General features: G+C 74.5%; 53 protein-coding genes and 2 pseudogenes (1 of these 55 running past the window's edge). 28 read left to right on the forward strand and 27 right to left on the reverse strand.

Annotated elements, in window-relative coordinates:
* Positions 1-42: 42 nt before the first annotated feature.
* The 6 genes and pseudogenes from V6U77_RS05135 to V6U77_RS05160 all read right to left on the reverse strand — a co-directional run bounded on the left by V6U77_RS05135 (position 43) and on the right by V6U77_RS05160 (position 7478).
* Positions 43-2877, reverse strand: coding sequence for a hypothetical protein (locus V6U77_RS05135; RefSeq protein ID WP_334605003.1), 2835 nt, complete (start codon positions 2875-2877; stop codon positions 43-45).
* Positions 2874-3983 (reverse strand): ATP-binding protein, encoded by a 1110-nt coding sequence (locus V6U77_RS05140; RefSeq protein ID WP_334605004.1) that lies wholly within the window; start codon positions 3981-3983, stop codon positions 2874-2876. Before V6U77_RS05140 ends, V6U77_RS05135 begins: the two co-directional genes overlap by 4 nt.
* Positions 3984-3997: 14 nt before the next feature.
* Positions 3998-5308, reverse strand: a complete 1311-nt coding sequence (locus tag V6U77_RS05145) for a VWA domain-containing protein (RefSeq protein WP_442934376.1) — start codon at positions 5306-5308, stop codon at positions 3998-4000.
* Positions 5309-5569: pseudogene (locus V6U77_RS05150) on the reverse strand (VWA containing CoxE family protein); the annotation flags it as partial.
* Positions 5566-6972, reverse strand: a complete 1407-nt coding sequence (locus V6U77_RS05155) for a hypothetical protein (RefSeq protein ID WP_334605005.1) — start codon at positions 6970-6972, stop codon at positions 5566-5568. The pseudogene V6U77_RS05150 and the gene V6U77_RS05155, both read right to left, overlap by 4 nt.
* Positions 6972-7478 (reverse strand): hypothetical protein, encoded by a 507-nt coding sequence (locus tag V6U77_RS05160; RefSeq protein WP_334605006.1) that lies wholly within the window; start codon positions 7476-7478, stop codon positions 6972-6974. Before V6U77_RS05160 ends, V6U77_RS05155 begins: the two co-directional genes overlap by 1 nt.
* A gap of 263 nt (positions 7479-7741) precedes the next feature.
* Here V6U77_RS05160 and V6U77_RS05165 point away from each other — a divergent pair, with 263 nt between their 5' ends.
* The 4 genes from V6U77_RS05165 to V6U77_RS05180 all read left to right on the forward strand — a co-directional run bounded on the left by V6U77_RS05165 (position 7742) and on the right by V6U77_RS05180 (position 9994).
* On the forward strand, positions 7742-8122 hold the full coding sequence (locus V6U77_RS05165) for an ArsR/SmtB family transcription factor (RefSeq protein WP_334605007.1): 381 nt from the start codon (positions 7742-7744) through the stop codon (positions 8120-8122).
* Complete coding sequence (locus tag V6U77_RS05170; RefSeq protein ID WP_334605008.1) at positions 8119-8760, forward strand: SRPBCC family protein; 642 nt, start codon at positions 8119-8121, stop codon at positions 8758-8760. Before V6U77_RS05165 ends, V6U77_RS05170 begins: the two co-directional genes overlap by 4 nt.
* An 84-nt stretch (positions 8761-8844) precedes the next feature.
* On the forward strand, positions 8845-9405 hold the full coding sequence (locus V6U77_RS05175; RefSeq protein WP_334605009.1) for an NADAR family protein: 561 nt from the start codon (positions 8845-8847) through the stop codon (positions 9403-9405).
* A gap of 76 nt (positions 9406-9481) precedes the next feature.
* Positions 9482-9994: an NUDIX domain-containing protein gene (locus tag V6U77_RS05180; RefSeq protein ID WP_334605010.1), complete on the forward strand. Its 513-nt coding sequence runs from the start codon at positions 9482-9484 to the stop codon at positions 9992-9994.
* A 57-nt stretch (positions 9995-10051) separates the two neighbouring features.
* Here the strand turns inward: V6U77_RS05180 and V6U77_RS05185 are convergent, their stop codons facing one another.
* Complete coding sequence (locus tag V6U77_RS05185) at positions 10052-10591, reverse strand: RNA 2'-phosphotransferase (protein ID WP_334605011.1); 540 nt, start codon at positions 10589-10591, stop codon at positions 10052-10054.
* 93 nt (positions 10592-10684) lie between these two features.
* On the opposite strand from V6U77_RS05185, the gene smpB reads away from it, so the two are divergent.
* Together smpB and V6U77_RS05195 are read left to right on the forward strand one after the other, a co-directional pair.
* Positions 10685-11179 carry an SsrA-binding protein SmpB gene (smpB, locus tag V6U77_RS05190; RefSeq protein ID WP_334605012.1) on the forward strand — a complete coding sequence of 165 codons (495 nt, stop codon included), beginning with the start codon at positions 10685-10687 and terminating at the stop codon, positions 11177-11179.
* Positions 11180-11571: 392 nt separating this feature from the next.
* Positions 11572-11964: an SCO5389 family protein gene (locus tag V6U77_RS05195; protein WP_334605013.1), complete on the forward strand. Its 393-nt coding sequence runs from the start codon at positions 11572-11574 to the stop codon at positions 11962-11964.
* Positions 11965-12037: 73 nt separating this feature from the next.
* Here V6U77_RS05195 and V6U77_RS05200 read toward each other — a convergent pair whose 3' ends face one another.
* Both V6U77_RS05200 and V6U77_RS05205 read right to left on the reverse strand, forming a co-directional pair.
* Positions 12038-13162: a hypothetical protein gene (locus V6U77_RS05200; RefSeq protein WP_334605014.1), complete on the reverse strand. Its 1125-nt coding sequence runs from the start codon at positions 13160-13162 to the stop codon at positions 12038-12040.
* Positions 13054-14100, reverse strand: coding sequence for a transporter substrate-binding domain-containing protein (locus V6U77_RS05205; RefSeq protein WP_334605015.1), 1047 nt, complete (start codon positions 14098-14100; stop codon positions 13054-13056). Before V6U77_RS05205 ends, V6U77_RS05200 begins: the two co-directional genes overlap by 109 nt.
* Before the next feature lie 285 nt (positions 14101-14385).
* Here V6U77_RS05205 and V6U77_RS05210 point away from each other — a divergent pair, with 285 nt between their 5' ends.
* From V6U77_RS05210 to V6U77_RS05225, 4 genes are read left to right on the forward strand one after another with little or no spacing between them, the layout of a single operon-like run.
* The gene (locus V6U77_RS05210; protein ID WP_334605016.1) at positions 14386-14811 is read left to right on the forward strand and encodes a TOBE domain-containing protein; all 426 of its coding nucleotides are present in this window, start codon (positions 14386-14388) and stop codon (positions 14809-14811) included.
* A 44-nt stretch (positions 14812-14855) separates the two neighbouring features.
* A complete protein-coding gene (gene modA, locus V6U77_RS05215; RefSeq protein WP_334605148.1) occupies positions 14856-15581 on the forward strand; it encodes a molybdate ABC transporter substrate-binding protein in 726 nt (241 codons plus the stop codon).
* Positions 15578-16384, forward strand: a complete 807-nt coding sequence (locus V6U77_RS05220; RefSeq protein ID WP_334605017.1) for an ABC transporter permease — start codon at positions 15578-15580, stop codon at positions 16382-16384. Before modA ends, V6U77_RS05220 begins: the two co-directional genes overlap by 4 nt.
* Positions 16381-17445 (forward strand): ABC transporter ATP-binding protein, encoded by a 1065-nt coding sequence (locus V6U77_RS05225; protein ID WP_334605018.1) that lies wholly within the window; start codon positions 16381-16383, stop codon positions 17443-17445. The genes V6U77_RS05220 and V6U77_RS05225 overlap by 4 nt, the downstream gene beginning before the upstream one ends.
* Positions 17446-17466: 21 nt before the next feature.
* Here V6U77_RS05225 and V6U77_RS05230 read toward each other — a convergent pair whose 3' ends face one another.
* Positions 17467-17892 carry a hypothetical protein gene (locus V6U77_RS05230; RefSeq protein ID WP_088999889.1) on the reverse strand — a complete coding sequence of 142 codons (426 nt, stop codon included), beginning with the start codon at positions 17890-17892 and terminating at the stop codon, positions 17467-17469.
* 168 nt (positions 17893-18060) lie between these two features.
* Here V6U77_RS05230 and V6U77_RS05235 point away from each other — a divergent pair, with 168 nt between their 5' ends.
* The 3 genes from V6U77_RS05235 (at position 18061) to V6U77_RS05245 (ending at position 21435) form a co-directional block, all read left to right on the forward strand.
* On the forward strand, positions 18061-18846 hold the full coding sequence (locus tag V6U77_RS05235; protein WP_334605019.1) for an RNA ligase family protein: 786 nt from the start codon (positions 18061-18063) through the stop codon (positions 18844-18846).
* Between the two features lie 230 nt (positions 18847-19076).
* The gene (locus tag V6U77_RS05240; protein WP_442934377.1) at positions 19077-20588 is read left to right on the forward strand and encodes a chitinase; all 1512 of its coding nucleotides are present in this window, start codon (positions 19077-19079) and stop codon (positions 20586-20588) included.
* 223 nt (positions 20589-20811) lie between these two features.
* Complete coding sequence (locus V6U77_RS05245; protein WP_334605021.1) at positions 20812-21435, forward strand: ATP-dependent endonuclease; 624 nt, start codon at positions 20812-20814, stop codon at positions 21433-21435.
* Here the strand turns inward: V6U77_RS05245 and V6U77_RS05250 are convergent.
* Complete coding sequence (locus V6U77_RS05250; protein ID WP_334605022.1) at positions 21406-21981, reverse strand: GNAT family N-acetyltransferase; 576 nt, start codon at positions 21979-21981, stop codon at positions 21406-21408. The two genes, V6U77_RS05245 and V6U77_RS05250, sit on opposite strands and share 30 nt — an antisense overlap.
* Before the next feature lie 82 nt (positions 21982-22063).
* Between V6U77_RS05250 and V6U77_RS05255 the strand changes: the two genes are divergently transcribed.
* Genes V6U77_RS05255 through V6U77_RS05265 form a run of 3 tightly spaced genes read left to right on the forward strand, consistent with a single transcriptional unit; the run spans position 22064 to position 25529 of the window.
* Positions 22064-22588, forward strand: coding sequence for a PadR family transcriptional regulator (locus V6U77_RS05255; protein WP_334605023.1), 525 nt, complete (start codon positions 22064-22066; stop codon positions 22586-22588).
* Positions 22585-23265 (forward strand): ABC transporter ATP-binding protein, encoded by a 681-nt coding sequence (locus tag V6U77_RS05260; RefSeq protein ID WP_334605024.1) that lies wholly within the window; start codon positions 22585-22587, stop codon positions 23263-23265. Before V6U77_RS05255 ends, V6U77_RS05260 begins: the two co-directional genes overlap by 4 nt.
* Entirely contained in the window at positions 23262-25529 is a 2268-nt protein-coding gene (locus tag V6U77_RS05265; RefSeq protein WP_334605025.1) for an ABC transporter permease, read from the forward strand. The genes V6U77_RS05260 and V6U77_RS05265 overlap by 4 nt, the downstream gene beginning before the upstream one ends.
* 22 nt (positions 25530-25551) lie before the next feature.
* Here V6U77_RS05265 and V6U77_RS05270 read toward each other — a convergent pair whose 3' ends face one another.
* The 5 genes and pseudogenes from V6U77_RS05270 to V6U77_RS05290 all read right to left on the reverse strand — a co-directional run bounded on the left by V6U77_RS05270 (position 25552) and on the right by V6U77_RS05290 (position 32027).
* Positions 25552-26694, reverse strand: a complete 1143-nt coding sequence (locus tag V6U77_RS05270; RefSeq protein WP_334605026.1) for a (Fe-S)-binding protein — start codon at positions 26692-26694, stop codon at positions 25552-25554.
* Complete coding sequence (locus V6U77_RS05275; RefSeq protein WP_334605027.1) at positions 26691-28076, reverse strand: FAD-binding oxidoreductase; 1386 nt, start codon at positions 28074-28076, stop codon at positions 26691-26693. Before V6U77_RS05275 ends, V6U77_RS05270 begins: the two co-directional genes overlap by 4 nt.
* A gap of 671 nt (positions 28077-28747) precedes the next feature.
* Positions 28748-29542: pseudogene (locus tag V6U77_RS05280) on the reverse strand (sugar phosphate isomerase/epimerase family protein); the annotation flags it as partial.
* 62 nt (positions 29543-29604) lie between these two features.
* Positions 29605-30759, reverse strand: coding sequence for a dihydrodipicolinate synthase family protein (locus V6U77_RS05285; protein WP_334605028.1), 1155 nt, complete (start codon positions 30757-30759; stop codon positions 29605-29607).
* 116 nt (positions 30760-30875) lie between these two features.
* Positions 30876-32027, reverse strand: a complete 1152-nt coding sequence (locus V6U77_RS05290; protein ID WP_334605029.1) for a Gfo/Idh/MocA family protein — start codon at positions 32025-32027, stop codon at positions 30876-30878.
* 285 nt (positions 32028-32312) lie between these two features.
* Here V6U77_RS05290 and V6U77_RS05295 point away from each other — a divergent pair, with 285 nt between their 5' ends.
* Together V6U77_RS05295 and V6U77_RS05300 are read left to right on the forward strand one after the other, a co-directional pair.
* Positions 32313-33377, forward strand: coding sequence for a LacI family DNA-binding transcriptional regulator (locus V6U77_RS05295; RefSeq protein WP_334605030.1), 1065 nt, complete (start codon positions 32313-32315; stop codon positions 33375-33377).
* Positions 33378-33796: 419 nt separating this feature from the next.
* Entirely contained in the window at positions 33797-34201 is a 405-nt protein-coding gene (locus tag V6U77_RS05300; protein WP_334605031.1) for a helix-turn-helix domain-containing protein, read from the forward strand.
* A gap of 18 nt (positions 34202-34219) precedes the next feature.
* On the opposite strand, the gene V6U77_RS05305 is transcribed toward V6U77_RS05300, so the two are convergent.
* Entirely contained in the window at positions 34220-34735 is a 516-nt protein-coding gene (locus tag V6U77_RS05305; RefSeq protein ID WP_334605149.1) for a phosphoesterase PA-phosphatase, read from the reverse strand.
* Positions 34736-35151: 416 nt separating this feature from the next.
* On the opposite strand from V6U77_RS05305, the gene V6U77_RS05310 reads away from it, so the two are divergent.
* Positions 35152-35664: an ImmA/IrrE family metallo-endopeptidase gene (locus V6U77_RS05310; protein ID WP_334605032.1), complete on the forward strand. Its 513-nt coding sequence runs from the start codon at positions 35152-35154 to the stop codon at positions 35662-35664.
* 13 nt (positions 35665-35677) lie between these two features.
* A complete protein-coding gene (locus tag V6U77_RS05315) occupies positions 35678-36910 on the forward strand; it encodes an MAB_1171c family putative transporter (protein WP_334605033.1) in 1233 nt (410 codons plus the stop codon).
* Between the two features lie 6 nt (positions 36911-36916).
* Here the strand turns inward: V6U77_RS05315 and V6U77_RS05320 are convergent, their stop codons facing one another.
* Positions 36917-38167, reverse strand: coding sequence for a hypothetical protein (locus V6U77_RS05320; RefSeq protein WP_334605034.1), 1251 nt, complete (start codon positions 38165-38167; stop codon positions 36917-36919).
* Positions 38168-38425: 258 nt separating this feature from the next.
* Between V6U77_RS05320 and V6U77_RS05325 the strand changes: the two genes are divergently transcribed.
* Positions 38426-39979: an NAD(P)/FAD-dependent oxidoreductase gene (locus tag V6U77_RS05325; RefSeq protein WP_334605035.1), complete on the forward strand. Its 1554-nt coding sequence runs from the start codon at positions 38426-38428 to the stop codon at positions 39977-39979.
* 94 nt (positions 39980-40073) lie between these two features.
* On the opposite strand, the gene V6U77_RS05330 is transcribed toward V6U77_RS05325, so the two are convergent.
* The 4 genes from V6U77_RS05330 to V6U77_RS05345 all read right to left on the reverse strand — a co-directional run bounded on the left by V6U77_RS05330 (position 40074) and on the right by V6U77_RS05345 (position 43090).
* Positions 40074-40949 (reverse strand): alpha/beta fold hydrolase, encoded by an 876-nt coding sequence (locus V6U77_RS05330; protein WP_334605036.1) that lies wholly within the window; start codon positions 40947-40949, stop codon positions 40074-40076.
* 127 nt (positions 40950-41076) lie between these two features.
* Complete coding sequence (locus V6U77_RS05335; RefSeq protein ID WP_334605037.1) at positions 41077-42321, reverse strand: RNA polymerase sigma factor; 1245 nt, start codon at positions 42319-42321, stop codon at positions 41077-41079.
* Complete coding sequence (locus V6U77_RS05340) at positions 42318-42704, reverse strand: YciI family protein (RefSeq protein WP_442934375.1); 387 nt, start codon at positions 42702-42704, stop codon at positions 42318-42320. The genes V6U77_RS05335 and V6U77_RS05340 overlap by 4 nt, the downstream gene beginning before the upstream one ends.
* A gap of 5 nt (positions 42705-42709) precedes the next feature.
* The gene (locus V6U77_RS05345) at positions 42710-43090 is read right to left on the reverse strand and encodes a YciI family protein (RefSeq protein ID WP_334605038.1); all 381 of its coding nucleotides are present in this window, start codon (positions 43088-43090) and stop codon (positions 42710-42712) included.
* A gap of 242 nt (positions 43091-43332) precedes the next feature.
* Between V6U77_RS05345 and V6U77_RS05350 the strand changes: the two genes are divergently transcribed.
* Complete coding sequence (locus V6U77_RS05350; RefSeq protein ID WP_231926050.1) at positions 43333-43620, forward strand: hypothetical protein; 288 nt, start codon at positions 43333-43335, stop codon at positions 43618-43620.
* A gap of 62 nt (positions 43621-43682) precedes the next feature.
* On the opposite strand, the gene V6U77_RS05355 is transcribed toward V6U77_RS05350, so the two are convergent.
* Together V6U77_RS05355 and V6U77_RS05360 are read right to left on the reverse strand one after the other, a co-directional pair.
* On the reverse strand, positions 43683-44123 hold the full coding sequence (locus tag V6U77_RS05355; RefSeq protein ID WP_334605039.1) for a hypothetical protein: 441 nt from the start codon (positions 44121-44123) through the stop codon (positions 43683-43685).
* A gap of 17 nt (positions 44124-44140) precedes the next feature.
* Positions 44141-45109 carry an alpha/beta fold hydrolase gene (locus V6U77_RS05360; RefSeq protein WP_334605040.1) on the reverse strand — a complete coding sequence of 323 codons (969 nt, stop codon included), beginning with the start codon at positions 45107-45109 and terminating at the stop codon, positions 44141-44143.
* Between the two features lie 7 nt (positions 45110-45116).
* On the opposite strand from V6U77_RS05360, the gene V6U77_RS05365 reads away from it, so the two are divergent.
* Entirely contained in the window at positions 45117-45602 is a 486-nt protein-coding gene (locus V6U77_RS05365) for a GNAT family N-acetyltransferase (RefSeq protein WP_334605041.1), read from the forward strand.
* 72 nt (positions 45603-45674) lie between these two features.
* Here the strand turns inward: V6U77_RS05365 and V6U77_RS05370 are convergent, their stop codons facing one another.
* Entirely contained in the window at positions 45675-46520 is an 846-nt protein-coding gene (locus V6U77_RS05370; protein WP_334605042.1) for a siderophore-interacting protein, read from the reverse strand.
* The gene (locus V6U77_RS05375) at positions 46517-47554 is read right to left on the reverse strand and encodes an ABC transporter substrate-binding protein (RefSeq protein WP_334605043.1); all 1038 of its coding nucleotides are present in this window, start codon (positions 47552-47554) and stop codon (positions 46517-46519) included. Before V6U77_RS05375 ends, V6U77_RS05370 begins: the two co-directional genes overlap by 4 nt.
* A 71-nt stretch (positions 47555-47625) precedes the next feature.
* Between V6U77_RS05375 and V6U77_RS05380 the strand changes: the two genes are divergently transcribed.
* From V6U77_RS05380 to V6U77_RS05395, 4 genes are all read left to right on the forward strand, one after another.
* Positions 47626-48723 carry a FecCD family ABC transporter permease gene (locus V6U77_RS05380; RefSeq protein ID WP_442934378.1) on the forward strand — a complete coding sequence of 366 codons (1098 nt, stop codon included), beginning with the start codon at positions 47626-47628 and terminating at the stop codon, positions 48721-48723.
* The gene (locus tag V6U77_RS05385) at positions 48720-49748 is read left to right on the forward strand and encodes a FecCD family ABC transporter permease (RefSeq protein ID WP_334605044.1); all 1029 of its coding nucleotides are present in this window, start codon (positions 48720-48722) and stop codon (positions 49746-49748) included. The genes V6U77_RS05380 and V6U77_RS05385 overlap by 4 nt, the downstream gene beginning before the upstream one ends.
* Before the next feature lie 44 nt (positions 49749-49792).
* Positions 49793-50617, forward strand: coding sequence for an ABC transporter ATP-binding protein (locus V6U77_RS05390; protein WP_334605045.1), 825 nt, complete (start codon positions 49793-49795; stop codon positions 50615-50617).
* A 100-nt stretch (positions 50618-50717) separates the two neighbouring features.
* Entirely contained in the window at positions 50718-51284 is a 567-nt protein-coding gene (locus V6U77_RS05395) for a GNAT family N-acetyltransferase (RefSeq protein WP_334605046.1), read from the forward strand.
* 1 nt (position 51285) lies between these two features.
* Here the strand turns inward: V6U77_RS05395 and V6U77_RS05400 are convergent, their stop codons facing one another.
* The gene (locus tag V6U77_RS05400; RefSeq protein WP_442934379.1) at positions 51286-55815 is read right to left on the reverse strand and encodes a HAMP domain-containing protein; all 4530 of its coding nucleotides are present in this window, start codon (positions 55813-55815) and stop codon (positions 51286-51288) included.
* 338 nt (positions 55816-56153) lie between these two features.
* Between V6U77_RS05400 and V6U77_RS05405 the strand changes: the two genes are divergently transcribed.
* A protein-coding gene (locus V6U77_RS05405) for an FUSC family protein (protein ID WP_334605048.1) crosses the window boundary here: on the forward strand, positions 56154-56608 show its 5' portion. 685 nt of this gene lie beyond the right edge of the window; the window shows 455 of its 1140 coding nt (coding positions 1-455); the start codon lies at positions 56154-56156; the stop codon falls past the right edge of the window.

Consider the following 56608-nt stretch of genomic DNA (forward strand, 5'->3'; position numbering starts at 1 on the left):
GACGACCCGCCGGAAAATTCGTCCGCCGCTGCCGGCCGCCGGTCAGCGCGGGGTCGCCGCCAGCAGGCCGGCGACGGCGTCCACGGTCTCCGGATGCGCGGCCAGCAGGGCGGCCAGCCCGGCGGGAACGGCGACGACGGCGCCCGCCTCGCGCCAGCCACTGTCGCAGCCGAGCAACGCGGCGACGGCGTCCACGCTCTGTGGATGGGCCGTCAGCAGGGCGGCCACCGGCCCGGACCCGACGGCGGGGACCGTCGACGTCGGCGCCGCGGCCGAGGCCGACCACGGCGGCACCCAGGCGTCCAGCGCGGCCAGCGAGCCGGGGAACGTGCGCCCCGCCTCCCGCACCAGCAGCGGCACCAGCTCCGACGCGTGCTCGCGCAGGGTCGTGATCAGCGTGGGCAGCCAGGGCAGCAGGACCGGGTCGGGCAACCGGGCGAACGCGGACGACATCACCTCCACGACGAACGGGGCGAGCCCCGGCGCCGGCTCCAGGGCCTGCACGAAGCCGCTGAGGTACTGCGGGAAGGCGGGCACCACCAGCGGGTTGCCGAGCAGCGCGGCACACCGTTCGCGCAACTCGGCCAGCGACAGCAGGCCCAACTGGTGCCGGGCGGCCCAGAGCAGCGCCACCTTGGCCGGCGCCTGCGGGTGGCACTGCGCGACGGCGAGTTCGAGCTGGGACCGGTCGCAGCCCAGGGAGATCGCCAGGCTCTCCATGCCGAAGAGGAAGCCCAGCATGGCGCCGACCTGACGCACGCCGCTGTCCTCGTCGAGGAACGCGGTGGGCAGCAGCGTGCAGTAGTGCGCGTACCCGGTGGTCACGAACGCCTCGCACCAGGCCGGCAGCGGCCCGGTGGCGCGGTGGTGGGCCAGCAGCCGCCGGATCCGGCGCAGCACCTCGGGGGCGTCGTCGACCGTGCGTTCGGCGGCGAGCAGCTCCACCGCCCGGCTGCCGAGCTCGTCGACCAGACGCGGGCTGTCGAGCAGTCGGATGGCGTCCTCGACGGCCTCCAGGGCGACCGAGGCCGTCGCGTCCGGGCCCCGCACGGCGCGGCGCAGGCGCTGCTCGAGCACCTGCTCGACGGTGACCCCCTCGTAGCCCAGCTCGATGAGCGAGCGCTGGCCGCGGCCGAGGGCCAGGTCCCAGCTCTCCTGGATCGAGCGGTGCCCCAACCGGCGCTCGCCCATGATGGGCCGGACCGCGTCGGGGGGCAGCAGGTGCCGCAACCGCCACAGCAGATCCGAGCAGGGCACCAGCTCGGGGGCGGCCCGCAGGTCCACCAGGGCCCGCTGGATCGTGCGCTTCTCCAGGTCCAGGCCGAGCGGGGCGAGCCGGTCGTGGACGTCGCGGGCGAGCGGCGGGAGTGCCTCGTAGCCCACCTGGCCGACCCGGTCGCCGCCGAACAGGATCTCGCAGAGCCGGCGCACGTCCCGGCGGCCCGGTACGACGTCCTTCTCGATGCAGGTGACCGCCGCGTCGGCGAAGTCGTACGGCGTGGGGCGGGCGCGGTTACGCAGGCCGGCGAGGAGGATCGAGGTCTCGAAGACGGCGATCGCGTCGGCGGTGCTGGCCAGGTAGCCGTTGCGCCGGGCCAGCCGGACGATGTCCACGCACCAGCCCCGCAGCTCCGCCTCGTCCAGGCCCCGCGTCGCCGGCGGCTGCGCCAGGTATCCGGAGAGCCGGTCGGCGACCCCGGCGGCGGGCGCGGGGGCCGCCGTGGCGCGGCGACGGCCGGCGGCGCGGGTCCGGCCGCCGCGCTGTCCCTCCAGCCGGAACGGGGTCAGCCCGGTGCGGGTGACCGCCTTGGTCCAGGTGGCGGCGGCGATCGACACCGAGCCGGGCGCGAGGCCGAACTGCGCCTCGATGGCGGAGTGGCTGGACGGGATCAGCCCGTAGTGCCACCGGGTGCCGGTGCGCGGGGTGATCTCGAACGGGGCGTCGGCCCGCAACCCGAACTGCTCCACCCTGCTGGCGGCGTGGAACGCGCCGCAGACGTAGAGGCAGTCGGCGGGGTCGGCCCCGGAGGCGGCGAGGTGCTGCCGCATCCGGGTCCACATGTAGCGCTCCCGGTCCTCGTCGCGGTCCTGCCGGTCCGATCCGGCCGGGCGCAGCCGCCGGAACAGGCTGCCGATCAGCACCATCACCTGCCGGTAGGTGTCGTGGTCGGCGTCGGCCAGGGGCTGCTCGACGTACTGGTCCCACCACTCCGACCAGTGCCGGACCTTGCCGTGGTGCAGCAGGTACGCCTCCAGCTCCGCGAAGCGGGGCCGCAGGTCGCCGATCTCGACGCCGACCGCGTCGCCGTGCAGGGCGGCCTCCTCCCCCGCCGGTGCGGCGGCCTCGACGTCCCCACCGGCCGGGGCCTCGTCGGCGTCGTCGGTCAGACGGCGCGGCGACCACTGGAAGACGTGGTCGGTGGAGCGGTCCACCAGCACCAGCTCGACGCCCGGCGTCTCCAGCGCGTACGCGACGGCCTGGTATTCGGCGCTGGCCTCGGTGATCGGCGCGACCACGCTGAGCGGCCCCCAGTCGGCCGGAAAGCCCTCCAGCTCCGAGGCGAACGCCTGCACGGCCACCGGCAGGCGGCAGTTGCGCAGCTCGCCCAGCAGCGGCCGGAGGTCCTCGCAGAGCTCCAGGTAGATCACCTTCGGCTGCTTCGCGCGCAGCCTCCGGACCATGGCCAGCGCGGACGACGGGGAGTGGTGGCAGACCGGGAAGATCTCCAGTTCCTCGCCGAGGGCGCGGTCGACGTCGTCGACCATGCCGGCGAGGATCTCCGCGACGGCGCCCGAGCTGCCGGCGAAGGCGCTGGCGGCGGCGGTGAGCTGCTCGCGCAGCGCGCCGAACGGCCCGGCCGTGGTGGGGGCGGTCACGACAGGGCGGCGATCGCCTGGCGGCCACCGTCGAGGAAGCCCTCCCACCCGCCGTCCTGCTTGGCGCGCGGCTCGACCACCCCGTGCAGGTACTTGTTGAGGATCGCCAGGTCCTCCGGGCTGCGTCGGGCCAGCGAACCCACCAGCGACCCGGCCAGCGTCGCGGCACGCAGGGTGCGGTCGCCGAAGAACTGGCTGTGCAGGATGGCGTCCTCCAGGACACCGATCTGCTCGGCGGTGGACAGCGCCGACTCCAGCTTCTCGTCGTCGCTGGTCGCCGAGGAGGCGGCGGCGCGCAGGTCGGCGAAGCTCTGCAGGAGGATGTCCAGCAGGGTGGGCGGCACGTCGAGGGTGATCTGGTGGCGGCGCAGCAGCTCCTCGGTGCGGAAGCGGACGATCTCGGCCTCGCTGCGCTTGTTGGTCACCACGGGGATCCGGACGAAGTTGAACCGCCGCTTGAGCGCGGAGGAGAGGTCGTTCACGCCCCGGTCCCGGCTGTTCGCGGTGGCGATGATCGAGAAGCCCGGCTTGGCGAAGACGATGTTGTCGTGGTCCAGCTCGGGGATGCTGACGTACTTCTCCGACAGGATCGAGATCAACGCGTCCTGCACGTCGCTGGTGGAGCGGGTCAGCTCCTCGAACCGGCCGACGGTGCCCTGCTCCATCGCCGTCATGATCGGCGAGGGGATCATGGACTCCCGGGACTGGCCGCGGGCGATGACCATGGAGACGTTCCAGGAGTACTTGATGTGGTCCTCGGTGGTGCCGGCGGTGCCCTGGACCACCAGGGTCGAGTTGCGGCAGACGGCGGCGGCCAGCAGCTCGGCCAGCCAACTCTTGCCGGTGCCCGGGTCACCGATCAGCAGCAGGCCCCGGTCCGACGCCAGGGTCACGATGCTGCGTTCGACGAACGTGCGGTCGCCGAACCACTTCTGCGGGATCTCCCGGTCGAGCCCGTCGGCCCGCTCGGAGCCGAGGACGAACAGTCGGACCATCCGCGGGCTCAGCCGCCACGAGAACGGCTTCGGGTCGGTGTCGACCGACTCCAGGAAGTCGAGTTCCTCGGCGTACTTGACCTCGGCGGGGGCACGCAACATCTCGGACATGAGGGGTTGTTCTCCTAGGTGAGGAAGCTCTTGAGCTCGAAGACGAGTTTGCGGATGTGGCCGGAGATCACCGGCGTGCCCAGGTCCTTGAAGCGTTGCCGGAACCAGGGGTTGACGCTCTGCTGGCCCGAGCTGTTGACCGAGCCGACCGGGATGAACCGCACCCCGGAGCGGTGCACCGCCTCGATGCCGTCGAACAACGGCTGGGAGCGGTCGAACTCGTAGAAGTCCGAGATCCACACCATGACCGTGTTCCTCGGCTCGACGATCTTCGGGCGGGCCAGCGCCATCGCGACCGGGCCGTCGTTGCCGCCGCCCAGCTTGGTGCGCAGCAGCACCTCGAACGGGTCGTGCACCCACGGCGTGAGGTCCAGGGCCCGCGTGTCGTACGCGATCAGGTGCACGTCCACCTTGGGCAGGCCGGCGAAGATCGACGCGAGGATGGTGCAGTTGACCATCGAGTCGACCATGGAACCCGACTGGTCCACCACCACGATCAGCCGGGCCGGCGTGACGCGGCGGGCGGTCTGGCGGTAGTAGAGGCGGTCGACGTAGAGGCGCTCGTCCTCGGGGCTCCAGTTCGTCAGGTTCTGCCAGATCGTGCGGTCGAGGTCCAGGTTGCGGTAGACCCGCTTCGGCGGCACGGACCGGTCGACGGTGCCGACGCTGGTCTGCGCCACCTGGGTGCGCAGCACCTCGGCGACCTCGTCGACGAAGCGCCGGATGAGCGCCTTGGCGTTGGCCAGGGCCACGCCGGAGAGGTTCGCCTTGTCCCGCAGCAGCTGCTCGATGAGCGACATGCTCGGCGTCAGCCGGCTGGCCAGCACCGGATCGGCGAGCACCTCCCGCAGGTGCATCCGGCGGACCAGGTCGCCCTCGAGGCCGGCCAGCACCCCGCCCAGGCCGTCGCCGCCGCCCTGCCGGCGCAGCCCGCCCGGTTCCAGCCCGAGCGCCTGCTCGAACCAGCCGGCGTCGGACTGCCACCGGGCCAGTTGGCCGGCGTCGACCGCCCCGTGGCCGGTGGCGAAGACGTTGAGCAGCAGCTTCGACACCAGGGCGGCGCGGCGTACCTCGTCGGCACCGGGCGCGGCCGGCGGCCCGTCGCCACCGGGCCCGGGGACGGGTTGCGCGGGCGCGGCGGACTCGGCGGGTCCGGTGGCGGACTCGGTGACGGACTCGGTGACGGACTCGGCGGACCCGACGGCGGGCCCGGGGGGCTCGGCGGATCCGACGGCGGTCCCGGAGGGCTCGGCGGACCCGACGGCGGGCCCGGTGCCGGGCCCGGCGGGCTCCGTGGCAGGGGCCGCGACGGGCCCGCACGCCACGGCGGCGGGGGCGGCCGGCGCGGGTCGGAGCAGACCGCGCAGCTCGTCGGCGATGGCCGGGAAGCGCTGGACGACGGTGTCCACCGACACCGTCGGATCCAGCAGGGCGGCCGGCAGGCCGAGATCGTCGACGACCGCCATGCTGGCCGCTTCCAGGGTGGGCTGCTCCTCGGGGTCGAAGAGCCGGGCCAGCAGCCGCCAGTAGAGCACCTGGCGCCGGTTGGCGTCGACGTGGTCCGCGGGGGTCGAGGAGTCGTTCATCGGCGCAGCAACCGTCCCGCGCGCTCGCGCAGCACCGCCACGGCGTCGCCCGCCTTGGCTCCGGCCTTGGCGACCTTCGGGTCGGTGACGCCGCCCGCCCAGTCGCCGGTGTGCACGTCGACCGGCCGGCGTTTGACGGTGGCGCGCACCCCCAGGGGTTGCAGCAACCACCGACCGTCGTCCCACCGGATCAGGCCGAGGCAGGCGGAGGAGGCGGCGACGAGCTCGGGGGTGAGCGGACCGCACGAGGGCAGCCGGTCGACCGCGACGGTGATCGACCGACCGTCGAGCTCGAAGGTCGTCGTGCCGTCGTCGTCGCGCACGGTGTAGCCCTCCACGAGCACGGGCTCGGCGATCCCGACGGGGTGCCGCTCCAGCGGCGCCGTCGCCGCCGCGACCGCCGTGGGCAGCAGGACCCGGGCGGTGGCGAACGGGTCGGCCGGCTCGCCGGGTCGCACCCGGTCGTCGTGCCAGATCAGGTCCGCGCCGTGCAGCGGCAGCCCGGTGACCGTCACGGCGCGCCGCTCGGCCAGGGCGGCCAGCAGCACGGGGTGGGCGTCCAGCAGGCGCCACAGCGCCGGCCCGACGATCGTCTCCACCTTGACCGCGCCGACCGCGCAGCGGACCAGCCGGGGCGGCCCGCCGCCGGCCGGCTCCAGGATCGCGTGCAGCTGCGCCTGCACGGCGGTGTCGTGCTCGTGCACGTCGACGCCGAGCACGAGCAGCCGCCCGGAGACCTCCTCGACGGCGGTCGGGACGGATGCGCCCGCCGCGTCCTGGGCGAGCAGCACCCCCCGGGCCCAGAGGTCGGCCCAGCGCCGCAGCGGCGGCTGCGGCATGGTCGCGACCGGTACGCAGGCCCGCAGCTCGGCGGCGAGCCCGTCGAGCAGCACCGCCAGGCGACGCAGGCCGGGCTCGGCGAGGGCGGCCTCGACGGGCGCCCCCGCCCCGGCCACGAGTTCGTGGTCCAGCCCGCTCCACCCGGTCACCGCCACCTCGTGCAGCCAGGCGCGCGCGCCGGCGCGGGCGGGTGATCCGCCGCCCGGGGACTCCGCCGGGCCGGCGACCCAGGGGGCGCGGTCGCGGCCCAGCGCGGTGTCGAGCTGCCCGAGCAGCGCGTCGTGGGCGGCGCCGAGCAGCGCGCACCGGGCGCCGGCGAGGGCGAGGACGTGTTCCTCGGCCACCGAACCGGTGGCCACCTTGGCCACCGCCTCGGCGAGCCGGTCGCCGAGCGGGGTGGCGGCCAGCGCGCCGGCCAGGGCGGTCAACGCGGCGGCGTCGTGCTCACCCACCCGGGCGAGGCCGCCGAGCAGGGCGTCGTCGAGGCCGGCGACCAGGTCGAGGACGTCGGTCAGGCCGTTGGGGGTGTCGTCGCGCAGGGCGGCGAGCTGCGTGCCGAGCATCAGCGGCCCGCCCCGGTCGCCGGGAACCAGTGCAGCTCGGGCAGGGCGACGGTGCTGCCGGGCAGTTCCAGGTAGGACAGGTGGCGCAGGAAGCGGCTGAACACGACGGCGGCGGGGGTCGGCTCGTGCGCGCCGTGCAGGGCGGCGAGGAGTTCCCGGGCCGTCTCCACCCCCGCGCCGACGTCGACCCGCAGGTAGCGGGCGACGCGGTCGGCGCCGTACTGCAGCAGTGCCTCCTCGGCCAGGGCGTGCAGGTGCTTGCACGGCGTGCCGCGCAGCCCGCCGCAGGGCCGGTTGTTGTTGGTGCTGCAGTGGTAGGCGTGGGTGCCGCAGGCGATCGACGACACGTAGACCCGGTCGACGTCCGACCCGCTGGAGACGACCCCCTGCAGCCGCCCGTCGGCCAGCTCGACGAAGGGCACCTTGGCCAACTTGCGGGGCCGCGCCGGCGGCACCACCCGCACCGTGCTGCGCCGTCGCCACGCGGTCCGTTCCGCGTCAGCCATCGTCCGACCTCCCGTCCGCCGCTCCCGGCGCCGCCCATGACGATCCGCACGCCGGAGGGGCGCCGGCGTCGCTGTGACGACGAGGATCATGGACCACGGGTACGACACGCACCCGAGCCGGGTGCGGTGGCGGCGGTGCGTGGGACGCCGCCCCGCCCGGTGCTCCGGCCCCCGCCACCGTGCCGCCCACGGTCGCCGACTCCGACGCGATGCCACGTCAATCAGTGCTCGCTTAAATAAGCCGGGTCTGATAGAACGATTGCGTGCACGCCTTCGACGTACTCGGTGACCCGGTGCGCCGCCGCATCCTCGAACTGCTCTCCGACGGCGAGATGACCGCCGGCGGGCTGTGCGACGTGATCCGGCGGGAGTTCGGGATCTCCCAGCCAGCCGTCTCCCAGCACCTGAAGGTGCTGCGGGACAACGGCTTCGCCACCGTGCGGCCGGAGGGGACCCGGCGTCTCTACGCCGTCGATCCCCGGCCGCTGCGGGAGGTCGACGGCTGGCTCGAGAACTTCCGGCGGTTCTGGACCCCGCCCCTGCACGCTCTGGCCACCGAGTTGGCCCGAGGCAAGCGCGAACGGCGGCAGCGCGAGCAGCCGCCCCCCACCGACGACACGACCGACCACGGGAGAGACCGATGATCGACGCGACCGAGCAGATCAACGCCGTACGCCGCCAGCTCGGCCGGCGGGTGCTGGAGGCCGGCGAGGCCCGGGTGATGACCATCAGCCAGACGTACGACGCGCCCCTGGAGGACCTCTGGGACGCCTGCACCAACGCCGAACGCATCCCCCGCTGGTTCATGCCGATCTCGGGCGACCTGCGGCTGCACGGCCGCTACCGGCTGGAGGGCAACGCCAGCGGCACGGTCGAGCGCTGCGACCCGCCGAAGGGATTCGCCGCCACCTGGGAGTACGGCGACGAGGTGAGCTGGATCGAGGTGCGGCTGACGCCGGTCGGGGACGGCCGGACCCGGTTCGAGCTGGAGCACGTCTCGCACGTCGACCAGGAGCGCTGGGACCAGTTCGGGCCGGGCGCGCTCGGCGTCGGCTGGGACCTGGCGCTGCTCGGCCTGGCCTCGCACCTCGCCGCCGACGGCAGCGGGGTCACGCCGCAGGAGAGCGAGGCCTGGGCGGTCTCCGAGCAGGGCCGGCGGTTCGTGACGGCGAGCAGCGAGCGGTGGGGCGAGGCGAGCGTCGCCGACGGCACCGACGTCGATCAGGCGCGCGCCGCCACCGAGCGCACCACCGCCTTCTACACCGGCGCGCCGGCGACCTGAGCGCCCCGCGCCGACGGCCCGCCCGCCGTGGTACGCCCGGAAATGGCGCGCGTTCCGTCGGACCCCACGGGCAGAATCGCCGTCATGTCACCGCGATCCGTCGCCGCACTCGTCGCCGCCGTCCGCGCCGGTGAGAAGTTCCGCTACCTGCGCTTCTGGGGGCACCGACCGCAGCGCGACGGCAGCGTCGGGCCCGGCTGCCTGAGCCAGTGGTGGCCCGCCCCGTTCACCGACGGCGGGCGGACGTACGCCACCGCGGAGCACTGGATGATGTGGCACAAGGCGACGCTGTTCGGCGACACCCCGGCCGCCGAGCGGATCCTGGCAGCCGGGCACCCCCATCGGGCCAAGTCGCTCGGCCGCCAGGTGCGCGGCTTCGACCAGGCCACCTGGGAGGCCCGGCGCCTCGACATCGTGGTGGCGGGCAGCGTCGCCAAGTTCGGCCAGCACGACGAGCTGCGGGCGTTCCTGCTCGGCACCGGTGAGCGGGTGCTCGTGGAGGCGAGCCCGGTCGACCGGGTGTGGGGCATCGGCCTGGCCCCGGACGACCCGCGCGCGGAGGATCCTGCGCGTTGGCAGGGCGCGAACCTGCTCGGGTTCGCCCTCATGGCGGCCCGCGACGAACTGCGTGCGGGCCGCCCGTGAGCGCCGGGGTCCGCCGCCGCGCGTCCGGGCCGGCGGGTCGCGACGGTCCGGGGCCCGGCGGGTAACGTGCTGCCGCATGAGCGCCGCCGCGTACTCCCACTGCTCCTTCTGCGGCGCCGCCTATCCGGCGGCGGCCGGGTGGCCGCGGGTCTGCGCGGTCTGCGGCGGGACGGTCTGGCGCAACCCGTTGCCCGTCGCGGTGGCGGTGCTGCCGGTCCGCACCGCCCGGGGCCTCGGCGTGGTCGTCGTCCGCCGCGACATCGAGCCGGCGCGCGGCGAGCTCGCCCTGCCCGGCGGCTTCATCGAGTACGGCGAGGAGTGGCAGGAGGCGCTGGTACGGGAGCTTCGGGAGGAGACGGGCCTGCGCGCCGACGCCGCCGACGCCCGCCTCCTCGCGGTGCACGGCGCCCCGGCCGGCGGCACGATGATGGTCTTCGGCGAGCTGCCCGAACGACCGGCCGACGCCCTGCCGCCGTCCGCGCCGACCGAGGAGGCCACCGAGTGGCTGGTGCTCACCGAGCCGACGGAGCTGGCCTTCTCCACCCACACCCGGGTGCTGGCCGACTTCCTCGCCCGCGTCGCGGGTTGACCTCCCCGCCCGGCGCCCCCGGGCCGGCTTCGTCCGCGCCCGGCCGAGCCCGGGCGCTCAGTCGGTCAGATAGCGGGCGGGCACCGCGTCGGTGAGCCAGACACCGTTGGCGCTGCGATAGAAGGCGTACCCGTCGCGCGCCATGGCCGCCGCGTCCACGGTCAGCACCACCAGCTCGCCCGCCCGCCGGGCGCCCACCCGCCGGGCCGTCGCCTCGTCCGGCGACAGGTGCACGTGGTGCCGGCCGGCCCGGTGCAGGCCGGTGGCCCGGATCGAGTCGAGCGCGACGTGGCTGGTGCCGTGATAGAGCCGCGCCGGCGGCGGACTGGCCGTCAGCCCCAGGTCGACCGGGATCGAGTGCCCCTGGTTGGCCCGGACCCGGTCGACGCCGTCAGCGCCGCGTTCCACGGCGAAGCGCTGCTTGTCGTTGCCGGCCACCACGGCGTCCAGGTCGGCGCGGCCGATCCGCAGCGCGGCGAGCAGGTCGTCGACCGACACCCAGCCCGCCCGGTCGGGCGCGAGGCCGAAGCGGGCGGGCTCGTGCCGCAACGCCAGGGACATCCGCTTGCTCAGCCGCACCATCGCCCGGTGATCCACCCGCGCAGTCTCCCCCGCCCGACGCGGCCGGCGCCATCGGATTCGGCGGGCGGGCTGGCGGTCGCGCGGCCGGCAGGCGATATCCTCGGCCCGGTGAACGCGGCCCGGCAGACCGAGCGCAAGCTGATCGCCTCCAACAAGAAGGCGCGGCACGACTACACCGTCCTCAAGACCTACGAGGCGGGCATCGTGCTGGCCGGCACCGAGGTCAAGTCGCTGCGCGAGGGCCGGGCGTCGCTGGTCGACGCGTTCGCCCAGGAACGCGACGGCGAACTGATGCTGTACGGGCTGCACATCGCCGAGTACGGCTTCGGCAGTTGGACGAACCACGCGCCCCGCCGCACCCGCAAGCTGCTGCTGCGCAGGGTGGAGATCGCTCGGATCCTGGAGCGGACCCGCGAGGGTGGGCTGACGCTGGTGCCCCTGTCGATGTACTTCTCCGGCGGCTGGGCGAAGGTCGAACTGGCCCTGGCCAAGGGCAGGAAGTCCTACGACAAGCGGCAGGCCCTGGCCGAGCGGGACGCCGAGCGGGAGATCGCCCGGGAGTTGGGCCGCCACCTCAAGGGCCGCACCGCGCGGCGGAGCTGACCCGCCCCCCGGCTGCGGCCGCGACGGTCAGCCCCGCGACGTCCCTTCCCGGCTTCCGCACGGCAGCACCACGCCGACCCGCAGGCCGCATCCCCGTGATCGGCAGGGTGCGCCAGACGCGGCGACCGGCGCGGTCACCCGCCGCTGCCACCCGGCACGCCACGGCCTTGACGCGTCCGTCGAGGCGGGGCGACGAGGGTCCCGGCCGGCCCGTCGACGGGCCGGGTGACGGACCCGACCGATCCGTCGGCGAGCCCGACGCCGCCGGTCACCGTCACGGTGGGTCGACGCACCGCGCCGGATAGTCGTTGACGCGACGCCGCCGTCGTGATGTGCTCACATCGCCCGGTAATGAAAACCGTAGTCATTACCATGGAGCCTGGAGGAGGAGCATGTCTCTCACCGTCCCGTCCGCCCTGCTCGACGCCGCCGAGCGCGGCCCCGTCGACGACGCCGAGTTCGTCGCCTGCGTCCGCGAGTCGCTGCCGTACGCCTGGCAGACGGTCAGTCGGGTGGCCGCCGAACTAGCGTCCACCGACGCGGACCACGCCGACAACATGATCCCGCCGCCCACCGAGGTCGAACGCGGCCAGCTGCTGCGGGCGCTCGCCAGCGACGCCATCCGGGCCGGCCTGGAGCGGCACTTCCAGGTCAAGCTCGCCTTCCAGAACTGCCACCGGGTCGCCGCGTTCCGCCCGGCGGCCGTCGACTCCGACGCCTACCGGCAGTTCGTCTCCGCCCGTGGCCAGCTGCTCAACCAGTCCCCCGAGCTGCGCAACTGCTGACCCGTCGACGACGGCCGGCGGGCGGGACGGGGTGCAGAGGCCCGGTGCCGCCCGCCGGCCGGCCGGCCGAGCGTCAACGGGCACCCGGCGACCGCGGCACGGGCGAGGCGACGGGCCCGTCAGACGGCGGCGGGGACGCGGCGGGCACCCGGCCCAGGCAGCGCGGGTCCGCCCGCCCCACCGGCTGCCGGGGGATCATCCAGTCCAGCGCCGTCTCCTCCACGTGCCAGCCGTACACGTCCACCCGGCTGACCGGGATCCGTCCCGGGTCGGGGCAGAGCAGCTGCCCGCGTACCTGGTCGTTGGGCAGGAAACGCACCTCGCCCCGGCCGTCCAGCACGATCGTCATCCGGTCGGTCACGGTGACCGCCTCACCGCGTACCACCTCCCGGACCGGGCCCGCCTCCGGGCCGACCTCGACGGCGACGGCGGGCAGCAGCGGCACCCGCAGGAAGACGACCCCCATCACCAGCGGCACCACCGCGGCCACCGCGTAGGCGAGGACGCGGGTCAGCGCCGGGGCGACCGGGCGCGGCACCGGGCCGGTGAGCACCACGGCTCCGAGCGGGGGCGCGACCAGCAGCAGGGCCGTGGCCAGCTCCCCGTCGCCGATCGCGGTCGGCACGGCGGGCGCCAGCCAGGCGTAGCTCGCGGCCGCCGCCGCGACCGGCAGCACCAGCGTGGTAACCAGGAGCAGGCGGGCACGGTCCGGGTGGCGCAGCCGGGTCCGCAGCGCCAGCAGCCAGAGGGCGAGCATGAGCAGCAGCGGGAGGAACCGCAGCTGCCAGGTGAGGGCCGCCAGCGCGATCGCCGCCACCAGCACCCAACCGGGGGTACGCACGGTGCCGTAGGCGAGCAGCGAGCGTTCCGGGTCGAACCGGTCGGGCGCGCTCACCTGAAGCAGCCGACCGAGGACGGCCAGCACCAGCACCACCAGCGGGAATGCCCACACCAGCGCGATCAGCAGGGCGCTGAGCAGCCCGAGCGGGCTGACGTACTGCACCAGCAGCAGCATCGTCGGCATGTCCTGCCGGCTGAGCCGCCAGAGCCGCAGCACCAGCAGCAGCACCGGGAACGCGGGCAGCAGCGTCAGCAGCCACTGCTGCGCCTGTTGCGCCTGCTTGGTGCCCGGGCGGCGGTCGGCGCGCCCGATCGCGGCCGGCTCGGAGACGGCAGGGCCCATCTCTCCCACGGCCACTGCCGCACCTCCACCGTCTCCTCGGGCTCCGGCTGCCGGCCGACCGCCACCTGCTGCGGGTTGCTGTACTGCTGCTCCGAGGCCAGGTAGCGGTCGAACGCCGCCTTCCACCGGTCGCCGTCAGGACCCCTCGCCGACTGCTGCAGGGACAGGTTGACGAGGTCCCGCATCTCCGGGACGGGGCCGGTGTTCACGCCCCACTTCTCCGCCGACTCCGCGCCGATGTCCCAGTGCCGCAGCTCCTTGGGCCGCAGCAGCTTCGTCGCCGGCGGCAACTCGCCCGGCGGGCGCGGGCCCACGAAGCCGGCCAGGATCGCCGCGTCGGTGGTGACCGCGTCGACCTCCCTGTCGTAGAGCGCCTGGATGCACTCGCTGATCCGGTTGCGGCCGATCGGTCTCGCACCCGCCTCGCGCAGGCGCTGCTCGGAGGTGGACGTGCCCAGCGTGCAGACCTTCGCCCGTTCGAGGTCATGCAGGCTGGCGACCTTGCGGGGATCGGACGCGAGCGTCACCACCGACTGCTCGGTCTCGAGGTAGGGAAAGGAGAAGACCACGCCCTGCTCCCGCCGCTGTTCGGTGATGCTGTAGGAGGCGACGACCAGATCGACGGTGACGAAACTGCCGTCGGCGTCGCGCGCCTGCCGGCGGGCCCGGTCCTCGCTCTCGATCGACAGCAGCGTCACCTCCGGCGCGTCGAAGCCCAGGTCCTGGGCGATCATGTACGCGATGTCGATGTCGAAGCCCTCGAAGGCGCCGTTCTCCAGCTTCTGCGCCACGCCCGGCTGATCGTCCTTGACGCCGATGACGAGCCGGTCCCGGTTGGTCAGACCGGCCCGCTCGCGCAACTCGTCCCAGGTGGGCGGGCCGGTGGCCACGACCACCCGTACCGTGGCCGTCACGACCACCACCAGCAGGAGCAGCAGTGCCGCCAGTCGCATCTGCCGGGCCCTGGACGCGCCGGCGCGAGACGCCGACGCCGGTGGGGTGCCGCTCGTCTCGTCGTCCTGGCCCAACTCGGCCCTCCCCGTCGCCGTCCCGCTGCGAGCCCCTCATTCTGGTCCATCCCGTCACGCCGCGACAGCATCCCACCACGGCACGACAGCCTGCGGCCCGGCGGCCCGGGTACCGACCCGCGCGTACCAGCCCGAAGGAGCATTCGCGGGGGCGGACGCGAGCAGAACCCGCCCTTCCACATCGCATCTGCCGGTAGCTAGGGTGGGCCGGTGACGACGTTCCGCATCGGCGAGGCCGCCGAACTGCTCGGGGTCAGCGCCGACACCGTACGCCGGTGGATCGACGCGGGGCGGCTCGCCGCCGACCGCGACGGGCACGGCCACCGGGTGATCGACGGGGTCGACCTCGCCGCGTTCGCGCGCGGCCAGGCCGCCGACCCGGGCGAGCGCTCGGATGCCTCCTCGGCCCGCAACCGGCTGCGCGGCATCGTGGTCAACGTCGTCAAGGACACCGTGATGGCGCAGGTCGACATCCAGGCCGGACCGTTCCGGATCGTCTCGCTGATGAGCCGGGAGGCGGTCGACGAACTGGGCCTGTGTGTCGGCGCGCTGGCCGTCGCGGTGATCAAGTCGACCACGGTGGTCGTGGAACGCGCCACCCCGCCGACAGGCTCCCGGGGGAGGCAGGGGTCGTGAGGGCGGGTCGGTCGCGGCCCGTCGCGGCGCTGGCCGTGGCGGCCATGGCGGCCCTGGCCGGGTGCGGCGGCGCGGGCCTCGGGGGCGGAGCGGCCGACGACACGGTGACCGTGTTCGCCGCGGCCTCGCTGACCGAGTCGTTCACCCGGCTGGGTGAGGACTTCGAGGCGGCCCACGAGGGCACCACCGTCGTCTTCAACTTCGCCGGCAGCGCGGCGCTGGCCGCCCAGGTCGACCAGGGCGCGCCGGCCGACGTGTTCGCGTCGGCCGACAGGCGGAACATGGCCACGGTCACCGGGGCGGGCCACGCCGACGGCGACCCGGTGGTCTTCGTCCGCAACCAACTCGTCGTCGCCGTGCCGAGGGGCAACCCCCGAGGCGTCGCCGGGCTGGCCGACCTGGCCCGGCCGGGCGTGAAGGTCGCGCTCTGCGCGGAGCAGGTGCCCTGCGGCGCGGCGGCGCGCACGGCGCTCGACGCCGCCTCGATCGCCCTCACCCCGGTCACCCTGGAGCAGGACGTGCGGGGCGCGCTGTCCAAGGTGCGCCTCGGTGAGGTCGATGCGGCCCTCGTCTACCGCACGGACGCGCTGGCCGCCGCGGCCGACGTGACGGCCGTCGAGTTCCCCGAGTCCGTGCGCGCCGTCAACGACTACCCGATCGTCGCGCTGCGGGAGGCGCCGAATCCGGACGGGGCGCGGGCCTTCGTCGCGTACGTCCGCTCGCAACGGGGGCGCGCGGTGCTCACCGAAGCCGGGTTCCAGGCCCCGTGACGCGTACCCGGCTCGGGCGGCGGGGCGCCCGGGTGCCCGTCGCGCTGCTGCTGCCGGCCGTGCTGGGCCTGGTCTTCCTCGTCCTGCCGCTGGTCGGGCTGCTGGCCCGTACGCCGTGGGCCACCCTGCCGCAACGGCTCGCCGCGCCGGGCGTGCTCACCGCGCTGCGGCTGTCCCTGCTGACCGCCACCCTGGCCACGCTGCTCTGCCTGCTGCTCGGGGTGCCGCTGGCCTGGGTGCTGGCCCGCGTCGAGTTCCCCGGCCGACGCCTGGTGCGCGCCCTCGTCACCGTGCCGCTGGTGCTGCCGCCCGTGGTCGGCGGGGTGGCGCTGCTGCTGGTCTTCGGCCGGCGGGGCCTGCTCGGCGGCTGGCTCGACGCGACCTTCGGGATCGCCCTGCCGTTCACCACCGCCGGCGTGGTGCTGGCGGAGGCGTTCGTGGCGATGCCGTTCCTGGTGATCGCCGTGGAGGGGGCGCTGCGCGGCGCCGACGGCCGGTACGAGGAGGCGGCGGCGACCCTCGGCGCCGGCCGGTGGACGACGTTCACCCACGTCACCCTGCCCCTGGTGGCTCCCGGCCTGGCGGCCGGGGCGGTGCTGTGCTGGGCCCGGGCGCTCGGCGAGTTCGGCGCCACCATCACCTTCGCCGGCAACTATCCGGGGCGGACGCAGACCATGCCGCTGGCCGTCTACCTGGCGCTGGAGACGGACGTGCAGGCCGCCGTGGTGCTCAGCCTCGTGCTGCTCACCGTCTCGGTGGCCATCCTCGCCGGGCTGCGCGACCGCTGGATCACCAGCCCGTGAGCGCGCCCCTGCTCGACGCGCACCTCGTGGTGGAGCGGGACGGGTTCCGCCTCGACGTCGCGCTGCGGGTCGCCGCCGGCGAGGTGGTCGCGCTGCTGGGCCCCAACGGGGCGGGCAAGACCACCGCGCTGCGCGCGCTCGCCGGCCTGCTTCCGCTGACCGCCGGGCACCTCACCCTCGACGGCGTCGACCTGGACCGGCCGCAGCGACGCGCCTGGACGCCGACCGAGCGCCGGTCGATCGGCGTCGTCTTCCAGGACTACCTGCTCTTCCCGCATCTGAGCGCGCTGGAGAACGTGGCGTTCGGCCCGCGGCGGCACGGCGCCGACCGGCGCGCCGCCCGCCGCGTCGCCCGCGACTGGCTGGAGCGGGTCGGCCTGGCCGCACACGCCGAGCGCCGGCCCCGGCAGCTCTCCGGCGGGCAGGCGCAGCGGGTCGCGCTGGCCCGCGCGCTCGCCGTCGAGCCGGCGCTGCTGCTGCTGGACGAGCCGCTCGCCGCGCTCGACGCGCGCACCCGGCTGGACACCCGGGCGGAGCTGCACCGGCACCTCGCCGCGCACCCGGGCGCCACCCTGCTGGTCACCCACGACCCGCTGGACGCGCTGGTGCTGGCCGACCGGCTCGTGGTCGTCGAGGAGGGCCGGGTCGTGCAGGAGGGGGACGCAGCGACCGTCACGGCACGGCCCCGCACCGACTACGTGGCCCGGCTCGTGGGACTGAACCTGCATCGCGGTCACGCGGAGGGGCACCGGGTCCGGGTCGCCGACGGGTTGACCCTCACCGTCGCCGACCGGCTCGACGGGGAGGCCTTCGTCGCCTTCCGGCCGTCGGCGGTGGCGCTGCACCGGTCGCGTCCCGAGGGCAGCCCGCGCAACACCTGGGCGGCGACGGTGGCCGGCGTGCAGCGGCACGGCGACGACCTGCGGGTGCGGCTCGACGGGCCGATCGGGGTGTCCGCGGACATCACGCCGGCCGCCGCCGCGCAGCTGCGACTGGCCCCCGGCCAGCCGGTCTGGGCCGCGGTCAAGGCGGCGCAGACCCACGCGTACCCCGCCGGCTGACGCCCCGGCCCCGGAGCCAGGTCAGGCGGCGGGGTCGGCGGCCAGCAGGTCGGCGTGGGCGGCCCGGAGCCGGGCGAGACCGGGGTCGCTGCCCGGGGTGACCCGGCGGTCGAGCTCGGCCCAGACCTCGGCGAGGGCGGCGGTGACCGCGCGCAGCTCGGCGGCGTGCCGGTGGCTGCTGCGCCGGTGCGCCTCGTCGAGGCGCCGGGCCCAGCCGGCGGTGACGGCGGCGAGGCGGTCGGTGTCGGCGCGGGCCTGGGCGGCGCTGCGGGCGGCGGCCGCCGGGACGATCGCGGCCACCGGGCGGGGATCACCGTCGCGGGTGACGACGGTGACGGTGTCGGTCAACTCGGCCAGCGCGACGAGCTGGGTGAGCCGGGTGCGCGCCTCGCGCAGCGGCACCGAGCGCGGCTGGTCGGTGTGCGGGGTGAGAGCGGGGACAGCCATGGATGGATGGTCGCCGCCGGGTACGACATTTCCGCACGCCGACGGTCCAGGCTGGACCCGCGGGGCCGGAAAACTGGCGCGAGCCGGGGCTCTCGCGGCGGATACGCTGCCCGCCCGACGCCGCGCCGCGAACCGGCGCGGCGGACCCCGCCACGTGAAGGAGCTGCCGTGTCCCGCCTCGACGTCCGAACGGTCGACCTGCGGACGATCAACTCGCTGACCAAGTACCCGTCGATCCCCACCTACCACGCCCTGGACCCCCGCGACGGCGGGCTGCTGACGGAGTGCGTGGCGTTCACCGGGCCGGTCACCCTCACCGAGAAGATCGACGGGACGAACGCCCGGATCGTCGTGCTGCCCGGCGGCGCGTACCTGATCGGCAGCCGCGAGGAGCTGCTGTACGCGCGGGGCGACCTGATTGGCAACCCCGCGCTCGGGATCGTCGACGCCCTGCGCGACGTGGCCGAGCGGCTGACCGGCACGGCCGCCGACGACCGGGTCACGGTCTACTACCTGGAGGTGTACGGCGGCAAGGTCACCGCCGCCTCCCGGCACTACACCGCCGAGCGCCGGGTCGGGCACCGGCTCTTCGACGTGGCCGTGCTGGACGACCCCGCGCCGATGCTCGACTGGCCGGCCCCGCGGATCTCGGCCTGGCGCGACGGCGGCGGCCAGCGCTTCCTCGGCGAGGCGGAGCTCGTGGGGCGGGCCGACGCGCTGGGCCTGCCGACCGTGCCCCGGCTGGCCACCGTCCCCGCCGGGGACCTGCCCCGCGACATCGACGGGACGCACGCGTTCCTGACCAGTCACCTGCCCCGGACCCTGGTGGCCCTGGACGGACCGGCCGGCCGCTCGGAGGGGCTGGTGCTCCGCGCGGCGGACCGCTCGGCGATCGCCAAGGCGCGGTTCCAGGACTACGAGCGCACGGTGCGGCGCCGCGCGGGCCGGCGCTGACCAGGGTACGGCGGCGCGCCCGACCGGCGCGCCGCCGTACCGGCGGGGAGGCGACGGCCGACGACGGACGGGGGCCGCACGGCGATCCGGCGCGGGCGAGCGCCGAGGCGCGCGGGGATGTCCGGCCCGCACACCTGGACAATTACAGTTAACAATCCTAATAATTGTGCATCCGTCGATCCGACGGCCCTCGTACCCGGGAGGTCCGGATGCGTCGCCCTGCCCGAAACCTGTTGCTGGCCGCCGTGGCGGCCCTCGCCACTGTCACCGCCACCACGCTGACCCTGGCGGCGCCGGCCCGCGCCGCCGGCCCGACCGCCACCTTCGTCAGGACCGCCGACTGGGGCACCGGATGGGAGGGGCGCTACACCGTCACCAACGGCGGCCCGAGCACCATCACCGGCTGGCAGGTCGCCTTCACCCTGCCCGCGGGCACCACGCTCGGCTCCTACTGGGACGCCACGGTGAGCAGCGTCGGCCAGCGGCACACCTTCACCAACCGCTCGTGGAACGGCACCGTGGCCCCCGGCGCCTCGGTGTCGTTCGGCTTCCTGGCCACCGGCTCCGGCACCCCCACCGACTGCACCCTCAACGGCGCGCCGTGCTCCGGCGGCACGCCCACCAGCCCGCCGACCACCGCGCCGCCGACCAGCGCTCCACCCACCACGGCACCGCCGCCCACCACACCGCCGCCCACCACTCCGCCGCCCGGCGGGCTGCCCCGGCACGCGCTGATCGGCTACCTGCACGCCAGCTTCGCCAACGGCTCGGGCTACCTGCGGATGGCCGACGTGCCCGCCGACTGGGACATCGTCAACCTCGCCTTCGGCGAGCCCACCACGGTCACCTCCGGCGACATCCGGTTCCAGCTTTGCCCGGCCAGCGAGTGCCCCGGCGTCGAGACCGAGGCCGAGTTCGTCGCGGCGATCCGCGCCAAGCAGGCGCAGGGCAAGAAGGTGCTGCTCTCCATCGGCGGGCAGAACGGCCAGGTCCAGCTCACCACTACCGCCGCCCGGGACACCTTCGTCCGGTCGGTGTCGGCCATCATCGACCGGTACGGGCTGAACGGGCTCGACATCGACTTCGAGGGGCACTCGCTCTACCTGGACGCCGGCGACACCGACTTCCGCAACCCGACCACGCCCGTGATCGTCAACCTGATCTCCGCGATCCGCACCCTCAAGCAGCGGTACGGGGCGGGCTTCGTGCTCACCATGGCGCCGGAGACGTTCTTCGTCCAGCTCGGCTACCAGTTCTACGGCTCGGGCCCGTGGGGCGGGCAGGACCCGCGCGCCGGGTCGTACCTGCCCGTGATCCACGCGCTGCGCGACGACCTCACCGTGCTGCACGTGCAGGACTACAACTCCGGACCGATCATGGGGCTGGACAACCAGTACCACACGATGGGCAGCGCGGACTTCCACATCGCGATGACCGACATGCTGCTCGCCGGCTTCCCCGTCGCCGGTAATCCCGAGCGCGTCTTCCCGCCGCTGCGCGAGGACCAGGTGGCCTTCGGCGCGCCCTCCTCCCCCAGCGCCGGCAACGGCTACCTCGCTCCGGCCGGGGTGCAGGCCGCGGTGACCTGCCTGGTGAAGGGGCAGGGCTGCGGCCCGTACACCCCGCGCAGCGGCACCAACCCCGCCTTCCGGGGCCTGATGGCCTGGTCGATCAACTGGGACCGGTTCTACGCTTGGGAGTTCCGCCTGAGCCACGGCCCGTTCCTGCGGTCGCTGCCCTGAGCGCGGGCCGCCGTCCGGGCCGCCCGGCCCGGACGGCGGCCCGGACGGGTCACGCCGACCCGGCCACCGGGGTCGAGGCAAGACCCTCGCTTCGGCCCACGCCGCCGCAATCCGGTTGCGCCGGCGGTCCGGCCCGGCCCACGATCCGGTGGCGGACACGGGACCGGACCGCCGCCGCGCCGCGCGGCCGGGCGGCACGACGTCCGTGGGCGGGAGGGCGGACGTGGAGGGCATCCGTGAACTGGCGGCCGAAGTCGACGCGCGGGCGGTGGTGCTCGTCGAGGGGGCGAGCGACCGGGTGGCCCTGGAGACCCTCGCCGCGCGCCGCGGCCGGGACCTCGACGCCGACGGCGTACGGGTCGTTGCCATGGGCGGCGCGACGAACATCGGCCACTTCCTCGACCAGCTCGGTCCGGCGGGACGCGGGCTGCGGCTGGCGGGCCTCTACGACGAGGCCGAGGAGGGCTTCTTCCGGCGCGGGCTGGAACGCTGCGGGCTCGGCGCCGACCTGTCCCGGGCCGACCTGGCGGCCCTCGGGTTCCACGTCTGCGTGGCCGACCTGGCGGCCCTCGGGTTCCACGTCTGCGTGGCCGACCTGGAGGAGGAGCTGATCCGCGCGGTCGGCGTCGCCGGGGTGCGGGCGGTGCTCGCCGCCGAGGGCGAGCTGCGCTCGTTCGACCTCTTCCAACGGCAGCCGGCCCAGCGGGGGCGCGCCGTCGAGGCGCAGCTGCGCCGCTTCCTCGGCACCCGGTCCGGTCGCAAGAGCGCGTACGCGCGGCTGCTCGTGGCGGCGCTGGCGCCGGACCGGGTGCCCCGCTCACTCGACGCGGTGCTCGCCGGCGTCTGACCGCACGCCGCGCCACTCGGGCGCCAGCACCGACCAGACCTCGATGTCGATGCGCCCGGCCGGCCCCGGGTAGACCTCGCGCAGCGTCCCGTCGAGGCGCATGCCCAGCCGCCGGGCGGTGGCGATGCTGCGGGCGTTGTCCGGCTTGGTGCGCCACTCGATCCGGTGGATGCCGCGCTCGCGTACCGCCCAGTCGACGATCCGGCCGACCGCCCGGGTGACCAGCCCGTGGCCCTCGCCGGCGGGCTCCAGCCAGCAGCCCGCCTCACAGACGCCCGACGCGGTGTCGAACGAGACGAACATGACCCCGCCGACCAGCACGCGCCGGTGCCAGATGCCCCAGATCCCGCCGGCGTCCCGCGCCCACAGGTCCGCGTAGCGCTGAAGCACGGCCCGGGCACCGGACTGGTCGGTGACCATGAACGAGGGCGACACCCAGGGCGCGATGTGTGCGCGGGCCCGGTCGAGGTGGGCGAGGAACTCCTCGGCCCGCCAGGGCTCCAGGGGACGCAGCTCGGCGTCCTCGGTCAGGGACAGGGCGAACACGGTGGACCTCCCGATGCAGACGGCTGAGCGGGCAATGTACCGCTATACACCTCGCGTATACTCGGTGTGTATAGTCGCCGGCATGTCGATCGGACAGACCTTCCTCGGCCTCCTGGAGGCCACCCCCCGCCACGGCTACGACATCAAACGCCTTTACGACGAGCGCTTCGGTCACGCCCGCCCGCTCGCGTACGGGCAGGTCTACGCCACCCTGTCCCGGCTGCTGCGCGGCGGCCTGGTCGAGGTGGAGTCGGTGGAGCCCGGCGAGGGCCCCGAGCGCAAGCGGTACGCGATCACCGAGGCCGGCGTCACCGACGTCGCGCAGTGGCTGGCCCGGGCCGAGAAACCCGAGCCGTACCTGCAGAGCACCCTCTACACCAAGGTGGTGCTGGCCCTGCTCACCGGCCGGCCCGCCGCCGACGTGCTCGACGTGCAGCGCGCCGAGCACCTGCGGATGATGCGCGAGCTGACCCGCCGCAAGCGCGACGGCGACCTCGCCGAGCAGTTGGTCTGCGACCACGCCCTGTTCCACCTGGAGGCCGACCTGCGCTGGCTGGAGCTGACCGCCGCCCGCCTCGACGAACTCGCCGCGGCGGTGCGGTCGTGAGCGCGCCGCTGATCGTCGCGGAGGACCTGCACCGCTCGTTCGGGCCGACCCGGGCGCTCGCCGGCGCCAGCCTGCGCGTGCACCCCGGCGAGGTGCTGGCCCTGATGGGCTCGTCGGGCTCCGGCAAGTCCACCCTGCTGCACTGCCTCGCCGGCATCACCCGGCCGGATTCCGGCCGCGTGTGCTACGCCGGCCGCGACCTCGCCACCCTCAGCGACGCGGCGCGCAGCGCGCTGCGCCGGGAGGAGTTCGGCTTCGTCTTCCAGTTCGGCCAGCTCGTACCGGAGCTGACCTGCCTGGAGAACGTCGCGCTGCCGCTGCGGCTGGCCCGGGTCGGCCGCCGGGAGGCGGAGCGGCGGGCCACCGGGTGGCTCGAGCGCCTGGAGGTCGCCGAGGTCGCCGGCAAGCGGCCCGGCGAGGTCTCCGGCGGGCAGGGGCAGCGGGTGGCAATCGCCCGGGCGCTGGTCACCCGGCCACGGGTGATCTTCGCCGACGAGCCGACCGGCGCCCTCGACTCGCTCAACGGCGAGCGGGTCATGCGGCTGCTCACGGCCGCCGCCCGGGACACCGGGGCTGCCGTGGTGCTGGTGACCCACGAGGCGCGGGTCGCTGCATACTCCGATCGCGAGGTCGTGGTGCGCGACGGCCGCACCCGGGACCTGGAGGTCGTGGCGTGACGCCCCTGCGCGACCGCGCGGCCGACCTGGTCATGGGGGCCCGGATGGCGTTCACCGGCGGCCGGGACGGCTGGCTGCGGGCGGTGCTCACCGCGGTCGGCGTCGGGGTGGGCGTGGCGATGCTGCTGCTCGCCGCCGCGGTGCCCGGCGCGCTGGACGCCCGGCAGGCGCGCGGCGACGCCCGCGACGACCTGCGGATGGGCGAGCCGATCCCGGCCGCCGCGAACACCCTGCTGATCCGCCAGACCGACACCGAGTTCCGGGGGCAGCCGGTCCGCGGCCGGGTGCTGCGGCCCGAGGGGCCCGCCGCGCCCACCCCGCCCGGGGTGGCCGCGCTGCCCCGCGCCGGCGAGGTGCTGGTCTCCCCCGCCCTGCGCAGCCTGCTCGGCTCCGCCGACGGCGCGCTGTTCGCCCCCCGCCTCGGCGGGGCCACGGTCACCGGCGTCATCGCCGACGAGGGGCTGGCGGGCCCCCGCGAGCTGGCCTACTACCTGGGCAGCGACACCCTCGCCGCCGACAACGCCACCCGGCTGGACGCGTTCGGCGGCGGACTGCCCGGCGAGGCCTTCAGCCCCGCACTGATGGTGCTGGTGGTCGTCATCTTCGTGGTCCTGCTGCTGCCCATCGCGGTGTTCCTAGGCGCGGCGGTGCGCTTCGGCGGTGAGCGGCGCGACCGGCGGCTGGCCGCGCTGCGGCTGATCGGCGCCGACGCCGCGATGGTCCGCCGGATCGCCGCCGGGGAGGCCGCCGCCGGCGCGTTGCTCGGCGTCGCGGCCGGCGGCCTGCTCTTCGCACTCGGCCGGCAGGCGGTGCCGCTGGTCACCCTGATGGACCTGAGCGTGTACGCCGCGGACGTGCGCCCGCCGCTGCCGCTGCTGGTCGCCGTCGTGCTGGCGGTGCCGGCGCTCGCCGTCGTGGTGACGCTGGTGTCGATGCGCGCCGTGCTGGTCGAGCCGCTCGGGGTGACCCGGCGCGCCACGCCGGTGCGCCGTCGGCTGGTGTGGCGGCTGCTGCTGCCGGCCGCCGGACTCGGGCTGCTGCTGGCCGGCGCCGCCGGGATCGCGCCACTGGGCGGCGAACGGCAGACCGCGGCCGGCGCCGTGCTGCTGCTGGTCGGCGTGGTCACCCTGCTGCCCTGGCTGACCGACCTGCTGGTACGCCGGCTGCGCGGTGGCCCGGTCGCCTGGCAGCTCGCGGTGCGCCGCCTCCAGCTCGACAGTGCCGCCTCGGCGCGACTGGTCAACGGCGTCGCCGTCGCCGTGGCGGGCACCATCGGCCTGCAGATGCTCTTCGCCGGCGTCGCCGGCCAGTTCACCTTCGACACCGGGCAGGACACCTCCCGGGCCCAGGTGCAGGTGCAGTTCTTCCCGCGACCGGACGGGCCGGCTGCGCTGGGCCGGCTGGCCGACGCGCCCGGGGTCACCGCCAGCACCGCCACCCTGACCACCATGGCCACGGTGGCGGGCGGGGGGCACGCCACGCTGCGGATCGGCGACTGCGCGGCGCTGGCCGAGTTCGCCGGGCTCGACCGGTGCGCCGACGGCGACGTGTTCCTGGTCGACGATCCGGATGGCCAGTCCATCGGCGTCCGGCCGGGCGGCACGGTCACGGTCGGCGGGGTGACCTGGCGGGTCCCCCGCACCGCCCGCGAGGCGCCGGTGCGCGCCGCCCCGTCCGGCTACCGGCAGGGCGGCGTGCTGGTCACTCCCGGCGCGGTCGACGCCGCCCGACTGGGGCCGCTGGGCGCGGAGGCGTACCTGCGGCTCGCGCCCGACCGGCCGGACGCGGTGGAGCACGTCCGCAACGCCGCCCTCGGCGTCGACCCGTACGCCTCGGTGCTCACACTGCACGAGACCCGGCAGGCCAACCAGTTCGTCAACATTCAGCGCGGCCTCTACGTCGGCGCGGTGGTCACCCTGCTGCTGATCGCGGCCAGCATGCTGGTCGGCGTGCTCGAGCAGCTGCGGGAGCGCCGCCGGCTGCTGGCGATGCTGGTCGCCGTGGGCACCCGCCGCTCCACACTGAGCTGGTCGGTGCTGTGGCAGAACGCCGTACCTGTGGCGATCGGGCTCGCCCTGGCCGTCGTGTTCGGGCTCGGTCTCGGCGCGGTGCTGCTGCGCATGGTGCAGACGCCGGTCACCGTCGCCTGGCCGGCGCTGGGCATCTCCACCGGCCTCGGGGCTGCGGTCGTGCTGCTGGTCACGGGGGTCAGCCTGCCGGCGCTGTGGCGGCTGACCCGCCCGGACGGCATCCGCACCGAGTGAGGCCGCCGGCGACCCGGAGCGCTCAGACCGGTCCCGACGGCGACTCGACGCGGGCGAGCAACTCGGCCAGGTGCACGGCCCGCACCCTCGACCGGCGCCGGCGCAGCCCCGTGCGCAACTGCCGCAGGCAGCCGGGGTTGACCACCACCACCAGGTCCACCCCGGCGGCCTCGATCTCGTCGAGCTTCGCGTCCAGGATCCGCCGCGACTCCCTCGGCCGCAGCAGCGAGTACGTGCCGGCCGCCCCGCAGCAGGTGGCCGCCGAGGGCAGCTCCACGTGGTCGGCGACCTGGCGCAGCAGTGCCCGGGGCTCGGCGAAGACACCGAGGCCGTTGCGCAGGTGGCAGGAGTCCTGGAGCGCGACCCGGGCACGCCGGCCGGCCACCCGCAGTTCGGCTCCGGCGGGCCGGTCGGCCAGCCAGGTGGACAGCTCGCGCACCCGGTCGGAGCCGAGCACGGAGGCGACGTGCGCGGCGCAGCCGCCGGAGGTGGTGACGATCGTGCCGGGCAGGTCGTCGCCGAGCCGCCGCGCCAGCCGCTCGCCGCCGGCCAGGTCGCCGTTGTGCGCGTGCAGCGCGCCGCAGCAGCCCTGGGCGGTGGGGACCGCCAGCTCGGGCGCGAGCGCGTGCGCCGCCCGGCTGACCGCCGGGTAGAGCCCCCGCTCGACACAGCCCAGCATCAGGTGCGCCCCGCACGGGCCAGGCCCATCGGGGGCGGCGGAGCCGGGAGCGGGTGCCGCCGCGGCCGGGGGCGGCTCTGCCCGCGCCGGGATGGCGGCCCGACCGCGGGCGGCACGGCGGACGAGGCCCGACAGCCGCAGCAGCCACCGCTGCTCGACGAGCAGCATCAGCGCCCGGGCCACCGGCGGTCGCCGCCAGCCCCGCCACTGGTGCACCCGCCACTGCTCCAGCAGGCTGCCGTACTCCACGCCGGCCGGACAGACCGGCTCGCAGGCCCGGCAGCCCAGGCAGAACGAGGACTGCTCGGCCAGGGTGTCGTCGTCCGGGGGCAGGGTGCCGTCCTGCAACGCCCGCATCAGCGTGATCCGCCCGCGCGGCGAGGACGCCTCGTCGCCGGTCATGGCGTACGTGGGGCAGGCCGGCAGGCAGAACCCGCAGGAGATGCAGCGCGACAACTGCTCCGGGTCGAACACGTCGCCGGTCACGAGCCCAGCTTTCCGGGGTTGAGGATGCCCGCCGGGTCGAAGGCGGTCTTGATCCGGCGCAGCAGGGCGAGCTGGTCCTCGCCGAGGCGGGCGGCGAGGAACGGCAGTTTGGCCGCCCCCACCCCGTGCTCGCCGGTGATCGTGCCGCCGAGCTCGATGGCGGCGGCGAAGACGTCGGCGAAGGCCGCCTCGGCCCGGCGTACCGCCTCGTGGTCCTCGGCCGAGTCGAGCACGCAGGTGGGGTGCAGGTTGCCGTCGCCGGCGTGCCCGAAGGTCGCGACGGCGACGTCGTGCCGGGCGGCGATGGCGTCGATGCGGTCGACCATCTCGGCGATCCGTGGCCGGGGCACCGTCGCGTCCTCCAGAATGGTCACCCCGCCGCGGCGCGACAGCGCCGGCAGCGCGCAGCGGCGGGCCGCCAGCAGCGCCTCGGCCTGGGCGACCTCGCGGGCGGTGGTGACCTCCACCGCGCCGGCCTCGACGCAGGCCGCGCCGATGCGGTCCAGGTGGGTGGCGACCAGGTCGGGTGGGCCGTCGTCGCCGAAGAGCAGCAGGGCGCCGGCGTCGGCGCGCAGCCCCAGGTGGGCGAAGTCCTCCACGGCCGCGATGCAGGACCGGTCGAGGAACTCCAGCGTCGCCGGCACCACGCCGGCGCGGATCACCCGGGCGACCGCCTCCCCCGCGTCGGCCAGCGTCCGGAAGTACGCGACCCCGGTGTTCGCCGACGCCGGGGCGGGCAGCAGCGCCACGGTCGCCTCGGTGATCACGGCGAGGGTGCCCTCGGATCCGGTGAGCAGCCGGGTCAGGTCGTAGCCGGCGACGTCCTTCCAGAGCCGGCCACCGGTGCGGATCACCTCGCCGGTGGGCAGCACCGCCTCCAGCCCCAGCACGTAGTTGCGGGTCACGCCGTACTTCAGGCCGCGCAGCCCGCCCGCGCAGGTGGCGATGGTGCCCCCCACGGTAGCGACGGTGCGGCTGCCCGGGTCGGGCGCCCAGAGCAGCCCTCGCGCGGCGGCGGCGTCGGCCAGGGCGGCGCTGGTCACGCCCGGTTGCACCCGGGCGAGCAGCTCGTCGGCGCTGACCTCCAGGATGGCCCCCAGGCGGGTGAGCACCAGCACGATCCCGCCGCGCAGCGGCACGGTCGCGGCACACAGGTTGGAGCCGGCGCCGCGCGGCACCACCGGCACCCGGTGCCGGGTGGCGAGCGCCAGCACCGCGGCCACCTCGGCGGTGTCGGCCGGGAAGACCACCGCGTCGGGTCGGTGCGAGAACAGCGGCGTGGCGTCGCGCGCGTACGCGACGAGGTCGCCGGCCGCGTCGTGCACGTGCGACGGGCCGACGATGCCGCGCAGCTCGGCGAGGACGGTCGCGGACAGCGCCATGCCCACCCCTTCCCGGCGCGCCGTCACGCGCCCGCAGGTTTTTGCCGTCCTGGGACCGGCGTTCCGGCGACAATTTCCACCGATCATAGAGAGCCGGACGGGCCGGGTGAAGACGGCGGGGCCGGCCGTCAGCCCGGCGGCAGCCGCTCGCGCAGCGCGGCGAACTCGGCCACGGTGAGAAAGGACGGGTTGGCCCCCTGCGGCTGCCGCAGCACCTCCGCGCCGGCCAGCCGGGCGTCGGCCCGGAAGAGCCCCCGGGGGATCCGGTGCGACTCGTCGAGGACCGTCAGGTCCAACGGCACCGTCCAGGCCTCGCCCGGCTCCCCCGGCACCGCGGCGCCGGCCACCGACCCCACGCCCCACACGCCGTACGCGAGCCGGCCACGGCTGCCGCTCGCCCAGAGGACCACCGGCTGGCCGGCGCGCATCAGCCGGGTGCGGTAGCCGGGGCGTACGCACCAGCCCGTCACCCGCGGATCGCGGGCGAAGCGGCCGGTCAGGTCGACCCGGTCCGCGTTGCCCTTGATGAGCCACGCGCCGAGGTCGTCGAGGTGCACCCGTCGGTCGGTCACCCCCTCATCGTCGCCCGGATCGCGGCCGGCCGCGATCCGGGCGGGCCGGCGTTCGCCCAGGCGCCGGGCGGGCCCACCGAGCGGCCGGGAGCGTGGGCACAAGACGTGGCGCAGGTATCCGTCGACCGACGCGTCCAGGACCTCCCGGCCCGGCCGGGCCCACACCTCGGCCGAGAAGACCTCCACCTCGACCGGCCCGGTGTAGCCGGCCGCGTCCACGGCCTCCCGCAGCCGGCGCAGCTCGATGCAGCCCTCCCCCGGCAGGGCCCGGCCGAGCAGCACCCCCTCGGGCAGCGGGGTGACCCAGTCACACACCTGGAACGCGGCGATCCGCGCCCCCGCCCGGGCGATCTGCGCGTACACCGTGTCGTCCCACCAAACGTGGTAGGCGTCGACGACCACCCCGACCACGCCCGGGTCGAACCGCTCGGCGATGTCGAGCGCCTGGCCCAGGGTGGACACCACGCAACGGTCGGCGCAGAACATCGGGTGCAGCGGCTCGATCGCCAGGGTCACCCCCGCCGCGGCGGCGTGCGGGGCCAGCTCGGCGATCGCGTCGGCGACCCGGTGGCGGGCGCCGTCGACGTCCCGGCTGCCCGCCGGCAGACCGCCCGAGACCAGCACCAGCACGGAGGTGCCGAGGGTGGCGGCCTCCTCGATGGCCCGCAGGTTCTCTTCCCGCCACCCGTCGGCGGTGAAGAAGCCACCCCGGCACAGGGACGTGACCTCGAGGCCGGCGTCGCGGACCAGCTTCGCGGCGCGGGCCAGCCCGTGTTCGGCGACCGGCTCCCGCCACAGCCCGATACCCGGCACGCCGGCGGCGACGCAGCCGGCGACCACCTCGGGCAGCGCCCAGTGCTGCGACGTGGCCTGGTTGAACGAGAACCGCCGCAGGGCGTGCGCGCCATCTCCGCTCACCGGGCGACCCCCGACCTCGGGACTCACAGGACCGGCGCTCACTGGTCCACCCCCGCGACGGTGAACAGCGCCCGGGCGCGGGCGGCGGCCAGGTCCGCGTCGGGCAGCAGACCGGCGGCGTCGGCGAGGGTGAGCAGGGTGGCCAGGTGCGCCGGCGAGCGGCCGGACTGCGCACCGCCGACCATCGTGAAGTGGTCCTGGTGCCCGGCCAGCCAGGCCAGGAAGACGATGCCCGTCTTGTAGTGCCAGGTGGGAGCCGCGAAGATGTGCCGGGCCAGGGGCACGGTCGGCGCGAAGATCGCGTCGTACGCCTCGAACTCCCCCCGGTCCAGCGCGGCGAGCGCCGCGGCGGCGGCCGGCGCGATCGCGGCGAACACCCCGAGCAGCGCGTCGGAGTGGCCGCTCGCGTCGCCCCGGATCAGCTCCGGGTAGTGGAAGTCGTCGCCCGTGTAGAGGCGCACCCCTTCGGGCAGCCGGCGGCGCAGCGCCACCTCGCGGTCGGCGTCCAGCAGGGAGACCTTGATCCCGTCCACCCGGGTGTCGTGGGCCTTGATCAACCCGACCACGGCGTCGGCGGCCTCGTCGAGGTCCGTCGACCCCCAGTAGCCCGCGAGCGCCGGGTCGAACATCGGGCCGAGCCAGTGCAGCACCACCGGCTCGTCGGCGGCGCTCAGCAGGTCGTCGTACACCCGCAGGTAGTCCTCCGGACCGCGGGCGGCGGCGGCCAGGTGGCGGCTGCACATCAGCACCGGGCGGGCCCCGGCGGCCCGCACGTCGTCGAGCTGCTCGCGGTAGGCGCGGGTGACCTCGGGCAGGGTCGCCGGGCCGGGCGGGAGCTGGTCCGTGCCGACGCCGGCGACGATCCGCCCACCGACCGCGCGGGCCTCGGCGGCGCTGCGCCGGATCAGCTCGCGGGTGGCCGGGTAGTCCAGGCCCATGCCGCGCTGCGCGGTGTCCATCGCCTCGGCCACCCCGAAGCCGTACGACCACAGGTGGTGCCGGAACGCCAGGGTGCGGTCCCAGTCCAGCACGGCCGGGGCGCCGGGGACGTTCTCGGCCGCCGGATCGGCCACCACGTGCGCGGCGGCGTACGCGATCCGGCTGGCCGGCGGCCCGGCGGGGCGCGCGAAGCCGGCGCCCCCGCTCAGTCGGTACCGCCGCCCACCGGGCAGCACCACCTCGGCAGCGCTCACGGGTCCACCTTTCGTTCGCGACTGCGGGGCTCGCAGACCCGGCTCACTCCTCGCGCTCACAGGCTCACCCTCCGTTCGCGACTGCGGGGCTCGCAGACCCGGCTCACTCCTCGCGCTCACAGGTCCAGCTCCGGGATGTCCAGGCGGGCGCCCTCGCGCGCCGAGCGCAGGCCCAGCTCGGCGAGCTGCACGCCGCGCGCGCCGGCCAGGAAGTCCCACGGGAACGGCTCGTTGGCCACGACGTGCCGCAGGAACGCCTCCCACTGCACCTTGAAGCCGTTGTCGAACTCCTCGTTGTCCGGCACCTCCGTCCACTGCGACCGGAAGGGCTCGGTGACCGGCAGGTCGGGGTTCCACACCGGCTTCGGGGTGACCGCCCGGTGCTGCACCCGGCAGTCGCGCAGGCCCGCCACGGCGCTGCCCTCGGTGCCGTCGACCTGGAACTCGACCAGCTCGTCGCGGTGCACCCGCACGCACCACGAGGAGTTCAGCTGCGCGACCACACCCCCGTCGAGCTCGAAGATGCCGTACGCGGCGTCGTCGGCGGTCGCCGGGTAGGTGCGGCCCGCCTCGTCGACCCGCTGCGGCACGTGGGTGGCGGTGACGCAGGAGACCGTACGCACCCGGCCGAAGAGCTCCTCCAGCACGTACTGCCAGTGCGGGAACATGTCCACGACGATGCCGCCGCCGTCCTCGGCGCGGTAGTTCCAGGACGGGCGCTGGGCCGGCTGCCAGTCGCCCTCGAAGACCCAGTAGCCGAACTCGCCGCGCACCGACAGGATCCGGCCGAAGAAGCCGCCGTCGATGAGCCGCTTGAGCTTGCGCAGCCCGGGCAGGAAGAGCTTGTCCTGCACCACCCCCGTACGCACGCCGGCGGCGCGCGCCGCCCGCGCCAGGTCGAGGGCGCCCTCGGTGTCCTCGGCCAGCGGCTTCTCCGTGTAGACGTGCTTGCCGGCCTCCAGCGCCCGGCGGATCGCCTTCTCCCGCTGCTGGGTGACCTGGGCGTCGAAGTAGATCTCGACGTCGTCGCGGGCCAGCGCCGCGCTCAGGTCGGTGGTCCAGTCGGTCAGCCCGTGCCGCTCGGCGATCTCGCGGAGCTTGGTCTCGCTGCGCCCGACCAGGACGGGCTCCGGCCAGATCGACGTGCCGTCGGCCAGGGGCACGCCACCCTGCTCGCGGATGGCGAGCAGGGAGCGCACCAGGTGCTGCCGGTAGCCCATCCGGCCGGTGACGCCGTTGACGATGATGCCTATCGACCTGCGGGTCATGGTGTTCCTTCCCTCCGCGGGCGCCGCCGACCTCGACGGCGGCCGGCGGCGACCTGTTCCACGCCTGCGCCGCCGCCGGGAGGCCCCCGGGCGACAGTTCTCAGGCAAGCGCTTTCCTGGGCAGCGTAGGGAACGCCTGCCACCTCAGGCAAGGGGCGGCCGAACCCGTTGTCCGGCGGGCGTCGCCCACCGGGACGCCGGGCCGGGGAAGGGCTTTCTCTGCGGTACGGTGACGGATGGCCGGCACCGGGGCGCGGCCGTCGAGAAACGACCGAGGGGGCGGCAGTGGCGACCCTGTCCGACGTGGCCCGGCGGGCGGGGGTCTCGCCCGCGACCGCCTCCCGGGTGATCAACGGCAGCAGCAAGCCCGTCACCGAGGAACTCCGCGAGCGCGTGCTACGCGCCGTCGCCGAGCTGCAGTACGTCCCCAACGCGCACGCCCAGCTGCTGGCCCGCTCGCACCGGGTGGCGGTGGGCGTCATCGTGCACGACGTCTCCGACCCGTACTTCGCCGAGATCACCCGGGGCCTGCAACGGGTCGCCACCGACCAGGGCCGGCTGCTGACGATCTGCAACAGCTACCGGGACCCGGACCGCGAACTGGAGTACGTCGAGCTGCTGCGCGGCCAGCAGGTCGCCGCGATCATCCTGGCCGGGTCGGGCTACCACGACGCCACCTTCACCCGCCTGCTCAACGAGAAGCTCGCCGCGTACGAGGCGACCGGCGGGCGGGTCGCGGTCATCGGCCGGCACGAGCACTCGGGCGACGCCGTGATGCCGGACAACCGCGCCGGGGGCCGGCTGGTCGGCGCGGAGCTGTACGAGCTCGGCCACCGGGCGATCGGGGTGGTGGCCGGGCCGGCGGTGCTCACCACCACCACCGACCGGCTGACCGGGCTGCGGGAGTCGCTCGCCGCGCACGGGCTGAGCCTGCCCGAGCACCGCGTCCGGCACGCCGAGTTCGACCGCGACGGGGGTGTCGCCGCCACCGCCGCCCTGCTCGACGCGGATCCCGGGCTGACCGCCATCGTCGCGCTCAACGACTCGATGGCCATCGGCGCGCTCGCGCTGTTGCGCTCCCGGTCGGTGGCGGTGCCCCGACAGGTCTCGGTCATCGGCTTCGACGACATGCCGATCGCCCGGGATGTCACCCCGGCGCTGACCACCGTCCGGCTGCCCCTGGTCGAGATGGGCGCCCGCGCGATGTCGCTGGCGCTCGATCCGGGGGCGGCGGCGCCCCGCGTCGAGGTGCTGCCCGCCGAGGTGGTGCGCCGGGACAGCACCGGCCCGGCCCCCGAGGTCGCTCCGGTCCGCCCCCGGGCGGCCGGATCCGGGGCGTCCGCCGGCTGAACGGCCACCGGGACAGCCGTGGTCGGTGGCCCCGGGCACGGCCGCCCGGGGCCACCTGGCGCCAGGTCGCGCGGGTGACGGCCCCCCGGATGCGCGCGGCCGTGCCGGCTGCGGCCCCCCTGCCGGCTGCTTCTCGGCGTGCGGTGAGGCGCGCGCCGTGAGCGGCTTGCGCATCCCCCGATTCCGTCCCCCTCTGCCGCGACTGGCGGTCGTCGCCGACGGGCCGGCGCGGATTCGACGCGTGCCGGTGCGGGGCAGGCCTGTCAAACACAATGGTTGTCCGCTACGGTGTCACTGCCACAACAGTGGTCGGCGTGATCAGTCAAGCACGGTCCGCCACGCCTCGCAACCATTGTGGCGACGCTGCCCCACCTGGCCACTATGGTGGGCGATCTCGGCTTGGATCAGGAGGGGTGGCCATGGCCGACGGCGGCAGGGCCGACGGGTCGACTTCCTTCGCCGCCCGGCTGCGGCACCTGTTCGAGACGCGTCGGCGGCCCGGCAGCGACAAGCCCTACTCGCCCGACGAGGTGGCCCGGGCCACGGGGCTGTCGACGAGCTACGTCAACTACCTGCTGAGCGGGGAGCGGGACAACCCCACCCGGTCGGCCATCCAGCAACTGGCCAACTTCTTCCGGGTGCCGCCGGGCTACTTCTTCGACGCGGTGGCCACGGAGGGCGAGGGCGACGACGATCTGGAGACCATCACCGTCCTGGCGCGCCGCATGCCGCCGGGAGCGCCGAGGGCCAGCCTGCGCGCGATCGTCGAGCAGGTCGCCGCGCTGGAGGCGCGCAACAAGAACACGGGGCGGGGCAGGGCGTGAGAGCTTCGGCCCCGTGCGTCACCGCACGAGGAGGAACGTGGGGACCGCGATGAGGATCCCCACGGCGGTGCCGGCGACCACCTGAGCCACGGTGTGGTCGCGCAGGCGCACCCGGGACCAGCCGACCAGCGCCACCACGGGCGCCGACACGACGAGCGCCGGCCCGAACTCGATCACCAGCACCGCGGCGGCGCCGGCCGCCACTGCCGCGTGGATGCTGAGCTTCCACACCAGGTTCACCACGGTCACGGCCAGTCCGAGCGCGAACATGACGACGACCATCGCGACGACGGGGCCGGGGGCGCCGAGGCCGATCATCAGGGCCAGCCCGACGAGGACGGAGAGCAGCCCGTACGCCAGTGGCCGCCGGCGCTGTTCCCGCCGCCTGATGTGGTGGTCGGTCAACCGGCCCCGACGGACGCCCCACCAGATCAGGCTGTTGGGGATGATCGAACAGAACAGGGAACCGACCAGGGCCCAGGCGAGGCCCACCCCGACGGGCGACGAGCTGTGCAGAGCCACGACGACGGGCATCAGCGCGGCCAGGAGCGCCGGGGCGAAGACCTCGGTGACGGCGCGGGCGAGCAACCCGCCGGCGCGGCCGGCGGGACGGGCGGTGACGTCGTGCACGCCGCACATTCTGCCGGCCGTCCGGGCGCCCGGCGCACCGCCGCCGGGTCCGCCGGCCGCACCCGCCCGGACCTGCGCGACCGCCGCCACGTGACACGGACGCGGGCAGGTGTCGGCCGCCGATCCCACCGGTGGGCCTCCCACGCTCCGCGCCTCTCGGGGCGTCACAGGACCGTCGCGCTTGGCTATGCTGCCCGCACCTGCGCCGTCGCGGTCGGCACGAGCGCCAGCCACCGTCCGAAGCCGGACGCCGGCGGGGCAGGTGACACGACACGGGGTCTCTCGGGCCGGCGGCCCGGCGGGGAGAGTGAAGGCAGGCCATGTGGCACCGACAGCGTCGGATACCGCGGTTGTTGCGCCGGCTCGACGTGGACCTGCCGGCGCCGCTCACGGTGCGGGGACTGGTGTCCGCGCTCGAGACGCGGCGAGGCCGTCACATCCAGTTGGCCGCGATGACCGTCGACGGGCGGGCCGGGCCCTGCGGCCTGTGGGTGGCGACATCCGAGACCGACTACGTCCTCTTCAGCCGCGACGCCTCACCGGTGCTGCGGGTCCAGACGATCCTGCACGAGCTGATGCACATCGCGCTGGGGCACACCACGCGGGCGGTGACGTCGGGGCAGCCCGCGGGGACGGGTGACCTGACAGGCGCCCGGGCGGTGCTCGCCCGCTCCACCGCCACGTTCGACGAGCAGCAGGAGCACGACGCGGAGTTGCTGGCGACGTACCTGGGCGCGCGGCTCGAGGGCGGTGGCGGGGCCGAGGCCTTCGACGAGCTGGGCGACGCCACCGCCGCCGTCATGCACCGCATCGCCGCGACGTTGACGGACTAGGCGGGAGATTCGCGTGCTCGTCACGGTCGGTCATGTCGTCGCGGCGCTCGTCGCCGCGGTGGCGCTCGCGGTCAAGCTGAGGGCCCTCCGCCGTGATCCGGCGAACCCCAGGATCCTGGCGAGCGCGGCGATCTGCCTGGGCATGGGCGTCGCCGTCACCGCCGGGTGGGCTCCGGTGCACAGCCTGATCGACCGGGCCTCGGGCGTGCCCAATCTCGCCAAGCTGGTCGAGCACGGCTCCGCGCTGCTCGCCGCGGCGGCGATCCAGTTCCTCTTCCTGCATCTGGGCGATCCGGGCCGGGCACGCCGGCTGATGGCGCGGCGACTCGGGTTTCTCGCCGTCGCCTTCGCCGTGATGATCGCGATGTTCGCCCGCGCCGGCTTCGCCGAGTCGGAACCCCTGCACTTCGCCGAGCGGTACGGGGGCCTGCCCGAGGTCGGCGTCTACATGCTCGCGTTCCTGACCTGCCTCGGGGTGACGGTCGTGGACATCCTGCGGGTGTCCGCCGGATACGCGCGGTACGCGGGCGCCCGGCTGAGGGCCAGCATGCGGCTGCTGAGCGCCGGTGCGGCCTTCGGGGCCGGGTTCGTCGCGCACAAGGCCCTGTTCATCTGCCTCAAGCTGGCCGGGGTCGCGCCACCGTGGCCCGAGCCGGTCGCGACGCAGACGCTGATCACGATGTCGGTGTCGCTGATCGGGGCGAGCTTCGTGCTGGCGACGGTCCGGAAGGCGGCCGACGGCGTCCGGGCCTGGCCGCGCAGGAACGCGACGCACCGCGAGCTGCACGCGCTGTGGTACCTGCTGTACCGGGCGGTGCCGACCATCGCCCTGCACCCCCCGCTCCGGCCGGAGGTCGACTCCCGGTGGGCGTGGCGCCCGGGCGAACGGCTCTACCGCCGCTGCGTCGAGATCGGCGACGGCCTGCGGGCGTTGGGTCCCCCGGACGGATCCGTGGCCCACGCGGCCCGGGAGCGGGCGGTGGCGGCCGGCTGGAGCCGCGAGCGGGCGGCCGCCGCCGGCGAGGCCGCGGCGATCCTGGTGGCGCTGCGGCGCCACGAGTCCGGCCGGACGGCGGTACGCGAGGTGGATCCGGCCCTGGAGTCCCAGAGCGTGGCCGTCGCGCACGCCGACGTGGAGGCCGACGCGCGGCGGCTGGCGCTGATCTCGACCGCGCTGTCGGCGGAGCTGGTGCGCGCGGTCGCCGCCCGTACGCACGACGCCCCGGCAGGCGAGCAGGCGACGTAGGCGGGCTCAGATGATGAAGTGGGTCCAGTAGGCGAGCCAGGTGACGAAGAGCGCGCCCTGGAGCAGGGCCAGGGCGGCGGTCAGCCAGGCGTCGGCGCCGGCCTGGCGAGCCCAGCGGGCCAGCACGAGACCGACCGGGAAGACGGCGATCAGGTAGCGCAGCAGGCTCTTGTACACCGGCGGACCCATCGACAGCGGCACCAGGACCATGGTCAGCCCGTACACGAGATAGGGCAGCCCGAGCCGGCGGGCACCCGCGAGCAGCACCACCAGCACCAGCACGGCGATCCACAGCCGCAGGGCGTCGCGGGGCGGGCCGGCGGTCAGGCCGTGCCACAGCACCGCCAGCGGGTTCTGCACGCGGATGCCCCAGCCCGTCTCCTGGGCGTGCTTGTAGGCGAACCAGTCGCCGCCCTGCCACCGGCAGAACGCCATGAAGGTCAGCCAGCCGGCGGGCAGCAGCACCAGCGGCCAGCCCGCGCGCACGTACCCCCACCAGGCGCGCGGGCCCAGCCGGTAGCCGTGCTGGCGCAGCAGCACCAGGGCCAGCGGGAGCACGACGAAGAACCCGACCGAGCGACTCAACGCCAGGAAGAAGCCGACGACGCCCACGAGCAGCCAGCGCCGCCGCTCGGCGTAGTGGAAGGCGGCGAGGGCGAGGCAGAGGAACAGCGACTCGGTCAGCGCCGCCTGGAACAGGAACCCGGCCGGCAGCAGCACCAGGTAGCGGACGAAGCGCCGGGCGCCGACGTCGTCGCCGAGCAGCCGTTCGCCCAGCCGATGGGCGTAGTAGAGCATCAGCAGGAACGCGACGTTGGCCACCAGCAGCAGCGCCAGCGCGGTGTCCCCGCCCAGCAGCGGGGCCAGCGGACGGGCCAGGAACGGATAGAGCAGGGGGAAGCCGAAGTCGCGCCACGGCTCGTCGAGCGGGAGCCGGGCCAGCCGGTCGTAGAGGAAGGAGTCCCAGGCGAACCAGAGCGCGACCGCGCGGTGCCCGGAGACGGCCCGCTGCTGCTCGCGCATCATCGTCTCGTCCGGCGGGGGCGCCCAGGGCACCTCGTCGAAGGCGCTCAGCGCGAGCACCCCGACGACGCTGAGGACGATCTTCGTGCCGAGGAAGACGGCGACGACGTACGGCCAGGGCGCCGGCACCCGCCCGCAGGCCCGCGCCGCCGCCCGCCGCAGGTCGTGCCCACGCCCGGCCAGCCGGCCGGACACCGCGCGCCACCGGTCCGAGACGGCCCGCCCACTGTCCATCACGTCTCCCGATCCGGCCGTCCGACCCGGTGCCACATCCCCGTTCCGGCCCCGTTGACACGTCGCCGCGACCGCGCGCGCCGCCGACGGGGCATCGCGGGAACCGCACGGCGGCCCGGCGGCCGGATCGCCGCCGTCAGCGGGGCCGGAACGCCGCCCGGCGGCCGGGCCGGCGGGACGGACGGGAATCCGGGGTGAGTTCCGGCCCTCCCCGGGTAAGCGGGCCGCCTCCGGAGGCGGAAGCATGGGGGCGACGGAATGGGCGAAGAGCGCGGCACGGTGGTCATCGGCGCTGGGCCGGCGGGCCTGACCGCGGCGTACGAGCTGCTGCGGCGGGACAGCCCGGTGCGCGTGTTCGAGGCCGACGAGGTGGTGGGCGGCATCAGCCGCACGGTCGAGCGCGACGGGTGGCGCTTCGACATCGGCGGGCACCGGTTCTTCACCAAGGTGACCCGGGTCGAGGAGTTCTGGCACGAGATCCTGCCCGACGAGGACTTCCTGCTGCGGCCCCGGATGAGCCGGATCTACTACCGGGGCGCCCTGTTCGACTACCCGCTGAGCGCGACGAATGCCCTGCGCAACCTCGGTGTGCGGGAGGCCGCGCTGTGCATGGGCTCGTACGCGCGGGCCCGGCTGCGCCCGCCGAAGGACCAGTCGCACTTCGAGGGCTGGGTCTCGGCCCGCTTCGGCTGGCGGCTGTACTCGATGTTCTTCAAGACGTACACCGAGAAGGTCTGGGGGATGCCGGCCGACCGGTTGCAGGCCGACTGGGCCGCGCAGCGGATCAAGAACCTGTCGTTGGCCAAGGCGGTCCGCAACGCGGTGCTGCCCGGGCGCAACCGCAAGGACGTGACCAGCCTCATCGAGGAGTTCCAGTACCCGAAGCTCGGCCCCGGCATGATGTGGGAGCGCTGCGCCGAGGAGGTCCGCCGGCGCGGCGGCCGGGTGGAGACCGGCACCTGGGTGACCGCGGTGCACCGCGACCCGGAACGCCACCGGGCGTTCGCCGTGACCGTCGACGGGGCCGGTGGACGGCGCACCGAGCCGGCCGCGCACGTCGTCTCCTCGATGCCGATCTCCGAGCTGGTCGCCGCGCTGCGTCCGGCGGCCCCGTCGGAGGTGCTGGCCGCCGCCGCCGACCTGCGGTACCGGGACTTCCTGACCGTCGCGCTGGTGGTGCCGGAGGAGTTCTCGTTCCCGGACAACTGGATCTACGTGCACGACCCGGCGGTGAAGGTCGGCCGGATCCAGAACTTCGGCTCCTGGTCGCCGCACCTGGTCAAGGACGGGCGTACCTGCCTCGGGATGGAGTACTTCGTGTTCGAGGACGACGAGACCTGGCGTACGCCCGACGCCGAACTCGTCGCCGCCGCGACGGCCGAGCTGGAGCGGCTCGGCCTGGTCCGGCCGGGAGTGGTCGAGGCCGGACACGTGGTGCGGATGCCGAAGGCGTACCCGGTGTACGACGAGCGCTACCAGCGCAACGTCGACGTGATCCGGGACTGGTTGGCCCGCGAGGTGCCCAACGTGCACCCGGTGGGTCGCAACGGCATGCACCGCTACAACAACCAGGACCACTCGATGCTGACGGCGATGCTCACCGCCGAGAACATCGCCTGCGGCACCCGGCACGACGTGTGGTCGGTCAACGTGGAGCAGGACTACCACGAGGAGTCGAGCCACGACGGGGACGGCCACCGGGGCACCGGCCGGGACGCGCCCGTCGTACCGGCCCGGCCCGCCGTCCCGGTCGGCACGACGCTGGATGGCGCCACCCGCCCCGAACGCCCGGCCCAGGTTCGCCTCGGCTGAGCCGCCGGAGACGATCCGGGCGGCGACCGGCCAGGATCCCCCGCGAGGCGCGGTGCGCGAGATCCGGGCCGAAGCGGTGCCGCGGCGGATCGGCTCACGCGTTGTCGCGCACGAACGCCCGCATGAGCCCGGCGCACTCAGCCGCGTGCGTCTCCGACAGGAGGTGCCCGCCGTCGTAGATGTGCGCGTCCATGCGCTCGAGGGCGCGGTGGTAGGCGAGGACCTCGTCGACGTCGAAGTACGGGTCGTGGCGCCCCCACAGCACGAGCGCCGGCGGCTGGTGGGCGCGGTGGTACTCGGCGAGCTCGTCGAAGCGGGCGACGTGGTTGGCGTAGTCGGTGAACAGCGCGAACTGCGCGTCGATGTTGCCGGGTCGGCTCATGCGCTCCCAGTCGAGGTGCCACGACTCGGGAGCGTGCAGGGCGCGCAGGTGTTCGGGCAGCCCGGCCAGGTACTGCTCACGGGTGCCGGCGAAGTTCAGCCAGTCCGGCAGCTCGGCGCGCTTTTCCTCGGTCGGGTCGGCCCAGTAGGCCCTGGCGCTGTCCCACTGCTCGCCGAGGCCGTCCTCGTGGGCGTTGCCACTCTGGACGATCAGGCCGCGGATGCGGGTCGGGGCGCGAGTGGCCAGGTGGTATCCCACCGGCGCGCCGAAGTCGTGCAGGTAGACGAAGAAGCGCTCGATCCCGAGCTGGTCGAGCAGGTTCTCGACGGTCCGGGAGAGGTTCTCGAACGTGTAGTCGTAGGTGTCGACGGTCGGCGACGAGGACATGCCGAAGCCGGGCAGATCGGGCGCGATCACGTACGCGACGTCGGCCAGGGTGGGCATGACCTCGCGGAAGGTGTGCGACGAGCTGGGGAATCCGTGCAGCAGCAGCACCGTCGGCTGCCCCGGGCGCCCGGCCTCACGGAAGAACACCTCCAGGCCGCCGACGTCGGCCTGTCGATGGCGGACCTTCTGGATGGCCTGCATCGTCTCTCCTCCTAGCCGCGTAGCTCGCCCACCGTCCCATCGTGCCGGACCCGGACCGGGATCGCCGGCGTCCTCGACACCCCCGTCCGGATCTGCCGCAGACGGTGCCGCACGGGCCGCGTGTCGCTCAGCCGGCGAGCTGGTCGCGGCGGCGGCTGAGGTAGGAGCGCTCCGCGGGGTTGCCGGCGAGACCGATGGCCCGGTCGTACGCCGCCCGCGACTCGCCGCCGCGCCCGAGTCGCCGCAGCAGGTCGGCGCGCGCGGCGTGGAAGGCGTGATAGCCGTCGAGGACCTCGGCGAGCCGGTCGACCTCGGCGAGCCCGACCCCGGGGCCGTCGACCTCGGCGACCGCGACCGCCCGGTTGAGCCGCACGATCGGCGAGGGGTCGAGCAGCACCAGGCGGCCGTAGAGGGCGACGATGGTGGACCAGTCGGTGTCCCGGGCGGACGGGGCATCCGTGTGGACCACGTTGATCGCGGCCTGCAACTGGTAGCGCCCGGGCGGGCCACCGCCGGCCGCCACCGCCTCGATCCGCTCGCGGACCAGGGCGTTGCCCTCGGCGATGAGGGTGCGGTCCCACGCGCCGCGGTCCTGCTCGTCGAGGGTCACCAGCTCCCCCGTGCGGGACACGCGCGCCGGCCGCCGGGCGTCGGTGAGGAGCATCAGGGCGAGCAGGCCAGCCACCTCGCCGTCGTCCGGAAGGAGGGTTCGCAGCAGGCGGCCGAGGCGGATCGCCTCCTCGGTGAGGTCGACGCGCACCGGGTCGTTCCCCTCGCTGGCGAGGTAGCCCTCGTTGAAGACGAGGTAGACGACCGCGAGCACGCCGGCGAGCCGCTCGCGGATGTCGTCCGCGGAGGGCACCCGGTAGGGAACGTGTGCCGCCTTGATCTTTGCCTTGGCGCGGGTGATCCGTTGCGCCATGGTGGTCTCCCGCACCAGGAAGGCGCGGGCGATCTCGGGGACGGTGAGGCCGCCGAGCAGGCGCAGGGTGAGCCCCACCCGGGCCTCCAGCGCGAGCGCGGGGTGGCAGCAGGTGAAGATCAGTCTGAGCCGGTCGTCCTCGACCGGGCCGGTCGGCTCGGCAGGGGTGTCGTCGTACATCATCAGGGCCGCCTGGTGTCTGGCGTCGCGCTGCGATTCGCGACGGAGCCGGTCGATCGCCTTGCGGGCCGCGGTGGTGACGAGCCAACCGCCGGGACTGGACGGGACGCCCTCGCGCGGCCACCGTTCCGCAGCCGCCACGAACGCCTCGGCCGTCGCTTCCTCGGCGACGTCGAGGTCGCCGAAACGGCGCGCGAGGCCGGCGACCACCCGCGCCCACTCCTCGTGGTGGACACGGGTGATCGCCTGCTCGACGGTGGGACCGGTCACGGCGCCAGCAGCGCTCGGACGGACTCCTCGGCCCGGAAGGGACGCACCTCGACCGTGCCGCGGCACGCCCTCGATCCCTCGGCGGCGAGCGCCAGGGCCACGTCGAGGTCGGCCGCCTCGATGACCCAGAAGCCCCCGAGGTGCTCCTTCGTCTCCAGGTAGGGCCCGTCGGTGAGAACCGGCCTCCCGCCCTGCCCGTCGACGGTGGTGGCGGTCGTCGCGGGCTCCAGGCCGTCGGCGAAGACGAGGTGACCGTCCCGCCGGAGCCTCTCGTTGAAGGCGCCGGTGTCGGCGAACGCCCGCAGCATGGCCTCCCGGGAGGGGTAGGCGCCGAACTCGGTGTGCTCGGCCGGTCCGTAGACGGACAGCAGGTATCTGGGCACCGCGCTCACCTCTCCCCGGAGCCGTTACGCCGGGCCTCCCCCGGACCTCGGAACCGGTGCACCTCCTGCGGCCAGTCGAGCGCGGTCGCGAGCCTGCCGGCCCAGTATCGCGCCGCCTCGTCGTCGGGCACGTCCACGACGGCGAAGCCGCCGAGGTGCTCCTTGGTCTCGACGTACGGGCCGTCGGTGAAGACGGCCTTGCCGTCGACCGCTTCGACGCTGCACACCGCGGTGGACCGGTCGAGTCCGCCGTTGCTGAAGATCAGGACACCCTCGGCCTGCATGTCCGCGATCACGGCCCGGCCGGCCCTGCCCTTCTCGCGAATCTCCTCCGCCGTGTGTGGTGGCACCCACTCGTCGTTGAAGGTGATCAGGTATTCCGTCATGTCGTCTCCTCTCAGCCCCCGGACGGGGGCCTTGCCCGACGCCTCGTGTCCGACGCCCAGCCGACCGCCGCACACTGGTTCCACGAACGGCCACGCCCCGATACGACACCATCGTCGGAGAAATCGAGGTCCGGGAGACGGCACGAGGGGTGGGAACCCGCCACGGCCGTTTCGAAGCCGTTCGCGTTACCCGGCGGTTGTGGTGGCGCGAACGGGCGCGGTACGGGATAGCCTTGCCGCATATGGCTACCTATCGCAGCGCCTCAGTGCTCCTCTCCTCCGACGGCACCCGGACCCCCGGCACCGCCGCCCTCTTCGCCGAGCCCGCCCGCAGGGGTGGGACCCCGCCGTGGGCGGGCGACTTCCGACCCGCCAACAGCGCCGGTAACGGCCCCAAGAACGCGGTCGGGAAGACCTTCACGTTGGAGTTGCCCGACGGCAGCACCGGCAAGGTCGTGGTCCAGGGCCTCAAGAGTGGGAAGGGAGGCGTCGTGCTGGCGTTGATGGGCGAGGACGCACCCCCCTTCTGACCAGGGACTGATCGCCACGGATGGACCCTGGCCGGCGACGGTCCGCCGACCAGGGCCACCGGTCAGCGGCGGCCGGCGGCCAGGGCGACGAGAAACTGTCCGCCGCCCGCGTCGACGCTCGCGGTCACCGGCAGGCCGGGCACCAGCCGGGAGAACCGGTCGACCAGCCAGTCCGCCGCCGCCTGGGCGTCCTTCCTGCTCGGGCAGCGGGCGACCAGTTCGCGGCCGCCCTTGCGTTCGAGTCGCTCGGCGACGGTGATCAGTGGCGCGGGCTCCACCACGTGCAGGTGGTCCGGCCAGGCGATGACCACCTTGACAGCGCCCTTGCGGGTGTTGCAGGCACGGTGCGCGAGTCGCTCGGCGACCTTGGCCTTCCTGTCGGCGGTACGGCTGTCGACGCTGGGACCACGCGGGTCGTTCACCGACATGTCGGGGTCGACCGGCTCGTCGCACACCCAGCATCGCCAACTGTCACGGCTCGCGACGTCATCGAGGAGACTCATCCAGGCAAACTAGCCTGTCAGCCGCCGGCCGACGACAGCCCCGGCGGCGACGAGCCCCGCCGGTCCGCAAAGAGGTGCGAGGCTGCGCTCTCCCGCGCCGTCGAAGCGGCGCAGGCGTTCGTGACGGTCCGGGTCCACACCTCGGGGTGGGTGAACCAGAAGTCGTGCGGCACGTGAGGCACGGTGGAGAACCGCCCACGCGGCACGAGCGCGGCGATCTGCGCCAGGGGCCACGACGGGCGGATGTCGTCGCCGGCGGCGATGAGATGCATCGGTACGCCGCAGGCGGCCAGCCCGCTCCACAGCTGGGGGCGATGGATCCAATCGGTGAACGAATCGCTGAGAGCGGCGTGCACCTCGGGCACCCAGTCGATGTCGACCACGGGCTCCGTGGCCTTACCGGCCTGGTACGCCTCGGACCACGTGCGGTCACGCTGGGGGCCCCTACCGGCGATGCCGACCACCGCGGCCACGGCCTCCGGATGCTCGACCGCGTAGCGCACGGCGAGATCACTACCCCACGAATGGCCCACCACGATCCAGCTGGTGACACCGACCGCCGCACGGATGCACTCAAGATCGGTGATCGCTTCTTCCATGGTGTGGGGGCCGCCGCCCGACCGACCGACGCCGCGCGGCTCGGGGTACCAGGCGCGGTGGTCACGCGGCGCGATGTCGTCCCGCTCCAGATACTGCACACAACCGGGACCACCGGTCAGGACGACGACGTCAGGGCCGTGGCCCGTCACCCCCACGTGCAACGCCGTCGCTCCTACGTGGATCGTTCGCGACTCCATGTCCGCGAACGCTACCAACGACGGCCGTGCCCGCACGCCGCTCGTGTGGTTCCACGGTCGACAACCGGCGGCCGGTGCCTCCACCGTGGGCGTCCTGATCTGGCCGGGCAACGGTCGTAGGTCAATGAAACAAGGAGCCGCGATCCGCGCGTAAACGCTTTGCCGCCGTGCCCGTGGCGCCCCTAGCATGCGCCGGATGCACGTCCGCGAGTTCCAGGAGCCGGACTGGGCCCAGGTGTGGCCGATAGTCCACGAAGTGGTTCGGGCGCAGGAGACCTTCCCCTACGACCCGGGGCTGACCGCCGAGCAGGCGTACGACTTGTGGGTGGAGGCCGCGCCCGGCCGGACGGTGGTCGCGGTCGACGGCGACGCGGTACTCGGCACGGCGAAGATGGGCACCAACCGCCCCGGGCCGGGATCGCACGTCGCCACCGCGAGCTTCATGGTGGCCCGCGCGGCGCGCGGGCGGGGCGTGGGCACCGCGCTGTGCCGGCACGCGCTCGACTGGGCCCGCGAGCGGGGGTACGCGGGGATGCAGTTCAACGCGGTGGTGGCGAGCAACGCCACCGCCGTGGAGCTGTACCGGCGGGAGGGGTTCGCCGTGGTGGGCACGGTGCCCGGCGCGTTCCGTCATCCCACCCTCGGTCGGGTGGGCCTGCACGTCCTGTACCGGGAGCTCTGACCGGCACGACGTGCCGCCGCGCGCCGGAGCCCTCCCTCGGCAGGTGGGATCCGGCGCGCGGCGGGGCGTCGGTCAGGCGGCGGCCTTGGCGGTGGCCTCGGCGCGCAGGTCCTCCTCGGAGGCGCCCCGGCGCCAGTAGCCGGAGAAGGTGACGTGGCGGCGGTCCAGGCCGCGCTCGCCGACGAGGTGGCGGCGCACCGAGCGCACCATCGACGACTCGCCGGCGATCCAGGCGTACGGGCTGCCGGCCGGCAGCCGGGCGGCGCGCACCGCGTCCGCCAGCAGGGTGCTGCCGGGGGCGGTGGCCCCCCGCACGATCCAGCGCACCTCGGCCCGCGCCTCGGTGGGCAACTCCTGGATGTCGGCCGCGTCGGGGACCTCGATCCAGGCCCGCACCGGGGTGCCGGGCGGCAGCCACGCCAGGATACCGGCGGCGGCCGGCAGCCCGGTCTCGTCGGCCACCAGCAGGACGGAGTCGGTGCCGACCGGCGGGCGGAAGCAGACGCTGCGGTTGTCGTGCACGGCCGGGCCGAGCAGCACGACCCGGTCGCCGGGCAGGGCGTGCCGGGCCCAGCGGGAGGCGGGGCCGGTGTCGCCGTGGCTGACGAAGTCGATGTCCACCTCGGCCAGCTCGGGGCGCTGCTCGCGGATGGTGTAGGACCGCATCACCGCGCGCACGTCGGGGTCCATGGCCCGGTAGGCGCCGAACCAGTCCTCCCCCGCCCCGGCGGGGAGCACCGGCTCGGGCTGACCGGGGTGCGGCAGGAACAGCGAGACGCTCTGGTCCCGGCCCCCGCCGGCGAAGTCGGCCAGCTCCGGCCCGCCGAAGGTGACCCGGACCAGGGACGCGCCGACGCGGCGGGCGCCGACGACCTGCGCGGCGAAGAGGCGGTACTGGACCGCGACGGCGGTGGTCACGAGGTGACCTTCTTCGCGCCCTTGATGGCGGTGGCCAGGTTCTCCAGCAGCGGCGCCGCGCCAGCGTACGAGAAGCGGGGCACCGCGTCCCACGCGGTGACCTGGTTGGCCTTGACCGCGGGGAGCTGCTGCCAGGTGGGCTTGGCGGCCAGGTCCTTGGGCTGCAGGGCGGTGTTGCGGTTGTCGAGCAGGAGCAGGTCGGCGGGGAACTTGCCCGCGTTCTCCCAGCTCAGGGCCTCGAAGTAGTCGCCGGCCTCGAGCTTGGTCGGGACGACGATGTCGACGCCCAGCTCGGCGAAGTACATCAGGTCGGTGCTGACCTTGGGGTTGGAGGCGTAGAACAGGTCGGGGCTACCGGAGCAGGCCATCACCTTGATCCCCGGGTTCGCCTTGACCGCCTGGCGCACCGACTCGGCGGCGGCCTCGAAGCGGGCCTTGGCGTCGGTGACCTTCTTCGCGGACAGGTCGGCGCCGAGGGCCTCGGCGAGCTGCGCGTACCGCTCGATCGGCTTGGTCATCGGCACCCGGGCGGTGGTGACGGTGACGGCGGGAGCGAGCGGGAGGATCTTGCCCTTGCTCTCGTCCGGCACGTACCAGAAGGCGCCCGGGTCGTACATGTGGGTGACGAGCAATTCGGGCCGCAGGGCCGCGTACTTCTCCAGGTTGAACTCGCCCCAGACGTTGCCGAGGATCTCCACGGACTCCACGTTCAGGTCGCCGGCCTGCGGGTCCTTGCTGCCGTCCGCGCGCTTCGTCTCGCCGAACACCCCGACGATCTGCTTGTCGAGCCCGAAGTCCACCAGCGCGGCGGCGACCCCCGTGAAGGCGACCACCCGGGTCGGGCGGGCGGGGACGCTCACCTTCTCGTTACGGTCGTCCGTGAACGACCACGGCCCGTCGGAGCCCTTGGCGGCGGGGGTGGCGGAGTCCTCGTCGCCACCGCAGCCGGCGAGCAGGGCCGCCAGGGTGGCGGCGCCACCGGCGGCGAGCAGGCCCCGGCGGGAGAGGCGGCGGGCGGACACGGGATGCGGCATGGTGGTGTCTTTCGATCAGGGTCGGGCGAATGACCATGGACAGCGGGGTTAGGTTAACCTAACCTAAACGGCTGTCAAGTCCCGTTCGGAAATCCGCACCACATCGGGAGCCCACACTGTCCGCCACCCTCTCTCCCCGAGTCGGGGCCCCGCCGGCACCACCGGCCGTACGCCGACCCGGACGCGCCGCGCTGCGGGCCGCCGGGCTCGCGGCGTCGGTGCTGCTGCTCGCGGCCGTCGCGGTGCTCAGCATCGCCGTGGGCGCCAAACAGCTCCCCCTCACCGACGTGTGGTCGGGCCTGCTGGACCCCGGCGCCTCGGAGTACGCAGTCGTGCACCGCATGCGGCTGCCGCGTACGCTGCTCGGCCTGCTCGCCGGGTCGGCGCTCGGCGTCGCCGGCGCGGTGATGCAGGCGCTGACCCGCAACCCGCTCGCCGACCCCGGCCTGCTCGGCATCAACGCCGGCGCCGCGGCGGCGGTGGCCACCGGGGCGCTGCTGTTCGGCATCGGCGGCGTCGGCGGGCAGGTGTGGTTCGCGCTGCTCGGCGCGGCGGCCGTGACCGCCGCCGTGTACGCGGTCGGTGGCGGGCGCGGGGCCACCCCCGCCCGGCTGGCCCTGGCCGGCGCGGCGCTCAACGCCACCCTCTACTCGTACGTCAGCGCGGTGATGCTGATGGACACGGCGTCGCTGGAGCGGCTGCGGTTCTGGACGGTCGGCTCGCTGGCCAGCGCCGAGCCGTCGACCGTCCGCACGGTCGCGCCGTTCATGGCGGTGGGCCTGCTGGTCGCCCTGGCCGTCGCCCGCCCCCTCAACGCCCTGGCGCTCGGCGACGACGCGGCGCGCGCGCTCGGTGCCCGGCCCGCCCTGATCCGGGGCGCCGTCATCGTCGCGATCACGCTGCTCTGCGGCGCCGCCACCGCCGCCTGCGGGCCGATCGTCTTCGTCGGGCTGCTGGTGCCGCACCTGGTGCGCGCGCTCACCGGGCCGGACCTGCGCTGGCTGCTGCCGTACTGCGCGGTGCTGGCACCGGTGCTGCTGCTCGGCGCCGACGTGCTGGGGCGGGTGCTGACCCGCCCGGGCGAGCTCCAGGTCGGGCTCCTGACCGCCGTGGCGGGCGGGCCGCTCTTCCTCTGGCTGGTGCTGCGCGGACGGGTGGCCCACCCGTGATCACACTCCGCGTCCGCGACGGACTGTCGCTGCGGCTGCGTCCCCGCGCCATCGCCGTCGGCGTCACCTGCCTCCTGCTGGCCCTGGCGCTCAGCGTGCTCGCCATCGGCAGCGGCGACTACCCCATGAGCCCCGCCGACGTGCTGCGCGCCCTCACCGGCCGGGGCACCCCGGCCGAGGAGTTCATCGTCACCGAACTGCGGCTGCCCCGCGTGGTCACCGCGCTCTGCGTGGGCGCCGCGCTGGCGTTCTCCGGCGCCATCTTCCAGTCGCTGGTACGCAACCCGCTGGGCAGCCCCGACATGCTCGGCTTCACCCAGGGCGCGGCGACCGGGGCGCTGGTCGTGGTGGTCCTCGGCGGCAGCAGCCTGGCGCTGGCCTCGTCGGCGGTGGTCGGCGGGCTGGTGACCGGCGCGCTGGTCTACGCGCTGTCCTGGCGGCGCGGGGTGCACGGCTACCGCCTGATCCTGGTCGGCATCGGCACCATGGCGATCCTCACCGGGGTCAACGGCTGGCTGCTCACCCGGGCCCCGCTGATGGACGCCGCCCGCGCCGTGCTCTGGCTCACCGGCAGCCTCGACGGGCGCGGCTGGTCGAACGCGCTGCCGCTGCTGATCGCGCTGGCGGTGCTGGTGCCCCTCGTGCTGGCCGGCCACGGGCCGGCGATGCGGCTGGTCGAGATGGGCGACGACACCGCCGCCGCCCTCGGCGTACGCGTGGAGCGGCTGCGCCTGGTCGTGCTCGCGGCGGCGGTGCTGCTGGTCGCCCTCGCGGCGGCCGCCGCCGGGCCGGTCAACTTCGTGGCCCTCACCGCGCCGCACCTCGCGCGGCGGATGACCCGGGCGCCGGGGCCGAACCTGCTGCCCTCGGCGGCCGTCGGCGCGCTCCTCCTGGTCGGCGCCGACCAGCTCGCGCTGCGCGCGTTCCCCGGGCACCAGCTGCCGGTCGGCGTGGTGACCGGCGTGCTCGGCGGCGCCTACCTGGTCTGGCTGCTGGCCACCGAGCGCCGGGCCGGCCGGCTGTGACCGGGCAGGATCGGCCCCATCACGACGAGAACGGAGCACCGAGCATGCAGTCCCGGCTGAGCGGCACCGCGATGACCCTCGCCTACGAGCGGCGGACCATCGCCCAGGACCTGACCGTCGCCGTGCCCGACCACTCCTTCACGGTCATCATCGGCCCCAACGCCTGCGGCAAGTCGACCCTGCTGCGGGCCCTGTCCCGGCTGCTGAAGCCGACCGCCGGGGCGGTGCTGCTCGACGGCGAGGACATCCACCGGCTGCCGGCCCGGGGCGTCGCGCGCACCCTCGGGCTGCTGCCGCAGACGTCCGTCGCGCCGGACGGCATCGGGGTCGCCGAACTCGTCGCCCGCGGCCGCTACCCGCACCAGGGGCTGCTGCGGCAGTGGTCGCGCGAGGACGAGCGGGTGGTCGCCCAGTCGATGGCCGCCACCGGGGTCGCCGACCTGGCCGAACGGCCCGTCGACGAGCTCTCGGGCGGGCAGCGGCAGCGGGTGTGGATCGCCATGGCGCTGGCCCAGCAGACCCCCCTGCTGCTGCTCGACGAGCCGACCACCTACCTCGACATCGCCCACCAGATCGAGGTCCTCGACCTCTGCGCCCGGCTGCACGAGGAGCAGGGCCGCACGCTGGTGGCGGTGCTGCACGACCTCAACCACGCCGCCCGCTACGCGACGCACCTCATCGCGATGCGCGAGGGACGGGTGGTCGCCGCCGGCGCCCCCCGCGAGGTGGTCACCGCCGAGCTGGTCCAGGAGGTCTTCGGCCTGCCCTGCCGTGTGATCGACGATCCGGAGTCGGGCACGCCCCTGGTGGTGCCCGCCGCCCGCCGTCGGGCCACGAGCGCCCCGATGGTGGCCGCCGCCGGCGCGTGACCGGCGCGCGCGAGGCCGGCCGGGGCCGCCGCCCGGTCGCCGCCGCGCCGGGGGCCGACATGCTCGCGCATCGACGCCAATCATCGTACGGTGGCACACGATGCGTGATCTCGCCAGCACCTACCGCCAGGACGTCAACGGCTTCGGCCGGGTGACGATCCGACCCGTCGATCCCGACACCGACATCGATCTGATCCACTCCTGGGTCAGCCAGGAACGCGCCCGGTTCTGGGGCATGCGCGACGCCGGCCGGGAGCGGGTCGAGGAGATCTACCGCTACCTCGACTCGCTGCCCACCCACCACGCCTGGCTGACGCACCGCGACGGCACACCGGTCGCCCTGTTCCAGACCTACGAGCCCGCCGCCGACCCGGTCGGCGAGTGCTACCCGGTCCAGCCCGGCGACCACGGGGCCCACCTGCTGATCGGCCCGCCCGACACCCTCGAGCGGGGCTTCACGGGCACCCTGCTGCGCGTGTTCCTCGGCTTCGTCTTCGCCGACCCGCGACACCGGCGCGTCGTGATGGAGCCGGACGCGCGCAACGACAAGGCGGTGGACCGGCTCCTGCGCACCGGCTTCGTCGCCGGGCCGCTGGTCGACCTGAACGGCAAGCGGGCCCGGCTGCTCTTCCTCGACCGGGAGACGTTCGAGGCCGGCCGGTCCTGAGTCAGCCGTGCAGCCAGCGGTGGATGCACTGCAGCAGGTCGGCGGCGTCGACCGGCTTCGTGACGTAGTCGCTGGCGCCGGAGGAGATGCTCTTCTCCCGGTCGCCGTGCATCGCCTTCGCGGTCACCGCGATGATTGGCAGGTCCGCGTAGCGGGGCATGGCCCGGATCGCCGCCGTCGCGGCGTAGCCGTCCATCTCCGGCATCATCACGTCCATCAGCACGAGGTCGATGTCGTCGTGGCGCATCAGCGTCTCGATGCCCTGCCGGCCGTTCTCCGCGTAGACCACGTCGAGGCCGTGCAGCTCCAGGATGTTGGTCAGCGCGAAGACGTTGCGCGCGTCGTCGTCCACCACCAGCACCTTGCGCCCGGCCAGCTCGCCGGGCAGGGCGTCGGCGACGGGTCGGACGTCGGGCAGCACCGGGGCGAACGGCAGCACCCGCTCCGGGGTCACCGCCGTGAGGTGCAGGGCGATGCGCTCACGCAGGTCGTCCAGGCTGCGCAGGATCTCCAGCGGCCGCTCGTGGGCCAGCGCCTGCAGCAGGGACTGCGCGCCGGGCGGCAGCTGGTGACCGTGGTACGCCAGCACGGGCACGCCGCGCAGCGCCGGGTCGCCGTGCAGGGCCTTCAGCAGGGAGGTACCGCCGTCGTCGGGCAGGTCCAGCTGGAGCAGCATGAGGTGGTGCCCCCCGGCGGCGAGCGCCTCGAGCGCCGAGGCGGCGTCCACCGCGGTGGAGATCTCCACCGGCGGGTGCGCGTCGCCCAGGTCCGCCGCGACGCCCTGGGCGAGCAGCGTCAGCAGCCCCTTGTCGTGGCGCTCCAGCACCAGCATCCGGCGGACCTCGCCGGGCTGGAGGGCCACGGCCGGCGGCAGGGCGGCAGGCGGCGTCCAGGGCAGTGCGCCGGCGCGACCGGGCGCGGTGGGCGTGCCGGCCGGGCGGTCGACGACGGCCGCGTCGGGACGGTCGTCCGTGGACGCTGCGGCTCCGGTCCCGGCGGGCACGGGCCCGACGGGCAGGTAGAGGGTGAACGTGCTGCCCCGGCCGAGCACGCTGTGCGCCTGGATCCGGCCGCCGAGCAGGTGGGCGATCTCCCGGCTGATGGACAGCCCGAGGCCCGTGCCCCCGTACCGCCGGCTGGTCGTGCCGTCGGCCTGCTGGAAGGCGTCGAAGATGGCGGTCAGGTGCTGCGCGGCGATGCCGATGCCGGTGTCGATGACCCGGAACGCGAGGACGGTCTCCGTGCGGGCGAGCCCCTCGGGCAGCTCGCCCGGCGCGGCCCGCTCGATGTGCAGCCGCACCCGCCCCTTCTCGGTGAACTTGACCGCGTTGGAGACCAGGTTGCGCAGCACCTGCCGCAGCCGCTGCTCGTCGGTGTGCAGCTGGGCGGGCACGTCCGGCCCGGTGCTGATCTCCAGCTCGAGGCCCCGGGGGGTGGTCAGCGGCCGGAAGGTGGCGTCGACGTAGTCGCGCAGCGCCGCCAGCTCGAAGGTCTCCGGGTTGATGTCCATCCTGCCGGCCTCCACCTTGGACAGGTCGAGGATGTCGTTGATGAGCTGGAGCAGGTCGGTGCCGGCCGAGTGGATGACCGTGGCGTACTCCACCTGCTTGGCGGTCAGGTTGCGGTTCGGGTTCTGCGCGAGCAGCTGGGCAAGGATGAGCAGCGAGTTCAGCGGCGTACGCAACTCGTGGCTCATGTTGGCGAGGAACTCCGACTTGTACTTGGAGGCGAGCGCGAGCTGCTGAGCGCGGGCCTCCAGTTCCTGGCGGGCCTGCTCGATCTCGGAGTTCTTCGTCTCGATGTCGTGGTTCTGCCGGGCCAGCAGGGCCGCCTTGTCCTCCAGTTCGGCGTTGGAGCGCTGGAGTTCCTCGGAGCGGGCCTGCAACTCCTCCGAACGGGCCTGCAACTCCGCGGCGAGGCGCTGCGACTCGGTGAGCAGGACGTCGGTACGGGCGTTGGCGACGATGGTGTTGACGTTGACGCCGATGGTCTCGGTCAGCTGGTCGAGGAAGTCGCGCTGCACCTCGGTGAAGCGGCTCATGCTGGCCAGCTCGATGACACCGAGCACCTGGTCCTCGAAGAGGATCGGCAGCACCACCAGGTGCAGCGGGGCGGCAGCGCCGAGGCTGGAGGAGACGGTGACGTAGTCGGCCGGCACGGCGTCCACCACGATGGCCCGCTTGCTCAGCGCGGCCTGCCCGACGAGGGAGTCGCCGAGGGCGTACCGGCGCCCGCAGGTGTCGTGGCCGTACCCGCCGACCACCCGCAGGCCGGTCCCACCGGGGCCGTCGTCGACCAGCAGGAACGTGCCGAGCTGCGCGGAGACCAGCGGGGCCAGCTCGTTCATGACCAGCCCGGCGACCACGTCCAGGTCGCGGTGGCCCTGCATGAGGCCGGCGATGCGGGCCAGGTTGGTCTTGAGCCAGTCCTGTTCCTGGTTGGTCCGGGTGGTCTCGCGCAGCGACTCCACCATCGAGTTGATGTTGTCCTTCAGCTCGCCGACCTCGCCGGGGGCGTCCACCGTGATGGAGCGGGTCAGGTCGCCCGTGGCCACGGCACTGGTCACCTCGGCGATGGCCCGCACCTGGCGGGTGAGGTTGCCGGCCAGCTCGTTGACGTTCTCCGTGAGCCGCTTCCAGGTGCCGGAGACGCCCTCGACCTCGGCCTGCCCGCCGAGGCGGCCCTCGCTGCCGACCTCCCGGGCCACCCGCGTCACCTCGGCCGCGAACGACGACAGCTGGTCCACCATCGTGTTGATGGTGGTCTTCAGCTCCAGGATCTCGCCGCGCGCGTCGACGTCGATCTTCCTGGTGAGGTCGCCCTGGGCCACGGCGGTGGTGACCTGGGCGATGTTGCGCACCTGACCGGTGAGGTTGTTCGCCATCGAGTTGACGTTGTCGGTGAGGTCCTTCCAGGTGCCGGCCACGTTCGGCACCCGCGCCTGGCCGCCGAGGCGCCCCTCGGTGCCCACCTCGCGGGCCACCCGCGTCACCTCGTCGGCGAACGCGCCGAGCGTGCCGACCATCGTGTTGATGGTCTGGGCGAGCACGGCCACCTCGCCCTTGGCCTCCACGGTGATCTGCCGACTCAGGTCGCCCTGCGCGACGGCGGTGGCGACCAGCGCGATCGAGCGCACCTGGTTGGTGAGGTTGTTGGCCATCTCGTTGACGTTGTCGGTGAGGTCCTTCCAGGTGCCGCCGACGTTGGACACGCGGGCCTGGCCGCCCAGGCGCCCCTCGGTGCCCACCTCGCGGGCCACCCGCGTCACCTCGTCGGCGAACGCGGAGAGCTGGTCGACCATCGTGTTGATGGTCTCCTTCAGCGCCAGGATCTCGCCGCGCGCGTCGACGCGGATCTTCTGGGTCAGGTCGCCCTTGGCCACGGCGGTGGTCACCTCGGCGATGCTGCGCACCTGGGCGGTGAGGTTGTCCGCCATGACGTTGACCGACTCGGTGAGGTCCTTCCAGGTGCCGGAGACGCCCTTGACGTCCGCCTGGCCGCCGAGGCGGCCCTCGGTGCCGACCTCGCGGGCGACCCGGGTCACCTCGTCGGCGAACGACGACAACTGGTCCACCATCGTGTTGATGGTGTTCTTCAGCTCCAGGATCTCCCCGTGCGCGGTGACCGTGATCTTCTGCGACAGGTCGCCCCGGGCCACCGCCGTGGCCACCTGCGCGATGCTGCGCACCTGGTCGGTGAGGTTGACCGCCATCGAGTTCACCGAGTCGGTGAGGTCGCGCCAGGTGCCGGCCACGCCGCTGACCTGGGCCTGGCCGCCGAGCCGCCCGTCGGTGCCGACCTCGCGGGCGACCCGGGTCACCTCGTCGGCGAACGACGACAACTGGTCCACCATCGTGTTGATGGTGCTCTTGAGCTCCAGGATCTCGCCCCGGGCGTCGACGGTGATCTTCTGCGACAGGTCGCCCCGGGCCACGGCCGTGGTGACCTGGGCGATGTTGCGTACCTGGCTGGTCAGGTTGCCGGCCATGAAGTTCACCGAGTCGGTGAGGTCGCGCCAGGTGCCGGCCACCCCGGGCACCTCGGCCTGGCCGCCGAGGCGACCCTCGCTGCCGACCTCGCGGGCCACCCGGGTCACCTCGTCGGCGAACGACGACAACTGGTCCACCATCGTGTTGATGGTGATCTTCAACTCCAGGATCTCGCCGCGCACGTCCACCGTGATCTTCTGCGACAGGTCGCCCCGGGCCACCGCCGTGGCCACCTCGGCGATGTCGCGTACCTGGTCGGTCAGGTTGCCCGCCATGGCGTTGACCGAGTCGGTGAGGTCCTTCCAGGTGCCCGACACCCCGGGCACCTCGGCCTGGCCGCCGAGCTGTCCCTCGGTGCCCACCTCCCGGGCCACCCGGGTCACCTCGGAGGTGAACAGCGACAGCTGGTCCACCATGCCGTTGAAGACGGTGGCGATCTCCCCGAGCAGGCCGTCGGCGTCCTCCGGCAGCCGGGTGCCGAAGTCTCCGTCGCGTACCGCCGTCAGGCCCGCCAGCAGCTGCCGCAGGCCCGGGTCGGCCATCGCCGCGGCGCCACCGGCCGCGCGCTCACGCCGCGTCCCCGTCTTCTCGACCACCACAACCACCTCGCGCAGCAGCCGGGGGCCCGCCCGCCGGCACAACATCGACCGGGCAAGTATGCACAGCCCGGGCGGCGCGCGAACGCTGGCGGCCGGCGCGCGACGGCGGCGGCCCGACGGGCCCGCCACATCGCGATTGACCAGCACGGTTACCGGGGTCCCGGCGGGGGTAGAGGCGATCGTCGAGCCTGGCCCCCGACAGCGGGAGGCCCGCCGGGGCGGCACCGACGCCGGCTCGGCGGGGGCTCCGGTGTGGACCGGCCCACCGGAAAGGGGAACTGGTGCTACGGCAGTGGTGGCGGGACGCGCGCGCACGGATCCGCGGCGACGGCATGACCGTGGTCGAGTTGGCCCTCGCCGCGACCGTCGCCTGGATGCTCGCCGCGCGGGTGATCGGCCACCCGGACCCGTTCTTCGCGCCCACGGCCGCGCTGGTCGTGCTGGGCGAGGCGCGGGGACGACGGGTCCGGCAGACGGTGGAGATCCTGCTCGGTGTCGCGGCCGGCGTGCTCGTCGCCGAACTGCTGGTGTACGCGCTCGGCCCGGGCACCGGCACCGTCTTCCTGGTCCTGCTGCTGACCATCGGGCTGATGGTGGCGATCGGCGCGAGCACCACCCTCGTGGTGCAGGCGGCGGTCTCCGCCATGTACCTGGTGGCGGTCGCCGCGCCCAGCGGCACGCTGATGCCGTTCCGGTTCGTCGACGCGCTGATCGGCGGCGCGGTCGCGCTGGCGGC

The sequence above is a fragment of the Micromonospora sp. CPCC 205546 genome, from assembly GCF_036902715.1.
GTDB lineage: Bacteria > Actinomycetota > Actinomycetes > Mycobacteriales > Micromonosporaceae > Micromonospora.

Bases quoted from the DNA above. Each gene is read 5' to 3' on its own strand.
- V6U77_RS05275 (WP_334605027.1), bottom strand. From the start codon at position 28,076: ATGGCGCTGTCCGCGACCGTCCTCGCCGAGCTGCGCGGCATCGTCGGC.
- V6U77_RS05205 (WP_334605015.1), bottom strand. From the start codon at position 14,100: ATGCGACTGGCGGCACTGCTGCTCCTGCTGGTGGTGGTCGTGACGGCC.
- V6U77_RS05160 (WP_334605006.1), bottom strand. From the start codon at position 7,478: ATGGCTGACGCGGAACGGACCGCGTGGCGACGGCGCAGCACGGTGCGG.
- V6U77_RS05330 (WP_334605036.1), bottom strand. From the start codon at position 40,949: ATGCAGGCCATCCAGAAGGTCCGCCATCGACAGGCCGACGTCGGCGGC.
- V6U77_RS05320 (WP_334605034.1), bottom strand. From the start codon at position 38,167: ATGGACAGTGGGCGGGCCGTCTCGGACCGGTGGCGCGCGGTGTCCGGC.
- V6U77_RS05400 (WP_442934379.1), bottom strand. From the start codon at position 55,815: ATGGCCGACCCGGGCCTGCGGCAGCTGCTGGCGGGCCTGACGGCGGTA.
- V6U77_RS05180 (WP_334605010.1), top strand. From the start codon at position 9,482: ATGAGCGCCGCCGCGTACTCCCACTGCTCCTTCTGCGGCGCCGCCTAT.
- V6U77_RS05310 (WP_334605032.1), top strand. From the start codon at position 35,152: ATGTGGCACCGACAGCGTCGGATACCGCGGTTGTTGCGCCGGCTCGAC.
- V6U77_RS05195 (WP_334605013.1), top strand. From the start codon at position 11,572: ATGTCTCTCACCGTCCCGTCCGCCCTGCTCGACGCCGCCGAGCGCGGC.
- V6U77_RS05350 (WP_231926050.1), top strand. From the start codon at position 43,333: ATGGCTACCTATCGCAGCGCCTCAGTGCTCCTCTCCTCCGACGGCACC.
- V6U77_RS05290 (WP_334605029.1), bottom strand. From the start codon at position 32,027: ATGACCCGCAGGTCGATAGGCATCATCGTCAACGGCGTCACCGGCCGG.
- V6U77_RS05140 (WP_334605004.1), bottom strand. From the start codon at position 3,983: ATGTCCGAGATGTTGCGTGCCCCCGCCGAGGTCAAGTACGCCGAGGAA.
- V6U77_RS05355 (WP_334605039.1), bottom strand. From the start codon at position 44,123: ATGAGTCTCCTCGATGACGTCGCGAGCCGTGACAGTTGGCGATGCTGG.
- V6U77_RS05365 (WP_334605041.1), top strand. From the start codon at position 45,117: ATGCACGTCCGCGAGTTCCAGGAGCCGGACTGGGCCCAGGTGTGGCCG.
- modA (WP_334605148.1), top strand. From the start codon at position 14,856: ATGGCGGCCCTGGCCGGGTGCGGCGGCGCGGGCCTCGGGGGCGGAGCG.
- V6U77_RS05300 (WP_334605031.1), top strand. From the start codon at position 33,797: ATGGCCGACGGCGGCAGGGCCGACGGGTCGACTTCCTTCGCCGCCCGG.
- V6U77_RS05360 (WP_334605040.1), bottom strand. From the start codon at position 45,109: ATGCTAGGGGCGCCACGGGCACGGCGGCAAAGCGTTTACGCGCGGATC.
- V6U77_RS05345 (WP_334605038.1), bottom strand. From the start codon at position 43,090: ATGACGGAATACCTGATCACCTTCAACGACGAGTGGGTGCCACCACAC.
- V6U77_RS05230 (WP_088999889.1), bottom strand. From the start codon at position 17,892: ATGGCTGTCCCCGCTCTCACCCCGCACACCGACCAGCCGCGCTCGGTG.
- V6U77_RS05375 (WP_334605043.1), bottom strand. From the start codon at position 47,554: ATGCCGCATCCCGTGTCCGCCCGCCGCCTCTCCCGCCGGGGCCTGCTC.
- V6U77_RS05255 (WP_334605023.1), top strand. From the start codon at position 22,064: ATGTCGATCGGACAGACCTTCCTCGGCCTCCTGGAGGCCACCCCCCGC.
- V6U77_RS05325 (WP_334605035.1), top strand. From the start codon at position 38,426: ATGGGCGAAGAGCGCGGCACGGTGGTCATCGGCGCTGGGCCGGCGGGC.
- V6U77_RS05395 (WP_334605046.1), top strand. From the start codon at position 50,718: ATGCGTGATCTCGCCAGCACCTACCGCCAGGACGTCAACGGCTTCGGC.
- V6U77_RS05170 (WP_334605008.1), top strand. From the start codon at position 8,119: ATGATCGACGCGACCGAGCAGATCAACGCCGTACGCCGCCAGCTCGGC.
- V6U77_RS05305 (WP_334605149.1), bottom strand. From the start codon at position 34,735: ATGCCCGTCGTCGTGGCTCTGCACAGCTCGTCGCCCGTCGGGGTGGGC.
- V6U77_RS05155 (WP_334605005.1), bottom strand. From the start codon at position 6,972: ATGCTCGGCACGCAGCTCGCCGCCCTGCGCGACGACACCCCCAACGGC.
- V6U77_RS05175 (WP_334605009.1), top strand. From the start codon at position 8,845: ATGTCACCGCGATCCGTCGCCGCACTCGTCGCCGCCGTCCGCGCCGGT.
- V6U77_RS05390 (WP_334605045.1), top strand. From the start codon at position 49,793: ATGCAGTCCCGGCTGAGCGGCACCGCGATGACCCTCGCCTACGAGCGG.